This window comes from Caulobacter sp. GW821-FHT09H08 (assembly GCF_059415885.1).
Window position 1 is genome coordinate 395,889 of record NZ_JBWKOC010000003.1, and the last position, 57,671, is coordinate 453,559.

45 protein-coding genes and 1 tRNA gene (1 of these 46 only partly in view) are annotated in these 57,671 nt (G+C 65.8%); 23 read left to right on the top strand and 23 right to left on the bottom strand.

Annotated elements, in window-relative coordinates:
* Nucleotides 1-408: 408 nt before the first annotated feature.
* Nucleotides 409-1,572, bottom strand: coding sequence for a glycoside hydrolase family 88/105 protein (locus AC07NN_RS11565; protein ID WP_494640804.1), 1,164 nt, complete (start codon nt 1,570-1,572; stop codon nt 409-411).
* A 179-nt stretch (nt 1,573-1,751) separates the two neighbouring features.
* On the opposite strand from AC07NN_RS11565, the gene AC07NN_RS11570 reads away from it, so the two are divergent.
* Nucleotides 1,752-3,020, top strand: coding sequence for an alginate lyase family protein (locus tag AC07NN_RS11570; RefSeq protein WP_494640806.1), 1,269 nt, complete (start codon nt 1,752-1,754; stop codon nt 3,018-3,020).
* A gap of 245 nt (nt 3,021-3,265) precedes the next feature.
* On the opposite strand, the gene AC07NN_RS11575 is transcribed toward AC07NN_RS11570, so the two are convergent.
* Together AC07NN_RS11575 and AC07NN_RS11580 are read right to left on the bottom strand one after the other, a co-directional pair.
* On the bottom strand, nt 3,266-4,447 hold the full coding sequence (locus tag AC07NN_RS11575; protein WP_494640808.1) for an erythromycin esterase family protein: 1,182 nt from the start codon (nt 4,445-4,447) through the stop codon (nt 3,266-3,268).
* Nucleotides 4,448-5,318: 871 nt separating this feature from the next.
* Nucleotides 5,319-6,083 carry a FadR/GntR family transcriptional regulator gene (locus AC07NN_RS11580; protein WP_494640810.1) on the bottom strand — a complete coding sequence of 255 codons (765 nt, stop codon included), beginning with the start codon at nt 6,081-6,083 and terminating at the stop codon, nt 5,319-5,321.
* 174 nt (nt 6,084-6,257) lie between these two features.
* Between AC07NN_RS11580 and manD the strand changes: the two genes are divergently transcribed.
* Complete coding sequence (gene manD, locus AC07NN_RS11585; RefSeq protein WP_494640812.1) at nt 6,258-7,469, top strand: D-mannonate dehydratase ManD; 1,212 nt, start codon at nt 6,258-6,260, stop codon at nt 7,467-7,469.
* A 124-nt stretch (nt 7,470-7,593) separates the two neighbouring features.
* On the top strand, nt 7,594-9,471 hold the full coding sequence (locus AC07NN_RS11590; RefSeq protein WP_494640814.1) for a hypothetical protein: 1,878 nt from the start codon (nt 7,594-7,596) through the stop codon (nt 9,469-9,471).
* Between the two features lie 45 nt (nt 9,472-9,516).
* Here the strand turns inward: AC07NN_RS11590 and AC07NN_RS11595 are convergent, their stop codons facing one another.
* Complete coding sequence (locus AC07NN_RS11595; RefSeq protein WP_494640816.1) at nt 9,517-9,909, bottom strand: VOC family protein; 393 nt, start codon at nt 9,907-9,909, stop codon at nt 9,517-9,519.
* A 353-nt stretch (nt 9,910-10,262) separates the two neighbouring features.
* On the opposite strand from AC07NN_RS11595, the gene AC07NN_RS11600 reads away from it, so the two are divergent.
* From AC07NN_RS11600 to AC07NN_RS11620, 5 genes are all read left to right on the top strand, one after another.
* Nucleotides 10,263-10,520: a hypothetical protein gene (locus tag AC07NN_RS11600; RefSeq protein ID WP_494640818.1), complete on the top strand. Its 258-nt coding sequence runs from the start codon at nt 10,263-10,265 to the stop codon at nt 10,518-10,520.
* Between the two features lie 31 nt (nt 10,521-10,551).
* Nucleotides 10,552-11,064, top strand: coding sequence for a low affinity iron permease family protein (locus AC07NN_RS11605; RefSeq protein WP_494640820.1), 513 nt, complete (start codon nt 10,552-10,554; stop codon nt 11,062-11,064).
* Between the two features lie 177 nt (nt 11,065-11,241).
* Complete coding sequence (locus tag AC07NN_RS11610) at nt 11,242-12,456, top strand: MFS transporter (RefSeq protein ID WP_494641890.1); 1,215 nt, start codon at nt 11,242-11,244, stop codon at nt 12,454-12,456.
* Complete coding sequence (locus tag AC07NN_RS11615) at nt 12,453-14,075, top strand: glycoside hydrolase family 43 protein (protein ID WP_494640822.1); 1,623 nt, start codon at nt 12,453-12,455, stop codon at nt 14,073-14,075. The genes AC07NN_RS11610 and AC07NN_RS11615 overlap by 4 nt, the downstream gene beginning before the upstream one ends.
* Before the next feature lie 80 nt (nt 14,076-14,155).
* A complete protein-coding gene (locus AC07NN_RS11620; RefSeq protein WP_494640824.1) occupies nt 14,156-15,043 on the top strand; it encodes a TauD/TfdA dioxygenase family protein in 888 nt (295 codons plus the stop codon).
* Between the two features lie 116 nt (nt 15,044-15,159).
* Here the strand turns inward: AC07NN_RS11620 and AC07NN_RS11625 are convergent, their stop codons facing one another.
* Both AC07NN_RS11625 and AC07NN_RS11630 read right to left on the bottom strand, forming a co-directional pair.
* Nucleotides 15,160-15,528, bottom strand: coding sequence for a response regulator (locus AC07NN_RS11625; RefSeq protein WP_494640826.1), 369 nt, complete (start codon nt 15,526-15,528; stop codon nt 15,160-15,162).
* 122 nt (nt 15,529-15,650) lie between these two features.
* On the bottom strand, nt 15,651-16,274 hold the full coding sequence (locus AC07NN_RS11630; protein WP_494640828.1) for a response regulator transcription factor: 624 nt from the start codon (nt 16,272-16,274) through the stop codon (nt 15,651-15,653).
* Nucleotides 16,275-16,336: 62 nt separating this feature from the next.
* Between AC07NN_RS11630 and AC07NN_RS11635 the strand changes: the two genes are divergently transcribed.
* On the top strand, nt 16,337-17,950 hold the full coding sequence (locus AC07NN_RS11635; protein WP_494640830.1) for a sensor histidine kinase: 1,614 nt from the start codon (nt 16,337-16,339) through the stop codon (nt 17,948-17,950).
* A gap of 171 nt (nt 17,951-18,121) precedes the next feature.
* Here the strand turns inward: AC07NN_RS11635 and AC07NN_RS11640 are convergent, their stop codons facing one another.
* The 5 genes from AC07NN_RS11640 to AC07NN_RS11660 all read right to left on the bottom strand — a co-directional run bounded on the left by AC07NN_RS11640 (nt 18,122) and on the right by AC07NN_RS11660 (nt 27,163).
* Nucleotides 18,122-18,700: a helix-turn-helix domain-containing protein gene (locus tag AC07NN_RS11640; RefSeq protein ID WP_494640832.1), complete on the bottom strand. Its 579-nt coding sequence runs from the start codon at nt 18,698-18,700 to the stop codon at nt 18,122-18,124.
* A gap of 125 nt (nt 18,701-18,825) precedes the next feature.
* Nucleotides 18,826-20,118, bottom strand: coding sequence for an MFS transporter (locus tag AC07NN_RS11645; protein ID WP_494640834.1), 1,293 nt, complete (start codon nt 20,116-20,118; stop codon nt 18,826-18,828).
* The gene (locus tag AC07NN_RS11650) at nt 20,115-22,400 is read right to left on the bottom strand and encodes a glycoside hydrolase family 3 N-terminal domain-containing protein (protein WP_494640836.1); all 2,286 of its coding nucleotides are present in this window, start codon (nt 22,398-22,400) and stop codon (nt 20,115-20,117) included. Before AC07NN_RS11650 ends, AC07NN_RS11645 begins: the two co-directional genes overlap by 4 nt.
* Nucleotides 22,401-22,652: 252 nt before the next feature.
* Nucleotides 22,653-24,515, bottom strand: a complete 1,863-nt coding sequence (locus AC07NN_RS11655; protein WP_494640838.1) for a glycoside hydrolase family 2 protein — start codon at nt 24,513-24,515, stop codon at nt 22,653-22,655.
* Between the two features lie 146 nt (nt 24,516-24,661).
* The gene (locus tag AC07NN_RS11660; protein ID WP_494640840.1) at nt 24,662-27,163 is read right to left on the bottom strand and encodes a TonB-dependent receptor; all 2,502 of its coding nucleotides are present in this window, start codon (nt 27,161-27,163) and stop codon (nt 24,662-24,664) included.
* Between the two features lie 414 nt (nt 27,164-27,577).
* Between AC07NN_RS11660 and AC07NN_RS11665 the strand changes: the two genes are divergently transcribed.
* The gene (locus AC07NN_RS11665; RefSeq protein WP_494641896.1) at nt 27,578-28,159 is read left to right on the top strand and encodes a TetR/AcrR family transcriptional regulator; all 582 of its coding nucleotides are present in this window, start codon (nt 27,578-27,580) and stop codon (nt 28,157-28,159) included.
* Here AC07NN_RS11665 and AC07NN_RS11670 read toward each other — a convergent pair.
* Together AC07NN_RS11670 and msrA are read right to left on the bottom strand one after the other, a co-directional pair.
* Nucleotides 28,156-28,500 carry an MmcQ/YjbR family DNA-binding protein gene (locus tag AC07NN_RS11670; RefSeq protein ID WP_494640842.1) on the bottom strand — a complete coding sequence of 115 codons (345 nt, stop codon included), beginning with the start codon at nt 28,498-28,500 and terminating at the stop codon, nt 28,156-28,158. The two genes, AC07NN_RS11665 and AC07NN_RS11670, sit on opposite strands and share 4 nt — an antisense overlap.
* The gene (gene msrA, locus AC07NN_RS11675; protein ID WP_494640844.1) at nt 28,500-29,153 is read right to left on the bottom strand and encodes a peptide-methionine (S)-S-oxide reductase MsrA; all 654 of its coding nucleotides are present in this window, start codon (nt 29,151-29,153) and stop codon (nt 28,500-28,502) included. Before msrA ends, AC07NN_RS11670 begins: the two co-directional genes overlap by 1 nt.
* A 154-nt stretch (nt 29,154-29,307) precedes the next feature.
* Here msrA and AC07NN_RS11680 point away from each other — a divergent pair.
* Together AC07NN_RS11680 and AC07NN_RS11685 are read left to right on the top strand one after the other, a co-directional pair.
* Nucleotides 29,308-29,397, top strand: a tRNA-Ser gene (locus tag AC07NN_RS11680).
* Nucleotides 29,398-29,487: 90 nt separating this feature from the next.
* Nucleotides 29,488-31,074 (top strand): DUF6538 domain-containing protein, encoded by a 1,587-nt coding sequence (locus tag AC07NN_RS11685; RefSeq protein WP_494640846.1) that lies wholly within the window; start codon nt 29,488-29,490, stop codon nt 31,072-31,074.
* 36 nt (nt 31,075-31,110) lie between these two features.
* Here AC07NN_RS11685 and AC07NN_RS11690 read toward each other — a convergent pair whose 3' ends face one another.
* On the bottom strand, nt 31,111-31,380 hold the full coding sequence (locus AC07NN_RS11690; protein ID WP_494640848.1) for a helix-turn-helix domain-containing protein: 270 nt from the start codon (nt 31,378-31,380) through the stop codon (nt 31,111-31,113).
* Nucleotides 31,381-31,464: 84 nt separating this feature from the next.
* Between AC07NN_RS11690 and AC07NN_RS11695 the strand changes: the two genes are divergently transcribed.
* Complete coding sequence (locus AC07NN_RS11695) at nt 31,465-32,073, top strand: hypothetical protein (protein WP_494640850.1); 609 nt, start codon at nt 31,465-31,467, stop codon at nt 32,071-32,073.
* A 128-nt stretch (nt 32,074-32,201) separates the two neighbouring features.
* Nucleotides 32,202-32,729: a DUF3800 domain-containing protein gene (locus AC07NN_RS11700; protein WP_494640852.1), complete on the top strand. Its 528-nt coding sequence runs from the start codon at nt 32,202-32,204 to the stop codon at nt 32,727-32,729.
* Here AC07NN_RS11700 and AC07NN_RS11705 read toward each other — a convergent pair.
* The 5 genes from AC07NN_RS11705 to AC07NN_RS11725 form a co-directional block, all read right to left on the bottom strand.
* Nucleotides 32,726-33,346, bottom strand: coding sequence for a recombinase family protein (locus AC07NN_RS11705; RefSeq protein WP_494640854.1), 621 nt, complete (start codon nt 33,344-33,346; stop codon nt 32,726-32,728). The genes AC07NN_RS11700 and AC07NN_RS11705 overlap by 4 nt on opposite strands.
* A gap of 237 nt (nt 33,347-33,583) precedes the next feature.
* Nucleotides 33,584-36,160, bottom strand: coding sequence for an AAA-like domain-containing protein (locus AC07NN_RS11710; protein ID WP_494640856.1), 2,577 nt, complete (start codon nt 36,158-36,160; stop codon nt 33,584-33,586).
* Nucleotides 36,160-37,695, bottom strand: a complete 1,536-nt coding sequence (locus tag AC07NN_RS11715; protein ID WP_494640858.1) for an esterase/lipase family protein — start codon at nt 37,693-37,695, stop codon at nt 36,160-36,162. The genes AC07NN_RS11710 and AC07NN_RS11715 overlap by 1 nt, the downstream gene beginning before the upstream one ends.
* 358 nt (nt 37,696-38,053) lie before the next feature.
* On the bottom strand, nt 38,054-38,746 hold the full coding sequence (locus AC07NN_RS11720) for a hypothetical protein (RefSeq protein WP_494640860.1): 693 nt from the start codon (nt 38,744-38,746) through the stop codon (nt 38,054-38,056).
* 87 nt (nt 38,747-38,833) lie between these two features.
* Nucleotides 38,834-39,580, bottom strand: a complete 747-nt coding sequence (locus AC07NN_RS11725) for a Crp/Fnr family transcriptional regulator (RefSeq protein ID WP_494640862.1) — start codon at nt 39,578-39,580, stop codon at nt 38,834-38,836.
* 36 nt (nt 39,581-39,616) lie between these two features.
* Here AC07NN_RS11725 and AC07NN_RS11730 point away from each other — a divergent pair, with 36 nt between their 5' ends.
* The 5 genes from AC07NN_RS11730 to AC07NN_RS11750 all read left to right on the top strand — a co-directional run bounded on the left by AC07NN_RS11730 (nt 39,617) and on the right by AC07NN_RS11750 (nt 44,892).
* Entirely contained in the window at nt 39,617-41,680 is a 2,064-nt protein-coding gene (locus AC07NN_RS11730; protein ID WP_494640864.1) for a toll/interleukin-1 receptor domain-containing protein, read from the top strand.
* A complete protein-coding gene (locus AC07NN_RS11735) occupies nt 41,677-42,081 on the top strand; it encodes a hypothetical protein (RefSeq protein WP_494640866.1) in 405 nt (134 codons plus the stop codon). Before AC07NN_RS11730 ends, AC07NN_RS11735 begins: the two co-directional genes overlap by 4 nt.
* Nucleotides 42,082-42,092: 11 nt before the next feature.
* Nucleotides 42,093-43,856 (top strand): tetratricopeptide repeat-containing protein, encoded by a 1,764-nt coding sequence (locus AC07NN_RS11740; protein WP_494641901.1) that lies wholly within the window; start codon nt 42,093-42,095, stop codon nt 43,854-43,856.
* A gap of 299 nt (nt 43,857-44,155) precedes the next feature.
* A complete protein-coding gene (locus AC07NN_RS11745; RefSeq protein WP_494640868.1) occupies nt 44,156-44,377 on the top strand; it encodes a hypothetical protein in 222 nt (73 codons plus the stop codon).
* Nucleotides 44,378-44,460: 83 nt separating this feature from the next.
* On the top strand, nt 44,461-44,892 hold the full coding sequence (locus AC07NN_RS11750) for a hypothetical protein (protein WP_494640870.1): 432 nt from the start codon (nt 44,461-44,463) through the stop codon (nt 44,890-44,892).
* 20 nt (nt 44,893-44,912) lie between these two features.
* Here the strand turns inward: AC07NN_RS11750 and AC07NN_RS11755 are convergent, their stop codons facing one another.
* From AC07NN_RS11755 to AC07NN_RS11765, 3 genes are read right to left on the bottom strand one after another with little or no spacing between them, the layout of a single operon-like run.
* Nucleotides 44,913-46,376: an N-acyl-D-amino-acid deacylase family protein gene (locus tag AC07NN_RS11755; protein ID WP_494640872.1), complete on the bottom strand. Its 1,464-nt coding sequence runs from the start codon at nt 46,374-46,376 to the stop codon at nt 44,913-44,915.
* Nucleotides 46,377-46,384: 8 nt separating this feature from the next.
* Nucleotides 46,385-47,683: a type III PLP-dependent enzyme domain-containing protein gene (locus AC07NN_RS11760; RefSeq protein ID WP_494640874.1), complete on the bottom strand. Its 1,299-nt coding sequence runs from the start codon at nt 47,681-47,683 to the stop codon at nt 46,385-46,387.
* A gap of 11 nt (nt 47,684-47,694) precedes the next feature.
* Nucleotides 47,695-48,084 carry a RidA family protein gene (locus AC07NN_RS11765; protein WP_494640876.1) on the bottom strand — a complete coding sequence of 130 codons (390 nt, stop codon included), beginning with the start codon at nt 48,082-48,084 and terminating at the stop codon, nt 47,695-47,697.
* 275 nt (nt 48,085-48,359) lie between these two features.
* Here AC07NN_RS11765 and AC07NN_RS11770 point away from each other — a divergent pair, with 275 nt between their 5' ends.
* Both AC07NN_RS11770 and fabV read left to right on the top strand, forming a co-directional pair.
* Nucleotides 48,360-49,301 carry a MurR/RpiR family transcriptional regulator gene (locus AC07NN_RS11770; RefSeq protein WP_494640878.1) on the top strand — a complete coding sequence of 314 codons (942 nt, stop codon included), beginning with the start codon at nt 48,360-48,362 and terminating at the stop codon, nt 49,299-49,301.
* An 83-nt stretch (nt 49,302-49,384) separates the two neighbouring features.
* Nucleotides 49,385-50,554, top strand: a complete 1,170-nt coding sequence (fabV, locus tag AC07NN_RS11775; protein ID WP_494640880.1) for an enoyl-ACP reductase FabV — start codon at nt 49,385-49,387, stop codon at nt 50,552-50,554.
* Nucleotides 50,555-50,560: 6 nt separating this feature from the next.
* Here the strand turns inward: fabV and AC07NN_RS11780 are convergent, their stop codons facing one another.
* On the bottom strand, nt 50,561-52,864 hold the full coding sequence (locus tag AC07NN_RS11780) for a beta-N-acetylhexosaminidase (protein ID WP_494640882.1): 2,304 nt from the start codon (nt 52,862-52,864) through the stop codon (nt 50,561-50,563).
* Between the two features lie 625 nt (nt 52,865-53,489).
* Here AC07NN_RS11780 and AC07NN_RS11785 point away from each other — a divergent pair.
* Both AC07NN_RS11785 and AC07NN_RS11790 read left to right on the top strand, forming a co-directional pair.
* Entirely contained in the window at nt 53,490-56,354 is a 2,865-nt protein-coding gene (locus AC07NN_RS11785; RefSeq protein WP_494640884.1) for a TonB-dependent receptor domain-containing protein, read from the top strand.
* A gap of 217 nt (nt 56,355-56,571) precedes the next feature.
* Nucleotides 56,572-57,671 carry the 5' portion of a GntP family permease gene (locus AC07NN_RS11790; protein WP_494640886.1) on the top strand. 241 nt of this gene lie beyond the right edge of the window, so only the first 1,100 of its 1,341 coding nucleotides appear in the window; it begins with the start codon at nt 56,572-56,574; the stop codon falls past the right edge of the window.

Below are 57,671 nucleotides of genomic sequence, written 5' to 3' on the forward strand. Positions count from 1 at the left end.
TCCCAAAGGTCACGACCTGTGCCAAATGGGGCGCGAATAAGTCGTTCTCTTATCTATGGCGAAACAGAACGGAGATCGATAACGACACTATTGGAACGAAATCGAAATCTCATTGTTCTCGGAACGACGAGGTGGCCATAGTGACCGGAATTCAGAGTTCAATAGTCTGATTTACTGAATAACGATGTTTTTGGGGTGTGCGAAAACCCTCTCTCTCTTAGAGAGAGGGCGGGTCCCGCCGCGAAGCGGTGGGAGGGTAAGAGGTTACGAGGGCGCCACTATGCCCAAGGCCGTTCCGCCGCGTGTTTTCGTCAGTGCTTGTCCGGTGAGGGTGTAACCTCTCACCCTCCCACGCCTGCGGCGTGGGCCCCTCCCTCTCTCTATGAGAGAGGGATTTCGTCAGCGCCCCTAGAAGCGCCCGCGCGAGACTTCCGACGCCGCCAGCAGGAACGCCCCCGACCCATAGAGCTGCGTATCGCCCGCCTCGACGTGGTCCGGCGCGTAGCCGACCTGCTGCACCCAGCCCAGCTTGCCGTCCGGCTGCACGGCCTTGGCCAGGGCCGACCAGCCCAGGCGCGCCGAGCCGGCGTATTTCGGATCCTTGAGCAAGCCCTGGTTCACGCCCCAGGCCAGGCCGTAGACGAAGAAGCCGGTGCCGCTGGTCTCGGGCGGGCTGTGCTCGGGGGCCAGCAGCGACACCGACCAGTAGCCGTCGGGCTTCTGCAGCGAAACGAGCTTGGCCGACATCCGCTTGAACAGGGCGACATAGCGCGGCCGCGAAGGATGGTTGGCCGGCAGGGTCTTGAGGATGTTGACGACGCCGGCATAGACCCAGCCATTGCCACGGCTCCAGAAGATCTTGCGGCCCTGGTCGTCGCGGCGGTCGAAGAAGCGGCTGTCGCGGAAATAGAGGCCGTACTCCTTGTCGAGCAGGTAGTCGGTGGTGGCCCAGAACTCCTTGTCGCCATAGGCGGCGTAGCGCGGGTCCTTGGTGGCGACCGACAGGGCCGTCCAGGTCGGCGGGGCCATGAACAGGGCGTCGCTCCAGCACCAGCGCGCCTGGCAGGGCTGCTCTTCCTGGCCGTCGATGAAGGCGAGATCCGCCTTGGGTTCGTTGGCCAGGATGGCGTCGAAGCGGGCCTTCACCGGCGCGATCTGGGCGGCGTCGTGGTCGCGGGCGTTCAGCCACAGCCAGCTCTGGGCGATGACATGGTCGTCGGCGTGCAGAGGCCGCTTGCCCAGGCCCCAGTCCTGCTGGACGCCGTGGGCGCGCAGGGCCTGAGTATAGCCCAAGTCTCCTGTCCTTTCGGCGAAAGCGGTCAGGCCAACATAGAAGGCGCCCTGGATCCAGCCGCGCGGATTCAGCGTGCCGGGGCGGTGGGTCTGCACATAGTCGAACTTGCCGTCCATGTGGTGCAGCTGCCAGTCGGCGACGGCTCGGCCCAGGGTCAGGGCGGAGGCGGAGACATCGGCGCGGACGGCCGGAGCGGGCGCGGCGGAGGGCGGTCCGGCAAGGGCCGGGCTGGCGATCAGGGTCAGGCTCGCCAGGGCGACGGACAGTCTCGCAAGCATCGTAACCTCCCCATTCGCGCCTCTGACGGACGCTGTCTCGACCTTAGTTAGCGGACCGGCATGGGGACGCGCAATGCGGCAGACCAAATTGACCAATTTGGTCTGGCCAATCTTGGCGGGCCGCGTCTATGGTCCGCGCCATGACCGTGAGGAACACGGCGAAACGGGGAAACGGTGAGATGATGCGTTCGATCGGGGCGATGGCCCTTTGCGCGGCTGTGCTGGCGAGTGGAGCGGCCACGACGGCGATGGCGGCGGATGCGCCGACCTGCAAGGCCGGCGACGGCTACTCGGCCGACTTCGGCGGCCGCCGCACGTTCCGCTGGAAGCCGCAGTGGCTGGAAGCGGCCAAGGCCAATGTCGCCGATCCGTCCATCGCCCCAGCCTACAAGGCCCTGCTGGCCCGCGCCGACAAGGCCCTGGCCGGTCCCGTCTACAGCGTCGTCGACAAGAGCCGAACCCCGCCCAGCGGCGACAAGCACGACTACATCTCGATGGGCCCGTACTGGTGGCCGGATCCGGCCCAGCCGAACGGCGAGCCCTATATCCGCAAGGACGGGGACGTGAACCCCGAGCGGAACACCAACGCCTTCGACGCCGGGCGGATGGACCAGATGGGCGGCGCCGTCGAGGCGCTGTCGCTGGCCTATTACTTCACCGGCGACGCCAAGTACGCGACCAAGGCCGCCCAGATCCTGCGGGTCTGGTTCCTGGATCCCGCCACGCGGATGAACCCGTCCATGACCTACGCCCAGGGCGTGCCCGGCCGCACCCTGGGTCGCGCGGAAGGGGTGCTGGACACCTACCGCCTGCTGCGGGTCATCGAGTCGATCGGCGTGCTGTCCCCGGCCAAGGTGCTGAGCGCCGACGAGCAGAAGGGCCTGGAGGCCTGGTTCGGCGACTACGCCAAGTGGATGCAGACCGCCCCGACCGGCAAGGAAGAGCGCGCGGCCGAGAACAATCACGGCATCTGGTACGACTATCAGCTGGCCACCTTCGCCCTGTTCGCCCGCCAGCCCGACCTGGCCAAAAAGGTGATCGCCGCCGCCGGCAAGGACCGGATCAACCCGCAGGTCGAGGCCGACGGCAAGATGCCCAAGGAACTCGCCCGCACCAAGGGCCTGCACTACAGCTACTTCGCGCTGGAGCCACTGGTCGGCATGGCCGAACTGGGCCCGTGCGTCGGCGTCGACCTCTGGGGCTACAAGGGCAGCAAGGGGCAGAGCATCCGCGTCGCCTACCAGTACCTGGCCCAGTTCGTCGGCAACGAGGCGGCGTTCCCGTACAAGGAAATGAAGCCCGAAGAGGCCAGCCGCGACGCCCAGCCGATGTATGAGCTGGCGGCCTGGGCCTATGGCGAGGCCGACTTCGCGGCGAAGGCGGCCGGGTTGGCCGGGCAGCAGCTGGCGGCGCAGAGCCGGTTGTTGATCGCGCCTTATCGGAGGTAGCGGGGCTGGAGCACTGGCTGTCGGGGGGCAAGTCAGCCCCCTGAACGTCCGCTAGGGGGGTGCGCACTCTGCTCCCCCGCGATGCGGGGGAGCTGTCGCGGAGCGACTGAGGGGGCGAGTGCCGAATAGGCCGAGCTGGCCCCCTCCAGCCCTCTGGGCCACCTCCCCCGCATTGCGGGGGAGGTGGCCCAGAGGTGGATCGTAATCTGACCTACGCGCCTCGGCCTCTCTCCAGGCGCCTGGGCTCAGCGCACGCGCTGAGCCGGACGCTCTCGCCGGAACACGACAATACCATCGAGCGCCTGGCTCCAGTCGGTCTCCTGGAATTTGTGGCTGAAGGCGGCCCCGCTGATGCGGCCAAATTTCGCCAGCCTGCTTGACCCGACATAGACGGCGTCCTGATCGGCGTCCGCGCCCGCGATCACCTGGGCCTCAAGAGATCCGGCTGGCGCCGCGGGCAGCGGTTTCTCGTCGCGCCCGCCGACCCGGACGGAGCCTTCGAGCGCCGAGAAGCCCAGTGAGTAAGCGGCTTTCCCGTACAGGGCATGGACGCGTGAGCCCAGATTGCCGGACGCTGAGAAATAGGACGTGGCGCTGGCGTCCTTGGCCAGATGGATCGTGGCGCCCCAGACGATGATCTTCGCTGATCGCGGCAGTCGCGCGCTCAGCCAGCGGAAATTCTCGAACATCGAGCGCTCGCGCCCGTTGACCATCGCGGCGTCACCAAGCAGATCGCGTTCGATCCATCGGTTAAGGCTGTCCAGCATCTGCTTCTGCTCGACGTGGCCAAGACTTGGCTCGGCCTGCCTCAGGCAAAGCTGCAACATCTCCTTGTCGTGCGCCGAATAGGGCTTTTCGGACGGGTAGTCCTGGTAGATGCGGTGGCGGAGCGCTTCACGGCACGCGCCGCGCCTATCCGGCGCCAGCCCTGCGGTCAGGTCTTCGCCGAGCTGCTTGTTCGAGAAATCCTGGCCAAAACCTCCCAGCTGATCGTCCAGCCCGCCAAGATGCAGCGCGCCGGCGTTGAAGCCATTGGTCAGCACCGGCAGCAGCGGCTGGAACTCGGCGTCGAACCGCCAAATCCCGCCCACGGCCGCTGCGATCTGGGTCTCGCCCACGCGCTCGCCGGATTTGCGAACACGCTCGAGGTTCAAGAACTCATAGTGGCTGGCCTCGAAGAAAACGGCATTGAACCCGCATTGGCGGATCAGCCTGTCGATCAGCGCCACCTTGAACTGTTCGGTCTCGCCGTCGCCATGGTTCGGCGCTTCCCCGAGCAGCGCGACCTTCTTTCCACAAAGGTCCCGAACCGCCCCGGCCAACGCCTTCTCGTCCCCGGCGGGAGCGGCTGGAGACGACTGCGCCTTCGCGTCAGGTGAAGCCAGCACCAGCGTCAGCGCGAGGAATGCAATGACCAACGCCCTCACGGCCCCTCCGCAGCGTTCGGCGCGACGCGGCCGACCCAGATTCTGAACTGCTACCTTATGGGTTCCTCGAATTGTCGCGCAACTTGGCATTTAGGCGGCAGTATGGGGATTGGCGCGGCTGCATCCTCGGAATTCGCGAGATCGAACCTAGCGAAATCAACCGCTTCTCACTTTTACGCCCTCGCCAATCATCCGCGTCCAGAACCGCCGCACAATCATAGCCATCCCCGTCGCGGGGGAGGGCGTTTGGATCCGGCCCAAAACGGCGGCGGGGCTAGGTTGAGCGGGGCCGCTGGCGGCTCCCGGAGGCTCGAAGGTCGTCGCATCCTCCATGAGGATCGGCTGGCGATCAGGCAGCGCCGGGATCAAGCCGTGAGCGGAGCGACAGGGCGGTGATCGTACAAGCCGCCTATCGTGGATCGTCGGGCTGGAGACGGATGTAGCCGATCCAGTTGATCCGCGCCCGTCCGGGGGTAAACGGGGACCCGAGCAGACAACGCTCACGCCTCCCGACCTCACGGGCAAGAACAGCCTGGCGGAGCGGTCTGCGAGCCGAAACACAACAAACCCTCACGGTCTCCGGGTTCGCCCGGCCGCTCCGTCGCCTCCCCACACCTTCAGCGGTCAGCCGCGTGAAGCAGCGGAGCCGTGACCATTTCTCTCTCCTCCCCCATCGGGGGAGGGGGACCGGCGAACGCCGGTGGAGGGGCCCTGAGCAGCGGAGTTATATCCTGTGGCCAGCCAACGCCGCGCCAGTCCTGAACCCACCAAGAGAAAGCTGAACCGTTCGGTCGGCCCCTCCACCGCCTTCGGCGGTCCCCCTCCCCCAGAGGGGAAGGAGAGGGGCGCAGCAGAGTGGCGCGTGCTTGGTCTAGATCGCCGACCGTCTCGCCAGCTCCGTCCGCCGCGCGGCGACCTCGTTGCGCGCCCGTTCCAGGGCGTCGATCTCGGTGGCGGTCAGCAGGTTGTCGATGACCCGGCCCAGGTGCTCGCGCATGGCGTTGCGGGCGTTGGTCGGGTCGCGTTCCTTGAGGGCCAGCAGGATTTCCTGGTGGTCGTCGATCAGCGGGCGCACGCCGACCTGGCGGGCGCGCTCCAGCATCGCCCGGCACAGGGGCGACTTGTAGCGCAGGTCCCAGAGGTTCTCGACGACGGTGACCAGGGCGCTGTTGCGGCTGGCCTGGGCGATGGTGACGTGGAAGCGGCGGTCGGCGCGCTCGCCGCCGCGCGGGTCGCTGTCGTTCTCCACGACCATGTCGTCCATGATCGCGGCCAGCTCGGCCAGCTCTTCCTCGGTGATGGTGGCGGCGGCCAGGGCGGCGACTTCGCCCTCGATCAGGCGGCGGGCCTCGGTCAGCTCGAAGGCGCCGATGTCCAGCTCGGGGGCGGTGACTTCCGCGCGCGGGGCCTCGGTGACATAGACGCCCGAGCCGTGGCGGGCCTCGACCAGGCCGCGGATTTCGAGGGCGATCATCGCCTCGCGGACGGTGGGGCGGCTGACCTTGTAGTCTTCGGCCAGGTCGCGCTCGGACGGCAGGCGCTGGCCAGGCCGGTGCACGCCGTCCCGAATCGAGTCGGCGATCGAGTTGGCGACCTGTTGGTACAGTTTGCGGGTTTCGGCCGTCGAAGTGGTCATGTGTCCGTAATCCGTCCGACGCAGTGTCGGGGTAGATAGACAGCCTATTGCAAGGGCTTGCGCCGCGCTACAGCGCTATGTCCGACATAAGTGGCAAGGCCACTAGCTTCTTGCCAGATAACTCGCTAGAAGTGGTCAGGCCACTTTACGGCCCCGCTTGCTCTCACTAGGTCCATGCTGAAGATCATCGACGCCAAGGTCATCGTCACCTGCCCCGGCCGCAACTTCGTGACGCTGAAGATCACGACCGAGAACGGGACCTACGGGATCGGCGACGCCACCCTGAACGGCCGCGAGCTGGCGGTGGTCAGCTTCCTGCAGGACCACATGGTCCCCAGCCTGATCGGCCGCGACGCCCACCAGATCGAGGACATCTGGCAGTTCTTCTATCGCGGTTCGTACTGGCGCGGCGGCCCGGTGGCCATGACCGCCCTGGCCGCCGTCGACATGGCGCTGTGGGATATCAAGGGCAAGGTCGCGGGCCTGCCGGTCTACCAGCTGCTGGGCGGCGCCTGCCGCACGGGCGTCACCGTCTACGGCCACGCCAATGGCGAGAGCATCGACGACACCATCGCCGAGGCCGTGAAGTACAAGGCCATGGGCTACAAGGCGATCCGCCTGCAGACCGGCGTGCCGGGGCTGTCGAGCACCTACGGCGTCTCGGGCGACAAGATGTTCTACGAGCCGGCGGACGCGGATCTGCCCACCGAAAACATCTGGTCGACCGCCAAGTATCTGAAGCACGTGCCGAAACTGTTCGAGAAGGCGCGCGAAGTGCTGGGTTGGGACGTGCACCTGCTGCACGACGTCCACCACCGCCTGACCCCGATCGAGGCCGCGCGTCTGGGCAAGGACCTTGAGCCCTATCGCCTGTTCTGGCTGGAGGACTCGGTCCCGGCCGAGAACCAGGCCGGCTTCCGCCTGATCCGCCAGCACACCACGACGCCGCTGGCTGTCGGCGAGATCTTCGCCCACGTCTGGGACGCCAAGCAGCTGATCGAAGAGCAGCTGATCGACTATCTGCGCGCCACGGTCCTGCACGCCGGCGGGATCACCAACCTCAAGAAGATCGCCGCCTTCGCCGACCTGCACCACGTCAAGACCGGCTGTCACGGCGCCACCGACCTGTCGCCGATCACCATGGCTGCGGCCCTGCATCTGGACATGGCGATCCCGAACTTCGGCCTGCAGGAATATATGCGCCACACGCCGGAGACGGACGCCGTCTTCCCGCACGCCTACACCTTCAACGACGGGCTGCTGCACCCGGGCGACAAGCCGGGCCTGGGCGTCGACATCGACGAAGTCCTGGCGGCCAAGCATCCGTACAAGCGCGCTTATCTGCCGGTGAACCGTCTCGAAGACGGGACGATGTTCAACTGGTAAGGCCAAAGTGGCTTGACATCTTAGTGCGGTCGGCAAGATTGGTCATGCCAAGCTCGCCGCCGCCTTCAAGGTCGCGCGGCGCCCAGTAGCCAGAAGCCCGCCAGGCGGGCGTCACGAGCGACTCATGCGTACCGCCTTGCTTCTCACGACCGCGGCCCTGTTGGCCGCCACGGCCGTTCCGGCCTTCGCCGCGACGCCCGCGAAGGCTTTGGCCGAGCAAGGGCCGCGCGGTCCGCTCTACACGACCGTCGCGCCGATGAACCGCACGGTCGAGACGCGCATGCTGCCGCAGATGGCCGTGCTGCTCGACAAGCTGATGGCGCAGAAGCGCGACATGACCCTGGACGGGGTCAAGGTCTTCGAGGCCGACGACAAGTTCCTGCCGGGCAAGATCGCCATCGGCCTGGCCTATCTGATCGTCGACACGCCGCGCACGGATCCGAAGTTCAAGGAATATCTGGCCGCCTATCGCCAGATCGCCGACCTGACCGTCGACGACCCCAACGACACCTGGGGCATCTACTACTACTGCCAGGCCCTGCTGATGCTGAAGGACGCCGGGGTGCTGGACCAGGCGGTCTCGCCGGAAGCCCTGGCCAAGCTGAAGGCCAAGCTGGACTGGCGCCGGTTCGTGCGCACCGACGACCTGACCCTGATCAACCTGCCCAACAACTATTACGGCGTCGCCTTCAGCGTGGCCCGGCTGCGCTATCGGCTGGGCTGGGAAGACGCCTCGGCCAGCGAGGGCCTGCTGGGCAAGACGCTGGACCACTATCGCAAGTACTCCGGCGAGTACGGCTTCGCCGACGAGACCGACGGGGAAGGGCGCTTCGACCGCTATTCCGTCCTCCTGATCGGCGAGATCAGCCACCGCCTGATCGAGGCCGGTATGCCCGCGACGCCCGAGGTCCGCGCCTGGCTGCGCCGCTCGGTCGACCTGATGCTGCCGCGCCTCAACCCGCGCGGCGAGGGCTTCGAATATGGCCGCAGCATCGGGACCTATGGCGAGACGGCCTTCCTGGAGGTGCTGACCGCCGCGGCCAAGCTGGACGTGCTGACGCCGACCGAGAAGAAGATGGCCTACGCGTTCTCATCGCGTGTCGCGGCCCGCTACATGGACTTCTGGTTCGATCCCAAGATGGGCTCGGTGAACATGTGGGAGCATGGCCGCCGCACGGACGCCTATCGTGGTAAGCACCGGATCCTGGGCGAGAACCTCAGCCTCAGCCGGCAGTACATCTATACCAGCGCGATCTGGAACGAGCTGGGCTTCAAGGACAAGACACCGGATGCCGGCTACGCGGCGTGGCTGGACAAGCTGCCCAAGCGGACGGTGACCTGGTTCGCGCGGGGCAAGAACGATCGGCTGGTGGTGACGGTGCGTGACCGAGGTCGCGTCATTGGTCTGCCGATCATCAACGGCGGCGAGGGCCAGCACCAGAACACGCCCTACTATCCGATCCCGTCCTCGCCGGGCCTGCTGCAGGGCGTGGCCGACACGCCGTTCCCGCAGCTGCTGCCGCGCATCACCCTGGCCGATGGGGCGCAGCTGGCCCCGCTGGCCTATGCCGCCCACGTGAAGATCGCCGAGCAGGGCGTGCGGACGACCATCACCTACGGCCAGGACCAGCTGGACCGCCTGGGCCAGAAGGCGCCGGTCGCCGACGACCGCTTCAGCGTCAAGACGACCTATGTGCTGGAACCGGGCCGCATCCGCCGCACGGACGTCTTCACGCCTAAGCCCGGCGTCGCGGTGAAGGCCGTGGACCTGGCCTTCGCCAGCTTCTCGGGCAAGGCGACGACCAAGGGCGGGACGACGACGTTCGGAACGGGCGACGTGACCGGCTTCAAGGTCGAGGGGCTGTCCTGCTCGACCAAGCCGCTGAACGACGACAAGGCCTACCGCGCCCCGACCGGGGCGATGACCAGCCTGACCAGCTGCACGGGTGGCGCCGGGGCGAGCGGCTCGATCACGGTGAGCTGGACGTTGAGCTACAAATAGACCCGACCTCCCCGGCATTCGCCGGGGAGGTCGGGTGTTTGTGCGTTAGTTCGCCGGCCCGACCCGGAACGCGCACAGCTTGTTGCCGTCCAGGTCCCGGAAATAGGCCGCGTAGAACGCCTGCGGGCCTTCGTCGCCGCGCACGCCGGGGCCGCCTTCGCACTTCGAGCCCAGCTCAATGGCCTTGCCGTACAGCGCATCGACCTTGGACCGCTCGTCGAGCACGATGGCGATCATCGTGCCGTTGCCGAAGGTCGCGGCCTCGCCGTCATAGGGCTTGCCGACGCCGAACATCGGCTTGGTCCAGTCCGCGCCCCAGGCGCAGCCGCCGTTGGGGAATTCCATCAGCCGCTTGACCCCGACCGCGCCGAACAGGCCGTCGTAAAAGGCCTTGGCCTTGTCCAGGTCGTTGCTGCCCACCAGGGTGTAGCCGATCATCGCGTTCTCCCTTCGCGTTGAATGGGCGGCAGGTTGGCGGAGCGGGGATTGGCGCGCCAGCGGAAAACGGCGGTTGCATCGCGCGTTCGTCGCAAAGATATCGAGTCAATATTCTGGCATTGAGAATGCCATGTTGATTTCGAATTAATCATGTATTCCGCTATTTAGCGGATGAAATGATCATTCTGTGTCGAGTTTACGACATATAGTTATTTCAAGTGGCGGAGGTTTTTACTCGATTTCCCCAAAATGAGTGCTAGAGTTTGGCATCATCGGGACGGGCTACTCGAGCGCCGGTGACTGAGAGATGAAGCCTTGGCTTCCGCTCCCGCTCACTTGGCTGGAGCACCATCATGCCCACCTATCTCTTCTACCCCAGACGCGCGGACGGCGTTTCCCTGACCTTCATCGCAGAGTCCGCCGAGGACGATGTCGAAGCCCTGGAAGTGGCCGGCGAGGTCGCCGCGGCCCATGACTGCATCGGCGTGTTCGTCTGGGAGCCCTCGATCGTTCCCGACGGCAAGGACCGCTTCGTCGGCGAGATCGACCGGGCGGGTCTCGGCGCTGCGCACGGGCCCAAGACCGAAAGCGGAGCCGAGGCCACGGTCTAGGCGTTATGGGGCGACCGCAGAGAGGTCGCCCGTGGACAAGCTGTTCGCCAAGTTCGCCAATGTCACCGCCAGGATCACCGGCAGCCCGCCGGCCTTCCTGATCTGCGTCGCCCTGGTGCTGACCTGGGCTGTCAGCGGTCCGCTGTTCGGCTTCTCCGAAACCTGGCAGCTGGTGATCAACACCGGCACCACCATCGTCACCTTCCTGATGGTGTTCCTCATCCAGAACACCCAGAACCGCGACGGCATCGCCCTGCAGACCAAGCTGGACGAGCTGATCCGCGCGACCACCGACGCCGAGAACGAGTTCATCGGCATCGAGAAGATGACCGACAAGGAGCTCGAAGCCATGCACGCCCACTGCAAGGCGCGGGCGGATCGCAGCGTGCGGGCGCTGAAGCAGGCCGCCGCCGAGAAGGATGCGCGCGCCGCCAAGCGGGCCGTGGCCAGCAAGTCGGCCAATGGCGCCAGGAAGACGCCGTCGGCGCGGTCGCAGGCCTTGCGTCGCGCCAAGGCCCTAAGCGCCGGCCATCCCCACACCTAGGCATATCGGTGTCTGACCTTGCTGGGGTGGACGTCAGACCTCATCGGCGATAGCGGTAACATCCTGTAGGTCCAGCGCGCCGCGACGAGCGCACGGACCGACGGGGAGAACGCCGCCGTGCCCACGTCATCCTGGCCCAAGCTCAAGGCCCTTCGCTGGTGGATCATCGGCCTGGTCATGATGGGCGCGATCGTCAACTACCTGACCCGCGCCACCATGGGCGTGGCGGCGCCGACGATCCTCAAGGACCTCGGCATCTCGGTGAAGGAATATTCCTGGATCACCAGCGTCTTCCAGCTGGGGATCATGCTGCAGCCCATCTGCGGCTACGTGCTGGACACCCTGGGCCTTCGCACCGGCTTCGCGCTGTTCGCCGCCGCCTGGTCGCTGATCGCCATGGCCCACGGCCTGGCCAACAGCTGGCAGGGTTTCGCGGTGCTGCGCGGCTTCCTGGGGCTGGCAGAGGGCTCGGCTCAGCCGGCCGGCATGAAGACCGTGGCGACCTGGTTCCCGGCCAAGGAGCGCGGCTTCGCGGGCGGGGTGTTCAACATCGGCTCGTCGATCGGCTCGATGCTGGCCCCGCCGCTGGTGGTGTGGGCCGTGCTGACCTGGAACTGGCGGGCGGCCTTCGTGCTGACGGGGGCGCTGGGCCTGGTCTGGGTGGTCGGCTGGCTGGCCTTCTACCGCTCGCCCGAGCAGCACCCATCCATGACCGACGAGGAGCGCGGGGCCATCGCCGCCGGCCAGGAAGCGCACCTCTCGGCCGCCGGAGCCAAACCCTCCATCGTCTCGATCCTGAAGCAGGGCCAGTTCTGGGGCATCGCCCTGCCGCGCTTCCTGGCCGATCCGACCTGGGGAACGCTGTCGTTCTGGGTGCCGCTGTACCTCTCTCAGACGCGCGGCTTCGACCTCAAGCAGATCGCCCTGTTCGCCTGGATGCCGTTCGTCGCCGCCGACCTGGGGTGCCTGGCCGGACCGGTGATCGCCCACTTCCTGCAGAAGCGCGGCGTGTCGCTGATCAACGCCCGCCGCATCGCCTTCACCCTGGGGGCGCTGCTGATGACCGGCATGATGTTCGTCGGCAAGGTCGAGAGCGCCTACGCCGCCATCGCCTTGCTGTGCCTGGGGGGCTTCGCCCACCAGACGCTTTCGGTCACCGTCATCACCATGGCCTCGGACCTGTTCCGCCGTGACGAGGTCGCCACCGTGGCGGGGCTGGCCGGCATGATGGGCAACCTCGGCTTGCTGCTGTTCTCGCTGCTGATTGGCGGGCTGGTGACCAAGATCGGCTATGACCCCTTCTTCGTCGCCCTGGGCGTGCTGGACATCGCCGGGGCGGTGCTGCTCTGGACCTTGGTCAAGGACCGCGCCACACCCGAGGCCAAGGCATGAGCGTGATCCGCAACCCGATCCTGCGCGGCTTCAATCCCGATCCGTCGATCGTGCGGGTGGGGGAGGACTACTACGTCGCCACCTCGACCTTCGAGTGGTTCCCGGGCGTGCAGATCCACCATTCGCGGGACCTGAAGCACTGGCGGCTGCTGACCCGGCCGCTGGTCCGCGCCAGCCAGCTGGACATGCGAGGCGATCCCGACAGCTGCGGGGTCTGGGCCCCGTGTCTGACCCATGCCGATGGCCGGTTCTGGCTGATCTTCACCGACGTGAAGCGCTACGGGCGGACCACGGTCGGAGGCGCGTCGGGAGCGTCGTTGCGCGACTTCCACAACTACCTGGTCACGACCGAGACTTTCGATGGCGCGTGGTCCGACCCGATCTACCTGAACAGCTCGGGCTTCGATCCATCGCTGTTCCACGACGACGATGGTCGCAAGTGGCTGGTCAACCAGCTGTGGGACCACCGGCCGGGCAAGAACCGCTTCGCCGGCATCGTGCTGCAGGAATATTCCGTCGCCGAAGGGCGGCTGGTCGGCGAGCGCAAGGTGATCTTCGAGGGCACGCCCATCGGCCTGACCGAGGCGCCGCACCTCTACAAGCGCGACGGCTGGTACTATCTGGTCACCGCCGAGGGCGGCACGGGCTGGGGCCACGCGGTGACCCTGGCGCGGTCGCGGACCCTGGAAGGGCCGTACGAACTGCACCCCGACACCTACGTCCTGACGGCCCGCGACCGGCCGCATGCGCCGTTGCAGCGGGCCGGGCACGCGGACCTAGTCGAGACCGCCGACGGCGAGACCTATGCGGTCTATCTCTGCGGCCGCCCGATCGCCAATCGTGGCCGCTGCACGCTGGGCCGCGAGACGGCGATCCAGAGGCTGGTCTGGGGCGAGGATGGCTGGCTGCGCACCCTCGACGGCTCCGGCGATCCGACGCTAGAGACGCCCGCGCCGAACCTGCCCGAGCAACCCTGGCCCGCCGCGCCGGTGCGCGCGGCGTTCGACGGGCCGGACCTGCCGATCGACTTCCAGTGGCTGCGGACGCCTTATCCCGACGAGATCTTCAGCCTGACCGCCAAGCCGGGCTCGCTGCGCCTCTATGGCCGCGAGAGCCTGGGCAGCCTGTTCCGCCAGGCCCTGGTCGCCCGCCGCCAGCAGGCCCACTGCTATTCGGCCGCCACGGTGCTGGACTTCGAGCCCGCCCACTTCCAGCAGGCCGCGGGCCTCGTCTGCTACTACAACGGGGCCAAGTTCCACTATCTGCACGTCAGCCACGACGACGGCGTCGGCAAGCACCTGCGGGTCATGACCTGTACACCCGACAGCCCCCAGGCCGACAGCTTCACCGCCCCGATCCCGCTGGCCGCCGGTCCGGTCGAGCTGCGGGTCGAGGTTGATTTCGAGCGGCTGCGGTTCGGCTATCGGCAAGGCGAGGGGGCGTGGACTTGGCTCCCTGAGGTGTTCGACGCCTCGATCCTCTCGGACGAGGCTACGACGCCCGGCGCTCCGAACTTCACCGGCGCTTTCGTCGGCATGGCTTGCCAGGACACCGCCGGGACCGCTGCCCCCGCCGACTTCGACTGGTTCGAGTACGAGGAGCGGGAATACCGAACTTAGATTATCTGGATTGAGTGATCGGCGTTCAGTCGTAAGGTTCGTCCCAGCAAGCCGCCTCAGACGGCCACAGGGAGAACGCCATGAACGCTCCGGTCTCCATTTCCGAACAAGACGCCGTCGACTACGCCGGCCTGACGGTCACGCCCGCCGGCACGGTGTTGGGGGCGGAGATCTCCGGCCTCGACCTGGGCGAAGAGCTCAAGCCCGAGATCGTCGCGGCGATCCGCGCGGCCCTGCTGCGCTACAAGGTGGTGTTCTTCCGCGACCAGGACATCAGCCACGAGGCCCATGTCCGCTTCGGCCGCTATTTCGGCGACCTGGAGGGGCATCCGGTCACCGCCCACGTGCCGGGCTTCCCGGAGATTCTGCACATCGAGGCGGCCGACGGCATGAAGCTGCGCGAGGACATCGTCCCGATCGTCCGCGCCGCCAACAAGTGGCACACCGACGTCACGTTCCGCGAGGCGCCGTCCATGGGCGGGGTGCTGCGCATGCGGCACATGCCGCCGCTGGGCGGGGACACCCTGTTCGCCGACACGGCCGCCATCTATCGCGACCTGCCCCAGAAGCTGAAGGACCAACTGGCCACGCTGACGGCCGAGCACGACATCATCCAGAGCTACGGCTACCGCGTCGACGAGGCCAAGCGCCAGGAACTGCGGGCCGCCTATCCGCCGATGGTCCACCCGGTGATCCGCACCCATCCGGAGACCGGCGAGAAGCACCTGTTCGTCAACAAGGTCTTCACGACGCGGATCCTTGGCCTGCCCGAGGACGAGGCCAAGACGCTGCTCGCCGACCTGCTGGACCGGGTGAAAGCGCCCGAATACCAGGTCCGCTTCCGCTGGACGCCGAACGCCATCGTCTTCTGGGACAACCGCGCCACCCAGCACTACGCGATCCTGGACTACTGGCCCCAGGAGCGGATCGTCGAGCGGGTGACGATCAAGGGCGACAAGCCGTTCTAGGCGCTGTGCGTCCTTCGAGGCCCGTTTCACGGGCGCCTCAGGATGAGGAACTCAGGGCAATGACTCCCTCATCCTGAGGTGCGCGCTCCTGAGCGCGCCTCGAAGGACGCAGGGGTTCACCCGATCAGCGCCTGGTTCAGGCAGTCGATCAGCCGGTCGCCCGTGAACGGCTTGGGCAGGAAACAGGTGACGCCGGCCTTCTCCGCGCGGGCCTTCTGGGTCTCGTCGACGAAGGCGGTGATCAGGATCACGGGCGTGGTCTCGCCGGCCGCGACCAGGGCTTCCTTCATCTCGACGCCAGTCATGCCGGGCATCTGGACGTCGCTGATCACGCAGTCGGCCTGCCCGCGCGCGTCCGAGGCCATGAACGCCACCGCGCTGTCGAACGCCCGCACGCGATGGCCCAGGGAGCGCAGGAGGCCTTCCAGCGAAACCCGGACGGAATCGTCATCGTCGACGACGCAGATGAGGGGGGAAGCGGACAAAAGCGGGTTCCTCGGACGCGACGAAGGTCGCGAGGATCACAAGTGCCCGATATCCAACTCGCCGGAAATTATACGGAAGTTTGTGTGGCTTGCGTCACGAGCGTTCAAGACCGCTCGGTCGTTCAGGACAGCTCGTCAGGCCGCAGCTTCAGCGCCTCGACCATGCGGACGAGGTCCGCCAGGCTCCTGGCCTCCATCTTCCGCATCAGGTTGCCGCGGTGGATCTTCACGGTGATTTCCGAGAGCCCCAGCTGATGGGCGGCCTGCTTGTTCATCAGGCCGCTGGCGACCAGCACCATGACCTGCCGCTCGCGCGGGCTCAGCGTCTCGTAGAGGGCCTTCAGGCCGTCCAGTCCACCTTGCTCTTCCCGGGTGGCCTGATCGCGTTCCAGGGCGGCGGAGACGGCGTCCAGCATGTCCTGGTCGCGGAAGGGCTTGGTCAGGAAGTCGACCGCGCCCGCCTTCATGCCGCGCACGCTCATCGGGATGTCGCCATGGCCGGTCATCAGCACGATCGGCATGCGGATATCGGCAGCGGCCAGCTTGTCCTGGAAGTCGAGCCCCGAGAGGCCCGGCAGGCGCACGTCCAGCACCAGGCAGCCCGCGTCGCCGGCGTGGCCGGACGTCAGGAACTCCTGCGCATTGCCGAACGAGCGCGTCTCCAGTCCCACCGAACGGAACAGGCTGGAGAGGGCGTCACGCAGCGACGCGTCGTCATCGACGATATGGACGGTTTGGGCGACCATCGTTCGATAGCTGGACCAGAGGGGCGAGCTCGTCAATAAATGCTCGCGGAGATAAGGCCCATATGATCGGCAGTTCCTCGGCAATGTTCGCGATGGCGGCGTCGGAAGACCTGGATCGACGTCGTCAGGATCTGGCCGAGATGCTGGACGCGGCGCATGACGCGATCTTCGTCAGCGACCTGGACGGACGGATCACCTTCTGGAACCGGGGCTCGGCGACCCTGTACGGCCACGCGCGCGAGACGGCCGTGGGGCGGGATCCCGGCGACCTGCTGGCCACCCGCTATCCGGCCGAGCTCGCCGACATCCGCCAGCAACTGCTCGACACCGGCCACTGGGAAGGCGAGCTGACCCGGACCACGGCGGCCGGCGACAGCGTGGTCGTCGACACCCGCTGGACCCTGCGCCGCAATGCCGACGGCGCGCCGATCGAGGTGCTGGAGAGCGGGCGCGACATCACCGCCGCGCGCCGGGCCGCCCTGGAGCTGAAATACAGCGAGTACCGCTACAGCAACGTCTTCCGCGCCATGGCGGTGTCGTTCTGGGAGCTGGACTTCAACGGCCTGGGCGACGTGCTGGCGGACCTGCAGAAGCAGGGCATGACCGACGTCCGCGCCTATGTCGCCGAGCATCCCGAGGTCGTCCGGCGGATGATCGAGGTCTCGCGGGTGGTCGACGTCAACGACAAGACCGTCCAACTGTTCGGCGCGCCGCGAGAGGCGCTGTTGGGTTCGGTGTCGCGGTTCTGGCCGCGCTCCAGTGAAGGGGTGTTCGCCGAGAGCGTCTTCTCCGCCCTGGAGCGGCGGCACAGCTACGAGGCCGAGGCGCGGTTCTGCAAGGCGGACGGGACCGAGTTCGACGCCCTCTTCACCACTTGCTACCCGCGCGACGGGGTCAAGCGGGGCACGGTGCTGGTCGGCATCGTCGACATCAGCGACCGGCTGGCCGCCCAGGACGCCCAGCGCAAGGCCGAGGCGGACCTCGCCCACGCCGCCCGTGTCGCGACCCTGGGCGAGCTGACCGCCTCCATCGCCCACGAGGTCAACCAGCCCCTGGCCGCCATCGTCACCAACGGCGAGGCCGGCCTGCGCTGGATCAACCGCGCCGAGCCCGATCTGGAGGAGGCCCGCGCCGCGATGGGGCGGATGATCGTCGAGGGCCAGCGCGCCTCTGACATCATCGCTCGTATCCGGGCCATGGCGGCCAACAAGGATCCGCAGCGCGCGCCCGTCGCCCTGAACGGCGCGATCGAGGACGCGACGCTGCTCCTGAAGCGCGAGCTAACCGCCCACGACGTCCGCCTGATCCTGGCCCTGTCGCCGGAGGCGGGCGAGGTCAGCGGCGACCGGGTGCAGCTGCAGCAGGTGATCATCAACCTGGCCATGAACGCCATCCAGGCCATGGCCGCGCACGACGACGTGGCGCGGGACTTGACGATCGCTACACGGCGCGACGGCGAGGCGGTGGTGGTCGAGGTGTCCGACACTGGGCCTGGGGTGCCATCGGAGAACGCCAAGAGCCTGTTCAACGCCTTCTATTCGACCAAGGCGACCGGGATGGGGATGGGCCTGTCGATCTGCAAGTCGATCGTCGAGGCGCACGGCGGCGAGATCGCTGTGTCGGCCGCGCCGGGCGGCGGCGCGCTGTTCAGGGTCGCGTTGCCGGAAGCTGCATAAAGAAACCGGCTGGTAGCCTCTGGGGGGCCGCCAGCCGGTCTATACAGAAAGGTGTCGGACGCGGTGGGGTGCGCCGAGTTCTGGATCAATCGACGAGTCCAGTCGCCAAGGCAATGCTTAACGAAGCTTAACCAGTGCGACAAACACGCACAGGGTTCGATGAACGTGATTTCAGGCCGTCGCGTAGTTGGCGCGACGCCAGGCCAGGGGCGAGGCTCCGGCCAACTTGCGGAATGTGCGCGAGAAATGGGCCTGGTCGGCGAAGCCGCACAGATAGGCGATCTGGCTCAGGGGCTCGCGGCCGCGCAGCATCATGGACTTGGCGGTCTCGACCCGGCGGCGCATGACGTGGCCGTGCGGCGTGTCGCCGAAGGTCTGCTTGAAGGCGCGGCTGAAGTGGCCGGCGCTCAGGGTGACCAGGTCGGCGAGGCGGGCGACGGGGATGGTCTCGGCCAGGTTGGCGTCGATGTGAGCCGTGACCCGCTTGGCTTGCCAGGGCGCCAGGCCGCCGACATGGGTGTCGCGAGCGGCCTTGGCCTCGGTCGCCTCGGCCACCAGGGCGCTGGCCCTGGCCAGCAGGGCTCGGGCGGTGGCGAGGTCCGTGCCGATCGACAGCTCGGCGCGGGTCAGGATGTCCTTCAGATCCGGGGCGAACGAGCGGGCTTCGGCGTCCAGGATCTGGCCGGCGACGAGGCCGTCGAAGCGGTCGGTGGCGGCGGCGAAGTCGCGGGCGGCGGGCTGGTAGGACATGGCGTCGATCTCCGATGCGCCCCATGGGGAGAGGGGCTCCGTGTTTCGACGATCAGTGTTCTCCATCCCCGATCCGGGGACCATTCAACCAAGGCGTGGCCGACTCCTGCGTTGGTCTGTCGCACCTATACGTCGGTATAGGTACCGCTACCGCCGCTGACCTTGAGCACGCGGAAGGCGACGAAGACCATGCCGCCGGTGATGCTGAGGCAGGCGGCCAGGAACAGCATCGGGGCCAGGTTGTTGCCGGTGGCGTCGCGGATGATCGGCACCACGTTCTGGGCGACGAAGCCGCCGAGATTGCCGACCGCGTTGATCGCCGCGATCCCCGCCGCCGCCCGTGCGCCGGACAGGAAGGTCGGCGGCAGGCTCCAGAAGCCCGGTTGGCCGGCGAAGATGGCGGGGGCGGCGACGCACAGCAGGGCGAACTTGGCCCAGGTTCCCGGCACGATGACGCTCAGCACCAGGGCTACGGCCGCGACCAGCGGCGGGCCGGCCACGTGCCAGACCGTGAAGCCGTTCTTGGCGGCGTGGCGCGGCACGAACCACAGGGCGGCGGCGACCAGCACCCAGGGGATGATGTTGATCAGGCCGTTGAAGGTGTTGCTGACCCCGAACGCCTTGACGATGGTCGGCAGCCAGTAGCTCAGGCCGTAGGCCCCCAGCGGCATACCCACGTATAGGCCGGCCAGCAGCAGGACGCGCGGATCCAGGATCGCCTTCCAGGCCCCGGCGTGACCCGGATCGGCGGTTCCGTGCTCGGCTTCAAGCGTGTCCGCCAGCCAGGCCTTTTGCTCGGGCTCGAGCCACGGCGCGTGCTCGGGGCCGTTGGGCAGTTTCCACAGGACATAGGGCGCCAGCAGCACGGCGGGCGCGCCGGTGACCAGGAACACCCAGCGCCAGCCTTCGACGTTCATCAGGCCGTCCAGGTCCAGCAGGGCGCCGCCAATCATCGCGCCCACGGCGTTGGCCAGGGCCGAGGCGATCATGAAGAGGCCGACCATCCGGCCCCGATGGCCTTGCGGGAACCACAGGGTCAGGACGTACAGCACGCCGGGGAAGAACCCGGCCTCGGTCACGCCCAGCAGGAAGCGCAGGACGTAGAACATCGCCGCGTTCTGGGTGAAGCCCAGCGCCAGGGTGACCAGGCCCCAGGTGAACATGATCCGCGCGAACCAGACCCGCGCGCCGACCTTGGCCAGGATCAGGTTCGAGGGCGCCTCGAACAGGAAGTAGCCGATGAAGAACAGGCTGGCGCCCAGGCCGTAAGCGGCCTCGCTGAGGCCCAGGGCCTGGACCATCTGCAGCTTGGCGTAGGAGACGTTCTGCCGATCGATATAGGCGATCAGGTACATCAGGCAGAACAGCGGCATCAGCCGCGCGGTGACCCGACGGACGGTCGAGACTTCCAGGCTCATGCGGTGGTCACCGGGGTCAGGATGGCTGCGGCGGGCGTGTCGCTCCAGCCGGCGAGGTCGATCATGAAGGCCGCGCGGGCGCGGATGTCGTCCGAAGAGGCGCCGACCATCAGTTCGATCCTTCCCGTCTCGATCCGCCAGCGGCCGCCCTCCCAGAAGGCGCACTGGCGCGCCGAGAGCTTGAAGGTGACTCGGCGGGTCTCGCCAGGCTTCAGCGTCAGGCGGTGGAAGCCGCGCAGTTCCTTGACCGGCCGGGCGACGGCGGCCACCGGGTCGCGCATGTAGAGCTGGACGACCTCGTCGGCGGTGACCTTGCCGGTGTTGGTGACCGAGACAGTGGCCGAGATGGCGTCGTCCGGACCGATGGCGGCCTTGTCGAGGGTGAAGCCGGAATAGGCGAAGGTCGCATAGCTCAGGCCATGGCCGAATGGATAGACCGGCCCGATGTCCAGGTCGTGATAGCGGGCGGTGTCCTTGGCCAGGTCCGGATCGGCGGGGCGGCCGGTGGGGTAGTGGGCGTAGGTCTCGGGCAGGCTCCCCGCGCTGCGCGGCAGCCCCATCGGCAGGCGGCCGGCGGGCGAGACCTCGCCCAGCAGGATATCGGCCAGGGCCGGACCGCTCTCGACGCCCAGCAGCCAGGTCATCAGCGCGGCCGGGGCCTTGGTCAACAGGTCGGGGATGGCGAGGGGGCGGCCGCCCATCACCACCAGCACCACGGGCTTGCCGGTCGCCAGCACGGCCTCGGCCAGGGCCTTCTGGCCGCCGGGCAGGGAGAGGTCCGAGCGGCTGCGGGACTCGGCGCTGTGGTCGAAGTCCTCGCCGACGACCAGCAGGGTGACGTCCGTCGCCTTGGCGGCCTCGACGGCCGCGGCGACGCCGGACAGGTCATCGCTGCGCGGGGCCGCGCCGGGGACGAAGGTCGCGCCCGGCAGGCGGGCCTGGAGCGCGGTGAACAGGGTGACCGCGTCGGTCTCCTCGCCGCGCGCCTTCCACGAGCCGATGGCGCTGCGGGCGTCGTTGGCCAGGGCCCCGACCACGGCGACCTTGGCGGTTTTGGCCAGGGGCAGCAGGGCGCCGTCGTTCTTCAGCAGCACGACGGCCTTGCGGGCCGCGTCGCGGGCGATGGCGCGGTGCGGGGCGGAGACCATCACGGTCTTCTCCCGCTCGACATCGCCGAAGCGGAAGGGATCGTCGAACAGGCCCAGGCGCGCCTTGGTCAGCAGAATGTGGGTCACGGCCTGGTCGATCAGCGGCAGGAGGGTCCTGTCCTCGGCCACGGCGGTCTTCAGGTGGGCGGCATAGACGCCGCCGGCCATGTCCATGTCGACGCCGGCCTTCAGGGCGAGGGCGGCGGCCCGTGCGGGCGTCTCGGCGATGCCGTGGGCGATCAGTTCGGCGATGGCGTTCCAGTCGCTGACCACGATGCCGTCGAAGCCCCACTTGTCGCGCAGTTGGCCGCGCACCAGGGCGGCGTTGGCGGTGGTCGGCACGCCGCCGATGTCGTTGAAGGCGGTCATGAAGCTGCCCGCGCCGGCGGCCTTGCCAGCCAGGAACGGCGGCAGGACGACCTCGTTCAGCGTGCGCTCGGAGATGTCGGCGCTGTCGTAGTCGCGGCCGCCGGCGACCGCGCCATAGGCCCCGAAGTGCTTGACGCAGGCCAGCACCGTATCGCGGCCGGCGAGATCCTTGGTCTGGAAGCCCTCGGTCTGGGCCACGCTCATCACCGAGCCGAGATGGGGGTCTTCGCCTGCGCCCTCGACCACCCGGCCCCAGCGCGGATCGCGGGCGACATCGACCATCGGGGCGAAGGTCCAGTGCAGGCCCGCGACGCTGGTCTCGACCGCCGCCATGCGAGCGCAGGCGCGATAGGCGTCGGGATCGAAGGTCGCGGCCATGGCCAGCGGCACGGGATAGAGGGTGCGGTAGCCGTGGACCACGTCGATGGCGAACAGCAGCGGGATCTTGAGCCGCGACTCCTCGACGGCCACCTTCTGCAGGTCGCGCAGGAACTGGGCCCCGGCCACGTGCAGGTAGGAGCCGACGCCGCCCTTGCGGACAAGGTCCAGCGCCGCCGCGTCGATCTTGGAATTCAGCGCCTTCTGCCGGCCGCCGGGCGGCTGGTGCATCTGGCCGATCTTCTCGTCCAGGGTCATGCGGGCGAGCAGGTCGCGGACCCGCTGGACATGGGCTTTGGTCGGCGGCGCCGAAAGGCCGGGACGTGGGGCCAGCAAGGTCGTCGCCAGGGCGAAGCCGCCCGCCATCACGTTTCGCCGCGTCGTCATGCCGTCCCCGAGCGCGTTTCATTGAGTGAACGCTGGCGTAACTGATAGCGCTGTCATAATGTGAGCGCTACCGAGAATCCAAATCCCGCCTTCCTAGGCCTTGTGCCTAGGATCCATGCTTCCGCTTCCTCTGAGGTTCCATGGAGCGCGCCAACGGATGCCGAGCGCGCTCCGGGAAGAAATGGTCTGGCCCAACCATGGGTCCTAGGCACAAGGCCTAGGAAGGCGAGGGTGGGCCTGGGAAAGGCGAGCCTACTTCCCCGCTTCCTTGTCCTTGTAGAAGCCCTGCAGCACCCAGAACGCCGGCTTGCGGCGACCAGTCGGGGAGACCAGGCCCTTGCGGTTCCAGCCCTGCTGATAGATCGGGTGCTGACGGCGGGGGCTACGGAAGTCCTTGAGAATCCAGGGCGACATGCCGCGCAGGGTGGGGACCTTGGCGGCCATGGCCAGGGTCTTCTCGTAGTACTTCTTCTGGAAGTCCTCGGAGAACTTGCGCATCAGGTTCGGGTCGCTGAACCCGGCCAGGGCGTCGGCGCCGAACTCGGAGAACACCATCGGCTTGTCGGTGGCCTTCCAGGTCATGGCCGGCAGGCTGTCGAGGGCGTCGTCGCTGTACCAGCCGTTGTAGGTGTTGGCCGAGAGCACATCCAGCTTGGCGGCCAGCGGGTCGTTGAGGCCCATCTCGACGCCACCGTCGGCGGTCTTCTTGCGGTCGGTCAGCAGGGCGGCGGTGACCAGGCGGCTGTCGTCCAGGGCCCGGACGTCGTCGACCAGCTGGTAGAGGAAGGTGTTGCGGGCGTCGGTGATCGGCGTCTCGTTGGCGACGCTCCACATGACGATCGAGGCGCGGTTGCGGTCGCGGCGGATGTTGTCGGCCAGCATGCCGCGCGCCAGGCCCAAGGTGCGGGGATTGGCGAAGTCGACCAGCCAGTAGACGGGGATCTCGCTCCAGACCAGCAGGCCCAGCTCGTCGGCGACGCGGGTCATGACCTCGCTGTGCGGATAGTGGGCCAGGCGCACGAAGTTGCCGTGCAGGCCCTCCTTGATCTCGCTCAGCAGGGCGCGGGCGCCGGCCTCGGTGATGGTGCGGGCGGGGTTCTCGCCGAACTCCTCCTCGTGCATCGAGATGCCGCGCAGATAGATCGGCTTGCCGTTCAGCAGGATCTCGCTGCCTTTGGTCTCGATGGTGCGGAAGCCGACACGGTCGGTCAGCTTGTCCTCGCCGGCCTGGACGACGACGTCGTAGAGCTTGGGCTTCTCGGGCGACCAGCGGGTCAGGCCCTTGGGCGCGGCGGCCGAAGCATTGAGCACGCCTTGCGCATCGGTCTTGCCGGTGACGTCGAGACCCAGCTCGGCGACGCGGACATGGACCTCCTGGTTGGCCGCCGAGGCGCCGTCCAGCTTCACGGTGGCGACGATCTTGCCGTCCTTGCCGAGGCGCACCCAGGCCTCGTCGATGAAGGTGCCGGGCGTGATCACCAGACGCATTGGCCGGGTGATGCCGCCATAGTTCTCCCAGTCGGTGACCGGCGGCGGCACGCCGTCGGCCAGGGGCGTGGAATCGACGCCGACCGTGATCTGGTTGTTGCTGGCGCGGAGGGCGTCGGTGACCTCCATCGAGAACGGCGTGAAGCCGCCCTCGTGTTCGCCGACCGCCTTGCCGTTCAGGAAGACCTTGGCGGTGTAGTTGACCGCCTCGAAGCGCAGGAAGGCGCGCTGGCCGGGCCTAAGCGGCGCGGCCTCGAAGCGGCGCGTGTACCACATCAGGCCCTGGTAATAGCGCAGCGACGGATCGTGGGTGATCCAGCCGGCCGGCAGGGTCGCCGTGGGGCTGCGATCCATGTCGTATTCGTAGAGGGCGTTCGGCTTGGCCTTGGTCACCGCGTCGACGTCGACGTCGTCATAGCGGCGATGACCGACGCCGGGCGCGCCACGGTGGAAGCCGGCATTGCCGTCGCGATAGGGATCGACCGAATAGTGCCAGGTCCCGGACAGATCCTGGCCGTCGCGGTTGTCGGCCCGGGTCAGGGTGGGGGAGGAGGCCAGCGCCTCGAGCGGCGCCAGCAGGGCCAGGGCGCCCAGCGCGCCGACCACGACCTTCAATCCCGTTCCCATCACGCATTCCTCCACCACCGGCCGTTCGGCCTTGTCGCAGAGGTTGAAGCACGGCCGGTGGCCAAGGCGCAAGGAAATTGGTCAGGCCAATTTGGATAAGGAAAGGGCGGCCGAGCCGAAGCCGGGCCGCCCCCCTCTAGATCAGCTTAGAAGCTCTTGCGGATCGTCACGCCGTACGTACGCGGGGCGTTCGGATAGCCGCTGTAGCTGCCGTCCTGAGCCACGGTCGGGAAGGCCGAGATCAGGCTTTCGTCGTTGGTCAGGTTGCGAGCCCACACGCCGATTTCCAGCTGGTGAGCGGTGTTGATCACACCCAGGCTGGCGTTGACGATGTTGGTGTCATAGCTGGCCAGCAGCGGCGACACGGTTTCCGTCAGCTGGACCTTGCTGCTGTGGTCGTATTCCACGCGCGCATAGCCCTGCCAGTTCTCGGCGATGTCGTGGTTGATCGTCGCCGAGGTCGAGAACGACCACTTCGCGATGCCGGCCGGGGTGTCGCCCGTCAGGTTGCGGAAGTTCGGGCGGCGGCCGGTGGTCGGATCGACCGGGCAGCGGACGGTGTCGAAGGTGACGCAGGCCGCGCCGGTGAAGCTGTCGTACTTCGGATCGAGATAGGTGACCGAAGCCGCCAGGTTCAGCCATTGGACCGGACGCCAGGCGCTGTCGACCTCGAAGCCCTTCACAGACTCCTCGCCGGCGTTGACCAGGCTGTAGCCGAGGCCCGTGAAGGCGTTCGACTGGAAGCCCTTGATCGACTGCTTGAAGACCGCGACGTTGGCGTAGCCGCCCGGGAAGCTGGCCTTCACGCCCAGTTCGTAGACGTCGACATTCTCCGGCTTGGCGCTGCGGCCCACGCCGTTGGCGTTCGGCGGACGGCTGTCCGACGACAGGTTGTAGGCGCCGGCCTTCCAGCCCGTGGAGTAGCTGACATAGGCGTTGATGGCGCCGAAGTCATAGGCCGCGCGGACGGCGTAGGTGACCTTGTCGCCCTTCAGTTGGCCGGACTCGGCGGCGTTCGGATAGTTGACCGGGCCGTGGGTCGGGTCGTTGCCGTAGAAGAACTGCAGGGCGCCCAGTGCGCTATACAGGTTGCCCGGCAGGCCGATCGCCGTGAATTGCGGGATGGCGCCCAGGTTCAGGGCCGAGAACGGGTCGTTCATGACGACGTTGGAACGGGCGTTCTTCTCGTCGTTCATGTAGGCCAGACCGCCGGTCAGGGTCAGTTGGTCGGTGACCTTGTAGTCGACCTGGCCGAACAGCGAGTACGACTTCTGCTTCATCTTGTAGTAGTCGCTGAGGCCTTGGCCGGCCTGGAAGTAGGTCGAGCCGGGCTTGATCGCCGGCGTCACCAGGCTCTGCAGGAACTCCAGGGCGTAGATGTTCGACCGGCCGGTGATGGCCGGGCGAATGGTGGCCGGCAAGGCCGCCAGCAGCGTCGCCGGGACAGCGCCGCCCAGAGCGTCGGCGAACGCACGGACGTCGCTGCCGTAGGTGATGGTGCGGCCGGTATCGAGCTTTTCGTTCTGGTAGAAGCCGCCGATCAGCCAGTTGAGCGGGCCATCGCCGCTCGACGCCAGACGGATTTCCTGGGTGAAGGTCTTGATGGTGTTGGCGGTGCGGTTGTTGGAGATGTCCGCGCCGGTGAAGTCGATGTCCTGGAACGAGGCGTTCTTCTGGTTCCGATAGGCCGTGATCGCCGTCAGCTTGGCGAAGCCCAGGTCGTGGTCGAGCTGGCCCGAGAGGCCCTTGCCCGAGAGCTTGTTCGCCGGATCGGTGTTGAAGATGACGTCGCGGTCGAAGATCTTGGTGGTGTCGCTGATCGGCTTCTTCAGGATGCCGCCAATGGCCAGGGTGGCCGGACCGTTGAAGATCGAGGTCACGCCGCAGCACGTCTCGTTGATCTTGTTGTAGTCGGCGATGACCCGGAACGAGGTCTTGTCGGTCGGCTCCCACAGCATGTCGCCGCGGATCGACCAGCGGTTACGGTCGTTGACGTCGCTGCCGGTGGTCAGGTTGGTGAAGTAGCCGTCGCGCTTGTTCACGCTGCCCGACAGGCGCACCGCCAGGGTCTCGCTGAGCGGGCCGGTGATCGTGCCCTTGATCTGGCGGGTGTTGTAGTTGCCGTAGGTGCCCTCGACCTTACCGCCGAACTCGTATTGCGGCTTCTTGGTCACGATGCTGATCGCGCCGGCCGACACGTTCTTGCCGAACAGGGTCGATTGCGGGCCGCGCAGCACTTCGACGCGCTCGATCTCGGGCAGGTCGTCCAGGGCGGCGGCGGAACGCGAGCGATAGACGCCGTCGATGAAGATGCCGACCGAGCTTTCGATGCCGTCGTTGCCGTTGCCGTTGCCGAAGCCGCGGATGACGAAGTTGGTCTGGCCCGCGGCGTTGAACTGCTGGACCTTCAGCGACGGAACGACCGACTGCAGGTCGATCAGGTCGCGGACCTGGGCGCGTTCGATGGTCTGCTGACCCGTGACGGCGACCGAGATCGGCACGTCTTGCAGGGTCTGTTCGCGCTTGGTGGCGGTAACGACGATCTCGGCGATCGAGGTGTCGTCAGCCGGCGTGGTTTGTTGGGCGTAGGCCGGGGCGGCGATGGCGAGCGCGAGGGCCGACACCCCCAGCAGATGGACGTTTCTCATAACTAACTCCCTGTTTTTTATTATCGGCCGCGTGACTTCCCATCCCGCCTCGAGCAATCGCGGGTTTCTTTTGGGGAAGAGCGGACGTGGTGACGTTGGGGAAGGGCGATCCGGGCCGACCGGCCGCGCCGCGCGAAGCGGTGCGGAGGGCCGAGCCGTGGATGAGGACGCTTTGCGTCATGTTATCGCCCCAGCACACGCGAGCTTGCATCCCGCGTGGAACTACGTGCGATTTTAATATGACCTCGATATTCTAACGCAAGTTAGAATTTACGGGATTGATCGCGACGCCTGTCGTGACAAGCTTGAAATATCGGCGTTCCCCGACGGCAGAATCAGGGGCGCTCGGAGGAGAGAGAGCGGTTGGCTAACAAGGGCGCGGACCCTGTGGTCCTGGCGGACGACGCCAGGCCAATGGCGCAGAGCCAGAAGTCGGTGAAGAAGCGCGAGGCGATTCTCGGCGCGGCCATCGAGATCATCAACGCCAAGGGCTTCGCCGCCGCCACCATGCACGACATCGCGGCGGCCTTGGATCTGCGCGACGCGGCGCTCTACTACTACTTTCCCAACAAGCAGACCCTGGCCTATGCGGGCCACCAGCGCTCGCTGGAGCGTTTCGAGGCGATCCTGGTCCGGGTCGAGGCCGACGGCGGCACGGGGCTGTGCAAGCTGCGGCGCTTCCTGCGGGCCTTGCTGGACGACGCGGTGTCCAACGGGCGGCAGCTCTACTTCGGCGACAACTCCTACCTGGCCGACGACCAGCGCAAGGCGATCGAGGCCTGGACCGCGCGTCTGTCCAAGCGGCTGGAGCTGTTCCTGGAGGAGGGCATGGCCGACGGCACCGTCGCGACGTGCGAGCCGCCGCTGGTCGTGCAGCTGCTGGTCGGCATGCTGATCTGGCTGACCAAGTGGACGCCGGTCACGCCGGGCCTGACCAACGAGCGCCTGCTGGAGGCGATCGAGACGACCGCGCTCCAGGGGTTGGCGAAGAGCTAGGCGATCCCCAGCTCCGCCCGGGCCTTCTTGGTCAGCTTGGCCGCGATCAGCGTGTGCGCCGTCTTTAGCCAGTCGGCGACCTCGGCCTCATCTTCGGCGGCCATGTCGGCGAACCACACCCACTGGGCGCGGGCCAGGTAGGGCGCCGGCTTGCCGCGGCCCGACTCGGTCAGGACCTCGAACGCCACGTCCGAGGCCTTGAACGAGAAGCTGTCGCCGGCCGCGCCCCGGACAGCGAACATCTTGTCGCCGACCTTGAATACATGGTCGTCACCCCACTGGATGGAGAGGGTCGCGCCCGGCAGGGCCAGGCACGCCTTGTCGAAAGCCTCGGGCGTCATCAGGCGTCGACACCCAGGCCGATCGGGCAGACCACGCCGGTGCCGCCGATGCCGCAATAGCCGGCTGGGTTCTTGGCCAGGTACTGCTGGTGGTAGTCCTCGGCGAAGTAGAACGGGCCGGCGGCTTCGATCTCGGTGGTGATGGCGCTCAGGCCTTTGGCCGACAAAGCCTGCTGATAGGCTTCCTTCGAGTCGACCGCGGCCGCCGCCTGGGCGTCGTTGGTCACGTAGATACCCGAGCGGTACTGGGTGCCGATATCGCCGCCCTGGCGCATGCCCTGGGTCGGGTCGTGATTCTCCCAGAAGGTCTTCAGCAGGGCCTCGTAGGTGACGACCTTGGGGTCGAACACCACCAGCACGACCTCGGTGTGGGCCGTGCGGCCGGTGCAGACCTCTTCATAGGTCGGGTTCGGGGTGATCCCGGCCGCATAGCCGGCGGCCGTCACATAGACGCCCGGGATCTGCCAGAACACGCGCTCGACGCCCCAGAAGCAGCCCATGGCGAAGATCGCCGTCTCCAGGCCGTCGGGGTAGGGACCCTTCAGCGGATGACCGTTGATGAAGTGAGTGTCGGCTGTCGGGATCGGCTGCGCGCGACCCGGCAGGGCGGTGTCGGCGGTGGGCAGATCCAGGGACTTCTTCAACGACAGCATGGCTGGCCTTTCGAGGCGGAAATTCTTCGTCCGCCGATATAGACGCTGGCGTCTTCAGTTTCATCTGGGAACGCGCTTGCTACCGGCCGGTCCCTGAGTATATTGCGCGCCTTCCCGCGCCGGGGGTCTCAACCACCCTCGACACGATTGCGCTGGTGAGGTGGCCGAGTGGTTGAAGGCGCACGCCTGGAACGCGTGTATAGGGGAAACTCTATCGAGGGTTCGAATCCCTCTCTCACCGCCACTTCTGGTTAAGCTCTTGATGCTCAAGAGTTAGCTGGGAAATCAGCAACTTAGAATAGCCACGCGCCGACTGTTTGCTACACTTGGAGCAATGCAGACCGACATGCCGCCCGGCCTTATCAGACGTAACGGACGCTACTCCCTGCGGCGGGTGATCCCCCTCGATTTGCAAGCGGACTACGGTCGGCGTGAAATCGTTCGCGCGCTCGGCACCCCGGATCCTTTGGAAGCTCGAAAGCGCCACGCTCTGATGTGGGTGAAGCTGGATCGCGAGTTCGAAATGGCGAGAACGCGAACGGCGAGGCCCACTGAGGCCGCTATGACAGATCAGCAGCGGCAAGTTGTTGATCGGTACGCATCCATGTCCCGAGAACAGTTCGAGTGGGAGGAAGAGAACGACGTCGCCAATCTCCAATCGGACTTCGAGGAAATGGCGGAGGCTGAAGCTCTGGAAGCGGTCGAGCGAAAGGTTCTCGCGCGCCTTAGTGATCCCAGAGCGGATTTGACGGATGACGAGAGGGCTATGCGTAGCCTGCTAAAGCAGGAGCGCTGGAAGAGGGGCTTGGCTGAGGAGCAGCGAGATTTCGCGCGCATAGATGCAGCGATTGCACCCGCCCCTATCAAGCCTGCGAGCCAAGCCGAAGTAGCGAAGGTCAGCAGCCACACCAAGATGTGGCTTTCAGATGTGATCGACCGCTGGGCGGCGGAAAACACTCCTACGGAGGGAACCGTGGGGCGCATGCGCAATATTGTTGATCGTTTTGAGGAAGTGAATGGGCGGCTCGATGTCGCTGCAATTTCAGCCGAGCATGTGCTGGCTTTCAAGGATCACCTTGTTCAGCAGCGTCAAACATCTGCGAACATCAACGTAATGATCCCGATGCTCGGGACGCTGTTCAACTACGCGATCAACAAGCTCAGAATTGTATCGGTCAACCCGGCGGCCAAAATGCGGGTTGCAGACAAGCGGAAGGCAAAGACAAAAAGGCGTGCCTTCGAAAGTGTCGAGCTCCAGGCGATTTTCAGCAGCCCAGTTTATGCGATGGATTTACGTCCTAGTGCTGGCGGTGGTGAGGCTGCGTACTGGTTGCCAATTCTTGCTCTCTATACCGGTGCGAGGCTTACCGAGTTAGGTCAATTGCATCCGAGTGACGTCGCGGAAGAGAGTTACCTGGGCGCTGAAGATCGGGCCACTAGGGCGTGGGTCGTTCGAATTGTAGAGAATGAAGAGCGCGGGCAGCGAGTTAAGAACGAGGGAAGCGAACGCCGGGTACCCGTACATGTTGACCTAGTCGGACTAGGTTTTTTGACTTTCGTAGCGGAGGCAAAGGCGTCCGGACGCTCTCGCTTGTTCCCTGATATCGTGCCAACCGCCCGTGGGGAGCTAATGGGCAATTGGTCCAAGTGGTTTGGGAGGTACCGGCGCAAGGTGGTTGGCCTTCTCGGCAAGGACACGCCGTTTCATTCCTTTCGACACACCTTTAAGCATTACGCGCGTGCTTCCCGCATCCCCAAGGAGGTCCACAACGAGATCACTGGGCATGAGACCGGCGATGTCGCGGACGCTTACGGCGGGCTTACCTACCCTCTCGAACCCCTTGTGGAGGCGATGAAGCAGTTTCGTGTCCCAGGGCTGACGCTGCCACGGCCGCCTCCCGCCTATCGGGCGCGCAGATAGGCAGTGTGGCTAGGCCGTGAAGTGAGGTGGTTACTGCTAGAGCCCCGCTCGCCTTAGCAATTCAGATGCGGGTAGGCCTAGAGCATCGGCGATCTTGAGCACATTGAGCAGCGTCACATTGCTCTTGCCGCGCTCTATACGGCTCATATGCGCGCGCTCTACGCCTGCCTGATCGGCTAGCTTTTCCTGGCTCGTAGCGACTACGCCACCTGGGGCGCGGACTTCGCGGATAGCCGCGCCCAACAGCTCCAGTCGGCCATCATGATCAGATTTTGCGGAGACGCGCGCCACGAGGCCAACGCTCATTCACCGCATCATCTATGGCCACGTCATTTACGACACATATATCGCTTGATAGGCATACCTCCCTACGGTGAGCGGGAGGGGAGCATGCTCTACATCGTTGCGGCCAAACTGTTCGATCCGGTGCTAGTCGTACTGGGGCTTGCTGTGGGGAGGCTTAGCCCTTCGCTGCGTATCGCCGCGATTTGGACGGCTGTGGTCGCGTTCGGCGGCGAATGGTTATTTACGGATGGCTACCCCAGAATGGGAACCTTCCTGCTTGGCCTTGCCTGCGCGGCATGTTGGTCTGGTCTCGGGCAGTATTGGCGCAATTACAAGCGCCTCAAGCTCATAGGCACGCTGACTAGGATGGCGAACTGGATGGAGGCGATTGAGCGCACTCGCTATGGCCAGCCAACCGGTGCTGGCGGCGGGATCGACAGCCTGCCGGAGTATCAGCAGGCCCAGGCTATTAGTGACTTCGAAGCGGGCGTGAAGCACATCGGACAGTTCCCTCGACATGTGGTTACCGAAGAGCTGATCAGAGAGCGGCAGATTGCCCGACTGCTCGGCCAAGACCTGAGAGCTGGGGTCATCGCAACACTGCTGGATCGTCTGATCGACCAGAACCTGGCTATGGAGCCCGAGGACTTCGCGAAGCTTTACGCCAGGGCGCAGCAGGGCAAAGCCCCAGGAGCGCCAGAGAGGTCGCTCTAGCCTCCTCACGCCCCGTGGAGAGGTCGGGCTCCCTCCCGCCTTCCCGAGCCCCTCCAGGGCGTTCTATGGCGATGCGAGGGCGCGCGCCTAGATCGCTGCGTCAGGTCAGGCGTGATTTCGACCGGGCCATGAGCCGATTGTCCATCGACAATGTTAGCTCAATCATTTGGGAGGAGGGCCTGGACCCATACTTCATATGTTTCAGGCTGATGATGGAGCATTTCCACAACGCGAGAAGTGAAGAGCAAATCGCGCTTCCCATCCCCAACGATCCAATTGATTTCCACTTCGACGACAACTCGCAGAAGAAGATCATCCTCAAGGCGTGGGATGCCTTTGTTTCGCAACGTCCGTCTGGGTACGGCGCGCTGTATGGTGCTAGGCCGGTCTTCGCGTCAGACAATGACCATCTGCCGCTTCAAGCTGCCGACTTCCTAGCGTGGTGGCATCGTCGATGGGCAAACGAACTCGGTCCGCAGCAGGCCCTGCAAGGCAGTTACTTTGGGTTTGAGCCTTCACCAAGGAAGGTGTTTCACCTCTCCGTGGCGGTGGACGAGCAGATGCTTGTCGCAACACTTCGTAGCTGGATGGAGCAAAACCTGGAGCGGCTCGGCTTACCCTCTGACACCTTCCGCGTGCGAGATAACGAGGGCTAGCCGTCGGTAGCTACAGCAGTGCGAATGCCATCCAGGCTCGCTTGCTGTCGTCTCTCGATGCGCTGGATCGAGGTTGGGCTCACTTTGTATTTTCGGGCTAGCGCTCGCACGCCCGCACCATTCGCGCGCTCGGTCAGAATGGCGTGCTGCGTATCGACTGAAAGGGAGGTCGGCCTTCCAAGCGCCTTACCTTCTGCCTTTGCCCGCTTTAGCCCAGCCTGGGTCCTCTCAATTAGGAGGTCTCTTTCGAACTCAGCGACAGCGTTGAGTACCCCCATCGTCATCCGACCAGCAGCACTAGTTAGATCAACCCCGCCCAGAGCGAGGCAATGCACCCGAACTCCCAGCCGCTGAAGGTGCTCGACCGTCATTCGGACATCCATGGCATTGCGTCCAAGCCGGTCGAGCTTGGTCACTACCAAGACATCGCCGTCCTCCAGCTTGTGAACTAGGCTGGCGAAACCCTTCCTCTCAGCCGCAGCCACAGAGCCTGAAACAGTCTCTCCGACTATGCGCTGATCAGCTACCGCAAACCCCGCAGCGACGATCTCTTGCACTTGGTTCGCGGTGGTCTGCTCTGCCGTACTCACCCGACAATAGGCGAACGTGCGCCCCATCTGCACTCTCCGTCCCGAAAACGTGTAACGAAACTATAGGTGTAACGAAAGTGTGGTCAAGCTATTTTCCGTGACGCCTTTTGAAGGTGTAACGAAAACGGTCGATTTCGTGACGCCTGTGGCTGTATGGCGTTGCACCAAGTGGGGACGGGGGAGGTCATTAGTTTCTAATGGTGACACTCCCCTTCGAAAAAAATTATCCTATCCAGGCCGTGGACTGCCCCACAGTCTATGGCATCAGGTAGATCCTACAATGTAGGCATTCCCGCGCTCGATATCTTCTTGAACAAGTTTCAATTTGGATCGAACGATCCTGCCGTCCAAGATATATTTTATCTCAATACGTTCATTTCTTCCCATGGAGCGCATCTTAGCTCTTGAGGCGCTTGCAACTTCGCCCCTTGCTACATTCTTAATGTTGTTGGTAAACGCTTCCATTTCTATAACTTCACTCAAATATCCGGATGGAGTTTGGAGTAATATCTCGGCCATTGCGATTGCTTCATCATGTCTATTCAATCTGCCAAACGCGAGCATGCGGTAGTAAATAATGATATATACAAGATACTTAGAGCTTTGAACCTCTGCGTATTCGGCGGGATAAATTAGACCTGTAAGATCTATTACGGATGAAAAGTCACTGCGCTGAAAAGATTTAACAAACTCGGAGAAGAGTATTTTGATGTCGAGCGGATCGACCGGGAGATTTCTCCTGATCTTCCTTTGTTCCACATAATATTCTATCCACGCTTTCCGCGCGGGTTCCGGAGAATGTATGGCTAGAAGTCGCTCAGCATCCCACTTATCCCGCTCCTCATCCTGAGAGGGTTTGTAGGACGAGAGCGCAATCGCTACCAAATTGAAATTTGCCTCATTGTCTTGCGAGGTATTTCTGAACAGGTTTAGCAAAATTGAAAATGAGCTCTCGCCCGGCGTTCGGTAGTTCTTCGTGTATTCAAGAAGCTCATCAAACTCGGTATCTGCATTGTGCCTATTGAGGGCCGCAAGGGTTGACGCGAGGGATGCTTCGGAAAACGAGAGGCTTTGGCGAAGGGAGGATCTATAGTCTAGTTTGTTGTCGATGATGACGCGAGCTGCCCCGATGACCGCTTCCAGGCTGGCGCTCTTGTCTTCCAGTATTTTCGACTTGTTGATCAAAAGGGCGGGAAGCAATTCTGGCGTCGCAATAGATGCTGCGAGTTCGATTGCCTCGGAGGCTTCTGGAACATTATCGAGAGTCTTCTGCGCGATGCTCAAATTGTAGAGCGCTGAGACGTAGAACTCTCTTTCGACATGGCCTGCGTTCTGCTTCTCGAAATCTGCTTTCGCCTTTTCTACCACCTCCAAAATCAATTTGAGGGCATCACCGGTTTGATCTGGAGATTTTGCCATCATGGCGGAGCTCAACGCCAGCTTGGCCCCCGTTACCTGGGGGTGCTCTCCGTCAAGGGCCGCAGTTAGGTACTCAATCGCTTCGTCGTAGGATCCCTCACCAAAATACGAGACACCGATATAGTATTTTAGTGGTCCGATCAGGGTGTCGTTTATCTTCTCAGACTTCATTGCCTCCTGAAGCGACTTTATAGTGCCCTGATAGTTCCCAGTGTTGAAGTTCGCGATGCCGAGATCGACGAGTGCGTCAACAGGTAGTGGCTCGCCGCCTGATTGCTGCTTCCACTGTTCGATAAGTCGCGCTGCTTGATCGAACCTTCGTGCGGCAAGGCTATCCTTTGCGGTCTGGAGCAGCGTTCTGGCACCAGCGGTAAGCTGTGCAAACCAGGCGTCGGATAGTGCGCGCTCTATCACTTCATTTTTGATCTTGGGCGCAGCGGAAGGGTCCCCGCCGGTAATGCCGGCAAGGTACAACTTCCCTTTGATACGCTCGTCGAGCGCTCCGCCCTTGCCATAACGGATCGCGGTTATCGCGTCTCGAAGGAGGGGATCGCCTTCTACAATTACCCTGATGTGATCGACGGGGGGGCGGTCAAACCTGTCAAGATAAAGCTTCTGAACTGCTGCATCGACATGTTGCGTTGATGCGGTGCCGGCGCGCAGTTCTTGCTCGATTTCCGAACATATGTCCCAGGTCATCCTGGGGTTTCCGCCAGACCATAGATAAATATGTTCTGCGATGGTCGAGTTGACCGATATCTCTGCCTGACTCAACAATAGAATTGTTTCGCTTAAGCTGAAATCGTTGAGATATATTTTTTCACCTATATTAAAAGGCGATATATTCTTATCTTTAATTAGATCAGTTGGTTCAGCAACCCCTGATAAAACATAGGTCAGTCGCTCGTATTCTGGATAATTTATCCTTGAGAAGTACATGCTTCTGATCTGGGCTAGGATGGAGTCCGAATACGGGACGTTCATCAATGAGTCGATTTCATCCAAAACAATGATGAGCTTTGTGGGGTGAATGGCTCGCAGGATGTTTCGAACTTCTCGATCAAATTCAATATTCGGCTCAAGATTCTTTTTTTCTCTACTTTCGAGAATCTGGTCTCTAACATCATCCAGATTGTTGTAGGGGAGATCTAGGGCGCGGTCGCAAATGTGCCTGAAGAAAGCCTTTGCGCTGGTGAAGCGTGTGGTCAGGTCCACATAAATGACCGCGCAGCCGTCCTTCTCTTGCCTCCTCTTCATATTGATGAGGAGGTTGGTCTTTCCCATTTGGCGTGCAACCAAGATGTACCCTGGTCTGCCCATGTCCTCGATCGTCTGGGCTAGCTGTCGGTCAGCTTCCCGTTCGACATACAACTCTTCTGGGATGATGGTCGTGGGACGAAGCTTGCGAGCGAGCGTGGTCATTACCTGACGCCTTCCGCTTGAACCGACTTCAGCGCGGAGGTCAGCGTCGCTCCGGGGCGCTGTAGGGCTGCCATGGTGAGCTTTGCGAAACGCGGGGAGCCCTGTGCAGCCTGGGCTACAGTCTTCCTGTCGCCGTCACTCATCTCAATTTTCAGAGCGTTAGAGATCGTCGCCAGTAGCAATTCGATATCCTGATTGGACCACATATCGAGGTTTATAAACTTTAGTCGCTCGCTCAGCTTCTCGGGTACGTCGCTAGGGCTAGATTTCGGATCTCTGATTGAAGAGAAAGCGATCATGGGGGTGGGGGAGTTCGAGCTATCTAGGGAAACTATTAACTGCATAATATTTGAAAGTAGTTCTTTGCAGTCTGCGCGACCTTGCAGCGGTATCTCTTCAATGAGGATGAAATTCTTCTCGGATTCCTCAAGGTTTCCGGCAAGCTTTCTGAAAAATATTGTAAGCTCAGCAAGCGTCGAGCTGCTGTGGGGCGGTTCTAGGTCACAGATTGATGCTAGCTCGTCGCAAATGGCCTTGATTACCTGGAGCGGCTGACACGTTGCCCCATAAGCGCCGACGCTTACATGGCGAAGGCGATATCCGTTTTCAAACGCTTGGCGACGGAGGGATGCGGTTTTGCCAGACCCGCTGGAGCCGCTCAGCCACAAGGGGCGCTCTTTGAGCAGGTTGTCGATGTCTCTCGACACGTAAAAGGGAGCGTCTTCTGGGTGGTATATTTCAAACAACGGATTCGGCGTGCGTGTCAGCGCGCGCGTATGGGTGTCTTGTGTGCGGGTATTCGCGCTTGTTTGAATGAAGTCTCTCAGAAGCAGGTAGCTTCCCGCCTCGGCGTCGTTCGCCTTCGTAATGTTCCGATGAGTCGCCCCAATCAAAACATGAAAGTCTCTCGCCCCAAGATATGCGCGTGCGCTCTCGGGAGAGACAACGCCATCTGACCCGCCGGCCACAAATCGAAACGGGGTGATGGTTTCAACTTCCAGTCGCAGCCAATCGGCATTCAGCATCTCAAGCATCTCTGAGTTGGATGCGAGCTGCTTCAGGTGTCGGTGGTTGAAGGAGAAGGCCTTCCCGATTGTCGCTAGGCCTGCGCCAGTGCTCGGGGTCGCGTAGAGGATGGCGCGATTGCAGATAGGAGCCTTCTTCGACTTGATCTCGTTCAGAACGTGCTGACGAATTACCAAGCCGCCCAGGCTATGCCCTACAAGGGTTACGTCCTTGGAATCTTTGTACTTTAGGCGTAGCTCTGTTCCGAGCCCCATCGCCAGTTCGTTAATGCTCGCCATTCGATTGCCGAATGGTGCTCGGAAGAGGGCAGTGGGGTAGGTGTAAGTGTCCAGTGTGTAGGTCTCGAAGAACGAGTCCTTGCTACACAGCGAGAACATATCAGACCAAGTGGCGGTCGGATTGCTTCCTAGGCCATGCACAAAGACAATAACCGGCTTATCCGAGACAACTTTCTCTGCTGACCGCCGGCTGATGGGCGCGGGCTTTGCGCCGCCCAATTGAGGCAGCATTTTTGCTAGACCGTTCCACATGTAGCCAAAGTTGCTCCACCCCTGATTCGATCAGCATACTTTGTTGGAAAGGTGCGAAAAGCCGTTTCGACTGGGGCTCTCTGCCAGCCTGTGCAAGTTCACGTATCACGCGGCGTCCTGCCTTGCGGTCAAGCTTGGGACCTACAAGCGTGGAGCGTTGTGCTGGAGCAATCACGCTGCTACATTTCGAGGGTACAGAGGCGCTGGATGTAAACTTGTAAGTGATTGATTTTATTGGGGGTGAGGAGTTTCCCTCTCTCACCGCCACGCCTCTTCCCGACAATCGACGCCGCATTCCCGACCGCTCCGAGGCCGAGTCGCGCCGCGTCTCGTTCGCTTAGTGGACTGAAGCCGCCGCGCTGGTGACGCCCAGGTCGGCCAGCAGGCGCTTCTCCTGGGCCAGCATGGTGTGAAGGGCGCCGCCCAGCAGGCCCTTGAAGTCGAGCGTGAACTGGTCGGCCTGCTCGGCGAGCAACGGTGGGGTGTTGGCCAGGATGTCCAGCACCTGGGCGGTCTCGCGGGTGAAGGTGATCAGCGCCGGGTCCATCGGCGCGTTGGAGAGGATCGCCGTCAGGCTGGAGCCGGCGATGGCGGCCTGGCGCTTCGCCGCCTGCGTCGGGCGCGGCAGCTCGACCTCGGGTTCCGCCTCGGCCCGCGCTTGGTCGGCGTCCAGCAGGTGGAGCACGCTGGAGATGATGCCGTTGGTCGTGGCCACGAACTGGCGCAGTTGGTCGACCTTGCGCTCCTGCTCGGCCCGATCACGGGCCGTTTTCTCGCGGGCCAGGCTCTCGTCCTGGAAGCGTCGCAGGGACTCCTGGACGGCTTCGGCGTCCTGTTTGCGTTCGCGCTCGGCCCTGGCCGCGCGGGCCTCGGCGTTCGCGGCGCGCTTGGCCTGGGCGAGCAGGACGAAGAACACGAAGACGAACAGCAGGAGAGCGATCAGGCCCTGATTGGCCTCAAGCGGCGGAAGCAGGCCGTCTTTCTGCGACAGTTTTTCCAGGCACCACTTCCCGAACAGTTCCGGCCGCATCACTCATCCCCCACACGTGACTGGTCACATACGCTGGCAAGGCCCGCGTGACGAGAACTCTGTGCGGCGCGTCCGGGCGGCGACCGCCTAGAGCTCGCCGCCGATCCGTTCGACCTCGTCGGAGAGGGCCGCCAGGTTCAGGACCTTCAGGGTGCGCCCGCTCTGGCGGATGATGCCCAGGCCCGCCAGGCGGTTCAGTTCGCGGGTCACCGGCTCGCGCTGGCTGCCGACCAGCACGGCAAGCTCGGCGTGGGTGGGGCAGGGGTGGATCGCGGCCTCGTTGCTGTCGCCGGCGGTCGTCGTGGCCATCCGCAGGATCTCGATGTCGACGCGGCAGGCCACCGAGACGGCGGTCAGCTCGAACAGCCGGTCGGTCAGGGCGCGGGTGAGGGCGGCCATGTCCTCCAGCAACGCCCGCATGAAGTGCGGCGACTCCTCGAACAGGCGCTGCACCAGCCGCTGGGGCAGGCGGACCAGGCGCGCGTCCTCAAGGGCCACGATGTTGACCGAGCGCGGCAGGCCGTCGATGGCCGCGATCTCGCCGAAATAGCCGCCCGGTGCGATGCGGCGATAACCGACCTCGCGCCCCGAGCGGGCATAGAGGTTGGCCAGCAGCACGCCCTCCAGCAGCAGGTAGATGCCGCCGTCCTGGTCGCGACGTTGCAGGATCATCTCGCCCTTGCCGTAGCGCAGTTGCTCGATCTGCGGGGCCAGGGCCTGGACCTCGTCGCGGGACATGTGCCGGAAGAGCTTGTTTGCACGGAAGTCTTCTGGCGGAGCCTCGATCGTCGTATGGCTCGGAGCGCGTGGGGGCGATGATGGAATCACGGTCATCGAGTACGGTCCTGCGCTGTCGATCAGGGGCGACGCATGGATAGCCGACAGCGGTACAAGGCCTTTATCAGCTATAGTCACCACGATCGCAAAACCGCCGAGTGGCTGCATCGCACGCTGGAGACGTACCGGGCGCCACGCAAGCTCTCCAAGGGCGTCGACGAGGCCGTTTCGCGCGACCTGCGCCCGATCTTCCGCGACAAGGCCGAGCTGGCCGCTTCGTCGGACCTCAACGAGGTTATTCGCGACGCCCTGGACCGCTCTGACACCCTGATCCTGCTCTGCTCGCCGACCGCCGCCCAGTCGCGCTGGGTGAACGAGGAGGCGGCATATTTCCTTCAGGGCCAGGGCCACGGGCAGGTGATCTGCGTCATCACCCCGGCGACGCCCGAGCGCGCGCCGCTGACCGACGTGCTGCCGCCGGCGCTACTGGCGGCGCTGCCGGCGGGCGTGGAGCCCCTGGCGGTCGACCTGCGCGAGGACGCCGATGGCAAGCGCCTGGCCCGCCTGAAGATCGCCGCGCGGCTGCTGAACGTCAGTCTCGACCAACTGGTCCAGCGCGACGCCCGCCGTCGCCTGCGGGTGATGACCGCCGTCACCGCCGGGGCGGCCCTGATCACCGTGGGGATGGGCGCCATGACCGTCATCACCCTCAAGTCCCGCCAGATCGCTCGCGAGCAGCGCGACGAGACCGAGGCCCTGGTGGCCTACATGCTGGGCGACCTGCGCCAGCAGCTGGAGCCGGTGGGGCGCCTGGACGTGCTGGACGGCGTCAGCGCCAAGGTGCTGGCCTACTACGCCAAGCCACGCAGCGACCGGCTGGACGACAATGCCCTGGCCCAGCGCGCCAAGGCCCAGACCCTGCTCGGCACCATCCGCGAACAGCGCGGCGACCTGAAGGCCGCGCAGGACGCCTTCGCCCAGGCGGCCGCCACGACCCACGCCCTGGTCGAGCGCGAGCCCCGGAACGGCGATCACATCTTCGACGAGGCCCAGAACGTCTTCTGGCTAGCCTACGTGGAATGGCGGCGTGGCGACATCGCTAGCGCCGAGCGCGGCTTCAAGCGCTATGGCGAGCTGGCCGACGCGCTGGTCAAGCTGGACCCCAATCGCAGCGAATGGCGGATCGAGGTGGCCTACGCCAAGAACAACCTCGGCACCCTGTTGTTCGAGCAGGACCGTCCGGCGGAGGCGCTGGCCGCCTTCCAGGGCGCGCTCAAGGTGTTCGACGCCGAACGCGCCTTGAAGCCCACGGACAAGGCGCGGCTCACGGACACCGCCAACTCGCGCGCCTGGATCGCCGACTCCCTGCTACGGCTGGGGCGCGTGAGCGAGGGCCATGTCGAGCGCGAGACCTCGGTCAAGCTGATGGACGAGGCCGCAGCCCGCAATCCCAACGACAAGCGGCTGGCGGCCAAGGCCCTGGCGGCGAACACGGCGTTGGCGCGCGTGGAAGTAGACGTCGGCCGCATCGACGCCGCGCGCGGGCGGCTGGACGCCTGCCGACGCCGCCTGAGCGAGCTGGAGGCGCTTGATCCCACCAATGCGCGCTGGCGTGAGCACTCGGTGGTCATGGCCCTGGACGAGGTGGACGTGGCGAGTTGGTCAGGGCGGCGCGCGGAGGCGGGCGCCTTGCATGCCGGCGCGGCCGCCAAGCTGGTCGGGCTGCGGGCCACGGACGAGGCCCAGGCCTGGCGGGTCGATCTGGACGGTCGCCTCGCGCGGCAAGCCATCATCCTGGCGCGGCTGGACGGCGACCAGGCCAAGGCGCGACGTCTGGCCTTGGCCCTGCTGGAACGCCTGAAGCCCACCCCCGGTGGGCGTGAGAAGGCGGTCGACAACGCGGGTCTAAAGGCCTTCGCGGAACTCGAAGGGGGACGGCCCGAAGCGGCGGTCGCGACCCTGGTCCCGCAGCGCGAGTCCCTGTCGCCGGCGAACCGGGACATCCTGGCCCGCGCCTATCTGGCGACGGGTCAGCGCGGTCTGGCCGAGGGGATCGTCGGCGAGCTCAAGAAACAGGGATATCGACATCCCGCCTTCCTTGATTTTTGGCGAGATTCCCCCGTAGGTGGAATTCGACAAGCGGAGGGCGTGAAATGACTGAACCTGTACCCGATAAAGTTGTTGAACTGATCATCGGCCTGGATGAGGGGTTCAACTATGTGAACATCTTCAATCCGGACAAGCCGGTGCCGCTGACCATGGACCTCAGCGAGCGCTGCGAGCTGGTCTTCACGCTCAGCGATCAGCTGCTGCGCGCGGGCTGGGCTTTCCAGAGCCGCCCGATCGAGGTGGCGCGCGACTACGGCGTCAACTTCTCCAGCTACGTCTGGATCCCGCACGAGTGTGATGGTCAGCCGAAGCCGCGGTCGCGCTTCAAGATCATCTACGAGTGCGCTCGGATGGGTATCTACAGCTACAGCCTGTTCATGCTGGACGGCCACTTCCAGAAGATCACCCTCGATCCCGACGTCGAGAACGGCACGGGCCGCGTTCCCTGATCGCAGCCTCCCTGTTCGACAAGGACCAGGTCGCCGCGCTGATCCGGCGCGGCGAGATCCTCGCGGCCTACGATGTCGCCCACGCGGCGTTGGAGGCCGGCGAGACTTCGCGTGACATCGCCTATGCGGCGGTGCTGTGCCTGGCGCGGGCCGGAGCCTTGGACTTCGCCCGCGCCGAATATGTCCGCCTCGGCCTCGATGCCGAGGACGACCACCCCGACGCCATCGCCTTGGGAGGGCGGTTGCTGAAGGACGCCGCGCTGGCGTCCAGCGGTGCGCGCCGCACCGCCTTGGCCAAGGCCTCGACCCAACGCTACGAAACCCTGTTCCAGCGCTTTGGCGGCCTCTATGGCGCGATCAACGCGGCGACCATGACCCTGGTCGCGGGGGACGCCGAGGGCGCGCGCGCCAAGGCTTCGGCGGTGCTGGCGATCACCCCGCCCACGGGCCTGATCGGCGAGGCGGCCTATTACGAGAGCGCCAGCCGGGCCGAGGCCCTGTTCCTGACCGGCGATGTCGAAGCGGCCTGCGCCACCCTGGCCGGCGCGGTGGCCTTCGCGCCGCAAGCCTACGCCGCCCACGCCTCGACGTTGCGGCAGCTGGAAATGCTGTGCCGCATCACCGGCGTCGATCCGACCTGGCTGGCGCCGTACAGGCCGCCGGTCTGCGCCCATTTCACCGGCCACATCATCGACCCGACAGGCGAGGGGGCACTGTCCAGCGCCGCCGGCTGCGACCTGCGCCAACGCATCGACAAGCTCCTGGCCGAGCAGCGGGTCGGGTTCGGCTACGGCGGGCTGGCCGCCGGAGCGGATATCCTCTTCGCCGAAGCCCTGCTGGCGTCCGGCGCCGAGCTGCACGTCATCCTGCCCGTCAATCGCGCCTCGTTCGTCGAGGTCTCGGTCGCCCCGTTCGGCGGCGACTGGATCGCGCGGTTCGAGCGCTGCATGGGCCAGGCGACCTCGATCCGCTACGCGTCGCAGGACGCCTATCTCGGCGACGAGCAGGTCTTCGCCTATTCCAGCCAGTTCGCCATGGGCTGCGCGGTGCTGCGCGCCCAGACCCTGGCGACCGAGGCGATCCAGCTGGCGGTCTGGGATGGGCACGAGACCACGGGCCCCAGCGGCGTGGCCGCCGACCTGCGCTACTGGGCGGGCAGCGGACGCCGCCGCGCCATTATCGATGTCGAGCGGCCCCCGCCGGACACCTGGCGCAAGACCGCCGTCACCGACAGCACGCGGCGCGCCATGAAGGCCATGCTGTTCGCCGACGTGAAGGGCTTCGGCGCCCTGCGTGACGACCAGATCCCGGCCTTCGTCGAGGGCATGATGGGTCAGATGGCCCGGACCATCGAGGGCCTCGACGCCAGGCCCCTGCATGTCGAGACCTGGGGCGACGGTCTGTTCCTGGTGTTCGACCAACCGATCGACGCCGCCCTGGCCGCCCTGGCCCTGCTGGAGGCGCACCGGACGCTGGACCTGCGGGCGCTTGGCCTGCCGCGCGGCCTCGACCTGCGCATCAGCGGTCACTACGGGCCGGTGCACCTGCGGACCAATCCCCTGACCAAGGCGCCCGCCGTCATCGGCGCGCACGTCGTCGTAGCGGCGCGAATCGAGCCGGACGTCGCCCCGGGCTCAGCCTGCGTCAGCGAAGCCCTGGCTGGAGCCCTGGCGACCTTCCACGGCGACCGCGTTCGCTGCGGCTATGTGGGGCGCACCCAAGAGCGCAAGGGGTTTGCGGCGACCCCCATCTTCAGCCTGACGCGCGCCGCCTAGAGCGAAAAAGCCGCTTTGGCGCCAGGCGTGTGCAAATCCGCACATCGAAAATCGGCGTTTCTCTCCACGGTCCAGGTGTCGACCGCATCGGGCACGGTTCGGACGGCGAAAGTTCAGTCGATCTCCCCCAGGAGGCTCACTTGACCGACACCGTTTCCGAACGTCGCCAGGCCGCTGGTCGCGACAACCGACTCGGGCCCGACCGACCGCCTGGTCGGGTCCGCCCTTTCAAGAAGTCATTCCTCCCGGAGCGCGCCATCACGCGCACGCGCTCGGGACGCCAAGCCAGGAGTCGCGCCATGCTGTTCGACCAGGCCGTCGCCGCCGACGGTTCGCTTTCCACCGCCCCTTCGGTCGTCCCGGCCGACGACGCCGCCATCCGTCTGCTGCGCCACGTCCTGAAGGTCTGGGCGCGCGAGCAAGGCGTGACCGAGGCCGACATGCCGAGCCTGGTCGACGGGGTCCTGGACTTCGCCGCCGCCGCCGCCCTGGATGGCCGCTTCACGAAACGCGACGCTTAAGGCGTCACGTCGGGGCCCGGTCGCCCGCCTCCAACCGACGGCCGGGCCCTGAAATCCTCTGAACCCATCTCGGGAAGACGATCGTGCTGAACTTCATCGACGGTCCGAACCTCGACCTGGTCCTGGGGATCGTGCTGATCGGCCTTTTGGGCGTCACGGGCGTGCTCAGCATCCGTCTGGCCCGCGCCGAGACCCTCCTGGCCGAGACCAGCCGCAAGAGCGCCGAGATCGCCCTGGAACGGGACGGCGCGCTGGTCGAGCTCGTGCGCATCCACAGCGTCGTCGCCCAGCTGGAACAGCAGGTCGTCCACCAGGAGCAGCTACGCGCCGGTCTCGGCGAAGCGGGCCTGCGTCTGGTCGCCTCCACCACCGAACTCGAACGCTTCGAAGCCGCCGCCGAGGCGCACGAGGCCCGGATGAAGGCCTTGCTGGCGGCCGATCCGACCGCCGTCGAAAGCCGGTTCGAGACGGCCAGCCGCATGATCAACGACGCGCTGGGCGCGCGCCGGATCTAGCGTCTCTCGAAATCTCCGGCCTAGCTCGCGCGGCGCAGGAAACGGCCCGCGCGCTCTTGCGTGAGGCCGCCTTCCGACCAGGCCAGCACGCCATTGACGAACACATGCTCGACGCCCTGCGCGGGCTGGGTCGGCGCCTCATAGGTGGCGCGGTCCAGGATGGTGTCGGCGTCGAAGACGGTGATGTCGGCCTTCATGCCCACGGCCACGCGGCCGCGATCCTTCAGGCGGAAGGTCTCCGCCGCCAGACCCGTCATCTTGCGCACCGCCGCCTCCAGGCTCAGCAGCTGCAGATCGCGGGCGTAGTGGCCCAGCACGCGTGGGAAGGCGCCCCACAGGCGCGGATGCGGCAGCTGGTCATGCGGCAGGCCGTCGGAGCCGACCATGCAGCAGGCGTGGCTGAGGATCGCCCGCATGTCGCTCTCGGCCATCTGGAAGTAGCTGGCCCCGCCGGGTTGCAGGCGCTCGGCCGCTTCCGGCTGCGAGACGCCCCAGTCCTCGGCGATCGACTTCAGCGTCCGGCCGCCCATCTCGGGGTGAGGTTCGGACCAGTTGATCAGGATCTCGACCTCGCCGTCGGCCAGGTCGGGGCGGATGATCGTCGAGCCCGCCGTGTAGGGGTAGCAGTCCAGATAGACCGGTTGGCTCTGGCGGGTCTTGTCGATCAGGCCCAGGGTCTCGGCGGCGCGGCCCCAGTTGGCCAGGCCGGCGCACTTGTGGTGCGAAAGGATCAGGGCGGCGGGGCCGGTTTCGGCCTCGGCGCGGGCGACCGCGAAGGCCTCCTGCAGGGCGTCGATGATGCCTTCGCGCTCATCGCGGATGTGGGCCGTGTAGACGCCGTCGGCGGCGGCCACGGTGGCGGCCAGGCCTTGCAACTCCTCGACGTCGGCCGACCAGGCCGGCGCGTAGAAGACGCCGGAGCTCAGACCCACGGCGCCTTCGTCCAGGGCGTCCTGCAGCAGAGCGGCCATGCGGGCGCGTTCGTCGGCGTTGGCGGGCCGGTCCAGGTCTTCAAGGCACAGCACCCGCAGGGCCGAGTGGCCGACCAGGGCCGCGACGTTCACCCGAGGGACCGCCGCTTCCACCGCGCGGCGGTAGTCGGCGAAGGTGTCGTAGGCGAAGTCCTCGCGCGCGCCCAAGAGGTTGAAGGGCTCGGCCACGGCGTCGTCGAAGCGCAGCAGCGGCGCGGAGATCCCGCAGTTGCCGGCCACGACCGTGGTCACGCCCTGGCTGATCTTCGGCAGCATGTCCGGCTGGGTGATGCAGATCAGGTCGTCGTGGGTGTGAACGTCGATGAAACCCGGCGAGACCACCAGGCCGGTGACGTCGACGACCTGGCGAGCCTCGACCTCCAGCGCCTCACCGATGGCGACGATGGTGTCGCCCAGGATCGCCACGTCGGCGCGGGAGGCCGGCGCGCCGCCGCCGTCGATGACCAGGCCGCCCTTGAGGAGGATATCCGCGGAAAGGATGTCTTTGAGCATGTCGGGCGTCAGAAGAACGTCTTGAGGCCGCCCAGGACGGCATAGTCGTCGTCGACCTCCAGCAGCAGCGACCACTTGTCGAAGGTCGTGCACGGGTGGGAGATCTCGAAGCCCAGCAGGTCGCCGACCTGCAGGTCCGTGTCGGGCGGGACGGAAAGGAAGCCGTGCTGGTCGGCCAGCTTCTGGACGGTGACGTCGGGAGCGGCTTGCGGGGCGCTGTGCAGGCCCTCGCGGAACCACTTGCGAGCCATCGGCAGGTGGATGTCGAACGAGACGTCGCGCTTGCCCATCATGACCATGGCCAGGTCCGGCTGCGGGCGCGAGATGACCCGGGTCCAGACTTCCAGGGCCGGCTTCAGGCGCGGCGGTTCGCCAATGACGCTCCGGTCGTCCATGCGGGCCAGCAGTTCGCGATAGAAACCGCTGTCGTGGGTCACGTAGCAGCCACTGCGCAGCACGGGCACGGCGCCGGGCGCGCGGCCGGCCAGGGCGTGGGCCACGAGGTCGTAATAGGCCGAGCCGCCGGCGGTCAGGATGACCTCATCCGGATCGGCGAACAGGCCCTCGGCGCGCAGCTGCTCGTAGAACTCCAGCACGCCGCCCAGATAGGCGTCGACCTCGGTGGCGTCCTGCTTGGCGTGGTCGCTGAAGACCAGGCCCTCGTAGCCTTCGACGCCGTGCAGCTCGACGCGTGGCAGGACCTGGACCAGACGCGCCAGCGCCAGGCCCTCGCGGAGGCTGCGGACGCCGCAGCGGCCATCGGCCATGCCCAGTTCGATCAGCAGGCGGGCCGGCGGGGCGTCGCGGAACTTCAGGAAGACGTCCGAGATCGCCCGGGCGCCCTCGGCGCTGTCGATCAGGACGTAGCAGGGGCGATCGGGCGCGGCGGTGGTGAGTTGAGCAAGGCCCTCGATCTCGGCTCGACCGACCAGCTGGTTGGCCAAGATGAGGCGCGGCGCGCCCATGTCGTGGCACAGCTTCAGCTGGGTCATGGTCGCGACCGTCAGCCCCCAGGCGCCGCCGTCGAGCTGACGGGTCAGGAGCTGCGGGCACATGGTGGTCTTGGCGTGGGGGGCGAGCTTCGCGCCGGCCTTGTCGACATAGGCCTGCATGACCGCGAGGTTGTTCTCCAGCGCCGAGCGCTTGAGCACCGCCGCCGGGACCGGAACGTCGCCGGCCAGCAGGTTCAGCCCGGCCTTGGCCAGGTCGCCCACCGTCCGGATCGAGCCGTCCAGCGGGATCGCCTTGGTCCCCGGCGCCAGTTCCAGCGTGTCGATGTCGCCTATGTCGATCTTCGGCAGCCCCACGTGTCGTCCCCTTAGGCTTGCGGCTTCAGGGCGATGACTTCGATCTCGACCTTGGCGTCGATCATCAGCGGCGATTGCACGCAGGCGCGGGCCGGGAAGCCTTCGCCGAAGTAGCTGGCATAGACGCGGTTGAAGGCGTGGAAGTCGCGGGCGTCGTCCAGCCAGATATTGGCTTTCACGACGTCCTTCAGCGTGCAGCCGGTCTTTTCCAGGATGGCGACGACGTTCTGGATGGTCTTGTGGGTCTGCGGAACGATGCCGCCTTCGACCACGAAACCGTTCTCGTCCATGGCCACCTGGCCCGACACGAACACGAAGCCGTTGGCGACCGTGGCCTGGCAGAAGGGCAGGGTCTGGCCGCCGGTTCCGGTGGCTTGAGCCCCGATGCGTTCAATCGACAAAACTTCCTCCTGGCTTCTCGGTGAAGCGCTGTTGGACCTGAAAAGGCCATCGCGGATGTAGTGGTGTCAACGAAAATGTAGTGAAACATTCATTTTGGCTGTCATCAGGCCGTCAAACGCGATTGCGAGGCGACATCGTTGTCACTATCTGTTGCCCCGCGACTGAAAACCAGCCGAAGATGGGCCCCGGGGCGACAGGGGCCGCACCGCCGATTCACGGGCTTCAAAAGCCTTGTCCGGCGGGGTTTGGCGAACTTGCGAGAGGGGACCAGAGGATGAGCCAGCAGGCTGACGGCGGCGACATCCTTCCGCGCCTCGAGACCTTGATGGAATCGATGACGCGATCGGACCTCAAGATCGCCAAGCTGATCCTGAAGTCGCCCAACGAGTTCGTCCGCTCCAGCGTCCGGTCCGTGGCCACGGACCTCGGCCTCAGCGAGCCGACCGTGCTGCGCTTCTGCCGCACCGTCGGGTGCGAGGGCTTCAAGGACCTGAAGTTCCGCCTGATCCAGGAACTGGCCCTGGCCCAGGCCATGACCGACCAGCGCGAGCGGGCCACGCGTCCGGCGGCGCCGTCGCGCCGTGACGACCAGGCCGCGCGCAACCTGGCGGCCGGCGACAGCGAGGTCGGCGACCGCGTCTTTGACACCATCATCGAGGCCCTGAGCCGCACCCGCGACACCCTGGTCGAAAAGGACCTGCTGGCCGCCGCCGCCGCCATCGCGCGGGCCGGGCGGGTGGTGATCTACGGCATCGGCGGCAGCTCGGCGGCCCTGGCGACCGAGATCCACAACCGCCTGTTCCGCCTGGACGTGCCGGCCATGGTGTTCACCGACGGCTACGCCCAGCGCATGTCGGCGGCGATCCTGTCGGAAGGCGACGTGGCGCTGTTCCTGTCCTCGACCGGCCGCCCGCGCGAGCTGCAGGAGAGCATGGAGCTGGCCAAGTACTACAAGGCCGTCTGCATCGCGATCACCGACGGCGAGTCGCCGCTGGGCCGCGACGCCGACATCTGCCTGCACGTGGGCCTGGCCGCCTCGGGCGTCGAGGAGTTCCAGCCCAACCCGATGCGCTTCGCCCAGCTGTTCGTCATCGACCGCCTGGCCTATGCCGTGGCCGTGGCCCTGGGCGAGCGGGCGCACCTGATGCTGCGCCGGGCGCGCGGGAGCGTGGCGTGGCTGCACGGTATCGCGCCGCGGCAGCCGATCGGGGACTAGCGGGCCGCTGCGCCGATGCGTTGACCGGGGCCTTGCCGCCCGCCTACGGTCGCGGCTCCAACGCTCCCAAACGACGGCGACGCATGATTATCGAACCCAAGATTCGCGGCTTCATCTGCACGACGGCGCATCCGGACGGCTGCGCCCGAAGCGTTCGCGATCAGATCGCCTATGTCCAGGCGCGCGGCCCGATTCCGGACAGCCCCAAGCGGGTCGCCATCCTGGGATGCTCGACCGGCTATGGCCTGGCCAGCCGCATCGTGGCGACCTTCGCGGGCGGCGCGGAGACCATCGGCGTGTCGCTGGAGCGCGCGCCGTCCGAGACCAAGCCGGGCAGCGCCGGCTGGTACAACAACCGCGCGTTCGAAATCGAGGCCGAGAAGGCTGGACGCTCGACCGCGACGCTGGAGGGCGACGCCTTTTCGGATGCCCTGAAGGCCTCGTTCATCGAAGAGGTGAAGGCCCGGTTCGGGCAGCTCGACCTGCTGGTCTACAGCCTGGCCTCGCCGGTGCGCACGCACCCGGACAGCGGACACACCTATCGTTCGGCGATCAAGCCAGTCGGCGCGCCGGTCACCGTCAAGACGCTCAACACCGACAGCGGCGAGGTCTACGAGGCCACCATCGCGCCCGCCACGGAAGACGAGGCGGCGGCGACCGTCGCGGTCATGGGCGGCGAGGACTGGGCGCGCTGGATCGAGCAGTTGCGTGAGGCGGACGTCCTGGCCCCGGGCTTCCGGACCCTCAACTACACCTACATCGGCAGCGACCTGACTTGGCCGATCTACTGGCATGGCACGTTGGGCCTGGCCAAGGCCGACCTGGATCGCCGGGCCGCGGAGATCCGGGCGCGACTGGGCGAGGAGGCGGCCAGGGTGGTCGCCCTGAAGGCCGTCGTAACCCAGGCCAGTTCCGCGATCCCCGTGGTGCCGCTCTACGGCACGGTGCTGTTCAAGGTGATGAAGGAGCTGGGCCTGCATGAGGGCTGCATCGAGCAGATCGATCGCCTGTTCCGCACGCGCCTGGAGCCCGGCGCGGCGGTCGATGGCGAACAGCGCCTCAGGCTCGACGACTGGGAGCTGTCCCCGGAGGTCCAGGCCGAGGTCGTCCGTCGCTGGCCGTTGCTGACGACGGAGACCTTGGCCGAACTGGCGGACCTACCCGAGTACAAGACCCAGTTCCTCCGCCTGTTCGGGTTCGGCCTGGAGGGCGTGGACTATTCGCGCGACGTCGACCCGCGGGTCGTCTCGTAGGCGACGTCAGCGCGTGGGCGTCAGGGTCACCGAATCCAGCGCCCACAGCATCTCCTGCTTGGGTCGGTTGAAGGTCAGGCAGAGGTCCTTCACGCCGGCCGTGGCGGGGATCTTCGCCGACACTTCCGATAGCCCGGCCTTGCCGGCCGCCGCCGCGTCGATGGGGATCAGCGCCAGGGCCTGGCCTTCGCACACGGGGCCGTTGGTCTCGCGCTTGCGCACGACCAGTTCGCCGTAGGGGCTGGTCGTCGGCTTGTCGAAGTGGACGATCCGGCGGCCGCCGGCCAGCTGGAAGTTGAACGGCGCCTGGCCGATCCGCGCCGTCAGGGTCGCGCCCTGGGCGACGTCGGCGTCCGCCCAGACCCAGCAGGGACGGTAGTTGCCGATCATGAACACCGGCCGTTTGCCCTCGCGTGGGAAGTCGGCCTCCAGGCGGATCGGCACGGTCTCGCCGCAGAACTTCAGGCGCGCGCTGACGCGGGTGTTGAGGGCGTGGGTCGAGACGTCGATGTCGCGCACCGCACCCAACGGGTGGCCGTTCAGGAAGGTGCGGGCCTTCAGCTTCGCGCCGTCCGCCAGGGTCAGGGGCGCGGCGTAGAGGGGCGACGAAACGGTCGGGATCTTGCCGCTGGTGGCGTAGCGGATCTCGCCCACCTCCAGCGCCGAGGCCAGGGCGACGCCGATCCCGTCGCCCTGCTTCGAGAGCGTCGCCTCGGGTTCGAACGGCACGCCGTCATGGGCCACGCCCAGGCTGTCGAGTTGCCCCAGCAGCACCGGCAGGCCGTTGCTGTAGCGCGTCCAGTCGCGGCGATCGCGCGCCGTCCAGCCCAGCTCGGCCACGGCGGTCAGGCGCGGGAAGGCCATGGTCTCGACCCGCCTGGCGTCGCGCTGGTGCTCGGTGAAGCTGTTGCCCTGGACGCCCAGGACGTGACGCGCCTGCTCCTCGGTCAGGCCCTCGGCGGTGGCGTCGAAGGTGTAGACGCCCTTCAGCGTCGAAAGCTCGCTGCGGCCGGGCGGTTCGTGGGCCGAGAGGCTCTGACGGCTGTCCAGATAGAGCTGCGGTTGCGGCGTCAGGATGGCGTCGTGGCCGTGGCGGGCGGCCTCGGCGGCGCGATCGACGCCGCGCCAGGCCATGACGATCGAGCGCGGGTCGGCGTCGCCCTCCAGGATCTCGTCCCAGCCGATGATCCGCTTGCCCTGCTTGGCCAGATGCTTGGCGACGCGGGCGATGAACCAGCTTTGCAGCTTGTCCTCGTCGGCCAGGCCCAGGTCCTTGATCCTGGCCTGGATCTTCGGGCTGGCCTGCCACTGGTTCTTGATCGCCTCGTCGCCGCCGATGTGGACATACGGGGCGGGGAAGATGGTCGCCATCTCGTCCAGCACCGTCTCGAGGAAGGCGAAGGTGGCGTCATTCACATTGTAGAGGTTGGCGTAGACGCCCCAGTCCGACATGCCCGAGGTCGGGACCTCGCGGGTCACGCCCAGCTCCGGATAGGCGGTGATCGCCGCGGTGGCGTGGCCGGGCAGCTCGACCTCGGGCACGACCATGATGTTGCGGGCAGCGGCGTAGGCGACGATCTCGCGCGCCTGGTCTTGCGTGTAGAAGCCGCCATAGGGCTCGTACTGGGCCGGGACGGGGCGGTAGGCGTCCGCGCCCTTGGGCGTGCGCCAGGCGCCGACGCTGGTCAGTTTCGGATAGGCCTTGATCTCCAGCCGCCAGCCCTGGTCGTCGGTCAGGTGCCAGTGCAGGACGTTCAGCTTGTAGGCGGCCATGGCGTCGATCAGGCGCTTGACCTCGTCGACGCTCTGGAAGTGGCGGGCGCTGTCCAGCATGAAGCCGCGCCAGGCGTAGCGGGGCTGGTCCTTGATGCTGACGGCGGGCAGGGCGGGGCCATTGGTGGCCAGCTGCCAGACGGTGACCGCGCCATAGAACAGACCCTTGCGGTTGCCGGCGGCGATCTCGACGCCCGTGGCGCCGACCTTGACCTCGTAGTGCTCACCCGTGCTGGCCGAGCGCTTCAGGACGATCGCGCCGGTTGGGACGGGGCCGCCCTCGACGATCGTCAGGCGCGGCTTGCCGGCGCGGACCAGCATGTCGCTCAACTGCAGCGCCACGCTCCGGGCCTCGGCGTCGCCGGAGGGGACGTGGATGCGGGTCTTGGCCGTCAGGCGGAACTGGCCGGCCTGGGACGCGATCTCGGCGGGCCACGGGACCAGGGCCGGCGTCGAGGACGCCAGGGCCGGGGAAGCCAGGCACGAGGCCGCCGCCAGGCTCAGCAGGAGGGCCTTCAGGGGGCTGGAAGCCGTCATGTGGTGGGTCCTCCCGACACTATTCGCAATCATGTTTGTTAGTGTGACTACATCGAGCGCTCAGGCAGGTCGAGAGGGGCGCGGACATTTGCCTCTGACGTGACGGAAACCTGAGTCTTGGGGAAAATTGCTGAAAAACACTGAAAAATAAGGCTGTTAACGTGTGGGACCGGTAGCAACGACTTAGGGGGGTGAGGGCGCTGGCGGGGCCGGGCGCCGGGTTTCTAGGCGCCATGTCTTCTCTTTGAAAAGCATGAGGAAAAGCCAGTTCAGCGCCTCGAAATCGGGCATGGCTTTTATGAACGCTACACAAATGAATGTTTTGTGATTGACGTTCTTTCAGGGCTGTGGCTATCCTCATCGTGTTCTGATCGAGCTTCCCGGAGCAGATGATCGCGGACGTACTGAAGGTACGTTCAGGCGTCGCGCTGGTTATCCTGAGTAGAGCGAAGAAACGGCGCACCCGCGCTGATAATAAAAACAATCTAGTGCTATGCAGTCGGCGTCCCGAAAGAGGGCGCAGGGGATAAGTCTTCTCAGCACGGGGGCAGGAATTTTGTTCAAGCTAAATCGCCGTATCTATGCCGGCTCGGCCTCGGCTCTGGCGCTGTTGTCCTGGGGGGCAATGGCCAACGCACAACAGGCCGCGCCAGCGGCCAGCGATGAAACGGTCATCACGGAAGTGGTCGTCACCGGTTCGCGCATCAATTCGCGGGGCTTCACCCAGCCGACGCCGACCACGACGGTCACGTCGGAGGACCTGGAGAAGGTCTCGCAGCCCAACGTCTTCCAGGCGATCACCCAGATGCCGGCTCTGCAGGGCAGCACCGGCCGGACGGTCGGCGCCAACGGCACCAGCTCGGGTCAGCAAGGCCTCAGCTCGCTCAGCCTGCGCGGCCTGGGCGCCACGCGCACCCTGACCCTGCTGGACGGCCAGCGCGTTACGCCGGCCAACGTCAACGGCGTGACCGACGTCAGCCAGTTCCCGCAACTGTTGATCAAGCAGGTCGACGTGGTCACCGGCGGCGCCTCGGCCTCATACGGCTCGGACGCCATCGGCGGCGTGGTCAACTTCGTCACCGACAAGACCTTCGAGGGCTTCAAGGCCCGTCTGGAAGGCGGCGAGAGCAAGTATCACGACAACGACACGGTCGTGGCCCAGGTGGCGCTCGGCAAGGCGTTCCTGAACGACCGCCTGCACGTCGTCGCCAGCGGCGAGTTCAGCCGCGAAGCCGGCGTCCTGGCGGGCGGCTTCGGCCTCAAGCAGGCCGGCGGCCGCGATTGGTTCACGGCGCCCGCCATCCAGGTGCGCCCGCTGACCTCGACCACCGACGGCCTGCCGCAGTACCGCGTCATCAACTACGCCCAGCAGATCCAGTACGCCCAGTACGGCCTGATCACGAGTGGTCCGCTGCAAGGCATCGCCTTCGGTCCGGGCGGCCAGCCGCGCCAGTTCCAGTACGGCTCGAACGGCGTCGCCACCGGCACGGGCGCCGTGACCAACTGCTTCAGCCCGTTCTGCGTGGGCGGCGACCAGTCGGCCGGCATCGGCGCCTCGCCGACCCTGGCCGCGCGCATCAAGCGCAAGGTCGCCTACACGCGGGTCGGCTATAAGGTCGGCGATGACGACGAAGTCTATCTGACGGCCAACTTCGCCCAGGTCTTCTCGCTCAACCAGCCGAACATCGGCGCCGAGCGGACGGGCCTGACGGTCCAGTGCGACAACGCGTTCCTGGTGGCCGCGATCAAGGCCGCCTGCGCCGCGAACAACATCACCAACTTCGCGTTCGGCACCAGCAACGGCGGGTTCGGCCCGATCGACGTCAACATCAAGCGCGAACAGAAGCGCTTCGTGCTGGGCTTCACCGGTTCGCACAACCTGTTCGGCACGGACTGGAAGTACGACGCCTACTACGCCTACGGCATGAACAACGTCCGCCTGGACGTGGACAACATCACGGTCACGCCGCGCTACAACGCCGCCATCGACGCCATCGACGCCATCGCCGGCCCGAACGGCACGATCATCTGCCGTGACCCGGTCGCCCGCGCTAACGGCTGCGTGCCTCTGAACGTCTTCGGCCAGGTGACGCTCGACCCGGCGGCCGTGAACTATGTCATGCCCAAGAACGGCCCGCGTCAGCGCTCCAAGCTGATCGAGTCCGTGGCCAGCTTCAACGTCAGCGGCGAGCCCTTCTCGCTGCCGGCGGGCCCGGTGGCCATCGCCGCCGGTGTCGAGTGGCGTGAGCAGGACTATAAGACCCTCGGCGACCCCTACGGCGACGGCATCTGGGCCGAGAACCCCTATACCGACGACTATCCGGCCGATCCGCTGGTCCGTCAGGTCGGCAACAACTGGTACGCCGGCAACTACCACAGCGGCGCGGGCTACTACCACGTGACCGAAGGCTACTTGGAAGCCAACGTTCCGCTGTTCAAGTCGGACGCCTTGGGCGAGGGCAACATCAACGGCGCGGTGCGCCAGACCAAGTACTCGACCGCCGGCAATGTCACGACCTGGAAGATCGGCGGCGTTTGGAAGACCCCGTTCGAGGGCCTGCGCTTCCGCGCCGTGACCTCGCGCGACATCCGCGCCCCGAACCTGGGCGAGATCGCCGCGCCGCCGGTCGTGGTCAACGCGACCGTCCTCTACAAGGGCACGGCCGTGAACGTGCTGCAGGAGACCGTCGGCAACCGCAACCTGCGGCCCGAAATCGCCCGCAACACCGAGATCGGCGTGGTCCTGACCGAGCCGAAGTTCCTGCCGGGCTTCAGCTTCTCGGCCGACTACTTCCAGATCAAGATCGACGAGGCGATCGGTTCGCTGGGCGCTCAGGACCTGGTCGACCTCTGCGTCGCCGGGAACCAGGAGATCTGCGGCGCGATGCTGCTGACCAGCACGGTCCCGAACACCAACTACGTCCGGGTCCAGGCCTTCAACGTCGCCACCTTGAGCAACAAGGGCTTCGACCTCGAGGCCGTGTACCGCAAGAACCTCGAAGACTGGGGTTTGCCGGGTACGCTGTCGCTACGCGCCCTGGCCACCCACATGATCAACTTCAAGACCAACTCGGGCGTCCTGGGCACGATTACCGTGGACAGCGCCGGCGTGAACACGGGCAGCACCCCGGACTGGAAGGCGACGTTCAGCCAGACCTGGTCGACCGACAAGCTCAGCTTGTCCCTGTACCAGCGCTGGTTCAGCGACGGCGTCTACAATAACGAGTGGATCCAGTGCACCAGCGGCTGCCCGGTCTCGACCGTGGCCAATCGCACGATCGACAAGAACAAGATGAAGGGCGCGACCTATGTCGACGTCGGCGGGTCGTACGAGGTGAGCGCCAACGCCACCGCGTATTTCAAGGTCGACAACCTGTTCGACAAGGATCCGGCCCCCGCGCCGGCGACCGGTGTCAGCCCCGGCGTGGCCCCGCTCCTCTATGACACCATCGGCCGGATGTACCGCGCCGGCGTGCGTCTGAGGTTCTAGCCCCCTACCAGGCGCGCCGCGACCACCGGCGCGCCTGACCCGACCGCCACTACCTCCCCGGTGGCGCGGTCGGCGAGAGCCTCTCCGACGGTCCTTCCCGCCGCGAGAGGTCTTGATTCCCCGGCATCGATCACCGAACCCCTCGATGCCGGGGAATCGCTCTTTTCTTCTCCCATCTCGCGGGAGTGTCCCCGCCTTTGCCGAGGGACCGTCCCTGATGGTGTTCGCTGTCGTCGCGCTGATCGCCCTGCTGGTCGTCCTGATCGCCTGGGGCAAGATCCCGCCTTTCGTCGCCTTCCTGCTGACGGCCCTGATCGCCGCGCTCTGCTTCGGCATGCCGCTGGATGCGGTGGCCAAGTCGATGGAGAAGGGCGTCGGCGACATGCTGGGCGGCCTGACCGCCATCATCTGCCTGGGCGCCATGTTTGGCCGGGCCATCGCCGACAGCGGCGCGGCCCAGAGCATCGCCAGGACCCTGATCGGCGCCGTCGGCCTGCGCTTCATCCTGCTGGCCATGGCCCTGACCGGCCTGATCGTCGGCATCCCCCTGTTCTACAGCGTCGGCTTCGTGGTCATGGTGCCGCTGATCCTGACCATCGCCCGCCGCGCCGACCTGCCGCCGGTCTATGTCGGCCTGCCGCTGCTGTGCGGCCTGTCGGTGGCGCACGGCTTCCTGCCGCCGCATCCGTCGCCGGTCGCCCTGATCGCCCTGTTCGGCGCCGACACCGGCCTGACCCTCGGCTACGGCCTGATCGCTGCCACCGTGGCGCTGATCGTCGGCGGGCCGCTGCTGGCCCTGACCTTGAAGCGGATGAAGGCCAGCTCGCTGGCGCCCCTCCCGGCGGACGGCCCGGTGGTCGTCGACGACACGCCCGACAGCGCCACGCCCGGCGCCTTCAACAGCTTCACGACCGCGCTGCTGCCGGTGGCGATGATCGCCATCACCACCGCCGCCCTGTTCGTCATGAAGACCCCGTCGGACGCCAAGACCCTGGTGACGTTCCTGGGCCAGTCGGTCGTGGTGCTGATCGTCTCGCTGATCTACGCGACCTTCAGCCTGGGCGTGCTGCGCGGCCAGGCCTTCACGGGCCAGATGGCGCGCTATGCCGACTCCCTGAAAGACGTGGCGGGCATCCTGCTGATCCTGGCCGGGGCCGGGGCGCTGAAGCAGGTGTTCGTCGACGCCGGCGTCAGCAAGGAGATCGGCGCCTGGCTACGGACGCTTCCCGTGCACCCGCTGGTGCTGGGCTGGCTGATCGCCATGGTCATCCGGGTGGCCCTCGGCTCGGCGACCATCGCCGGCCTGACCGCCGCCGG

What these genes read in the sequence shown, in the direction of transcription:
- AC07NN_RS11565 (WP_494640804.1), bottom strand. Translation starts at nt 1,572, where the DNA reads ATGCTTGCGAGACTGTCCGTCGCCCTGGCGAGCCTGACCCTGATCGCC.
- AC07NN_RS11570 (WP_494640806.1), top strand. Translation starts at nt 1,752, where the DNA reads ATGATGCGTTCGATCGGGGCGATGGCCCTTTGCGCGGCTGTGCTGGCG.
- AC07NN_RS11580 (WP_494640810.1), bottom strand. Translation starts at nt 6,083, where the DNA reads ATGACCACTTCGACGGCCGAAACCCGCAAACTGTACCAACAGGTCGCC.
- manD (WP_494640812.1), top strand. Translation starts at nt 6,258, where the DNA reads ATGCTGAAGATCATCGACGCCAAGGTCATCGTCACCTGCCCCGGCCGC.
- AC07NN_RS11590 (WP_494640814.1), top strand. Translation starts at nt 7,594, where the DNA reads ATGCGTACCGCCTTGCTTCTCACGACCGCGGCCCTGTTGGCCGCCACG.
- AC07NN_RS11595 (WP_494640816.1), bottom strand. Translation starts at nt 9,909, where the DNA reads ATGATCGGCTACACCCTGGTGGGCAGCAACGACCTGGACAAGGCCAAG.
- AC07NN_RS11600 (WP_494640818.1), top strand. Translation starts at nt 10,263, where the DNA reads ATGCCCACCTATCTCTTCTACCCCAGACGCGCGGACGGCGTTTCCCTG.
- AC07NN_RS11610 (WP_494641890.1), top strand. Translation starts at nt 11,242, where the DNA reads ATGATGGGCGCGATCGTCAACTACCTGACCCGCGCCACCATGGGCGTG.
- AC07NN_RS11615 (WP_494640822.1), top strand. Translation starts at nt 12,453, where the DNA reads ATGAGCGTGATCCGCAACCCGATCCTGCGCGGCTTCAATCCCGATCCG.
- AC07NN_RS11620 (WP_494640824.1), top strand. Translation starts at nt 14,156, where the DNA reads ATGAACGCTCCGGTCTCCATTTCCGAACAAGACGCCGTCGACTACGCC.
- AC07NN_RS11630 (WP_494640828.1), bottom strand. Translation starts at nt 16,274, where the DNA reads ATGGTCGCCCAAACCGTCCATATCGTCGATGACGACGCGTCGCTGCGT.
- AC07NN_RS11635 (WP_494640830.1), top strand. Translation starts at nt 16,337, where the DNA reads ATGATCGGCAGTTCCTCGGCAATGTTCGCGATGGCGGCGTCGGAAGAC.
- AC07NN_RS11640 (WP_494640832.1), bottom strand. Translation starts at nt 18,700, where the DNA reads ATGTCCTACCAGCCCGCCGCCCGCGACTTCGCCGCCGCCACCGACCGC.
- AC07NN_RS11645 (WP_494640834.1), bottom strand. Translation starts at nt 20,118, where the DNA reads ATGAGCCTGGAAGTCTCGACCGTCCGTCGGGTCACCGCGCGGCTGATG.
- AC07NN_RS11650 (WP_494640836.1), bottom strand. Translation starts at nt 22,400, where the DNA reads ATGACGACGCGGCGAAACGTGATGGCGGGCGGCTTCGCCCTGGCGACG.
- AC07NN_RS11655 (WP_494640838.1), bottom strand. Translation starts at nt 24,515, where the DNA reads ATGGGAACGGGATTGAAGGTCGTGGTCGGCGCGCTGGGCGCCCTGGCC.
- AC07NN_RS11660 (WP_494640840.1), bottom strand. Translation starts at nt 27,163, where the DNA reads ATGAGAAACGTCCATCTGCTGGGGGTGTCGGCCCTCGCGCTCGCCATC.
- AC07NN_RS11665 (WP_494641896.1), top strand. Translation starts at nt 27,578, where the DNA reads ATGGCGCAGAGCCAGAAGTCGGTGAAGAAGCGCGAGGCGATTCTCGGC.
- AC07NN_RS11670 (WP_494640842.1), bottom strand. Translation starts at nt 28,500, where the DNA reads ATGACGCCCGAGGCTTTCGACAAGGCGTGCCTGGCCCTGCCGGGCGCG.
- msrA (WP_494640844.1), bottom strand. Translation starts at nt 29,153, where the DNA reads ATGCTGTCGTTGAAGAAGTCCCTGGATCTGCCCACCGCCGACACCGCC.
- AC07NN_RS11685 (WP_494640846.1), top strand. Translation starts at nt 29,488, where the DNA reads ATGCAGACCGACATGCCGCCCGGCCTTATCAGACGTAACGGACGCTAC.
- AC07NN_RS11690 (WP_494640848.1), bottom strand. Translation starts at nt 31,380, where the DNA reads ATGAGCGTTGGCCTCGTGGCGCGCGTCTCCGCAAAATCTGATCATGAT.
- AC07NN_RS11695 (WP_494640850.1), top strand. Translation starts at nt 31,465, where the DNA reads ATGCTCTACATCGTTGCGGCCAAACTGTTCGATCCGGTGCTAGTCGTA.
- AC07NN_RS11700 (WP_494640852.1), top strand. Translation starts at nt 32,202, where the DNA reads ATGAGCCGATTGTCCATCGACAATGTTAGCTCAATCATTTGGGAGGAG.
- AC07NN_RS11705 (WP_494640854.1), bottom strand. Translation starts at nt 33,346, where the DNA reads ATGGGGCGCACGTTCGCCTATTGTCGGGTGAGTACGGCAGAGCAGACC.
- AC07NN_RS11710 (WP_494640856.1), bottom strand. Translation starts at nt 36,160, where the DNA reads ATGACCACGCTCGCTCGCAAGCTTCGTCCCACGACCATCATCCCAGAA.
- AC07NN_RS11715 (WP_494640858.1), bottom strand. Translation starts at nt 37,695, where the DNA reads ATGCTGCCTCAATTGGGCGGCGCAAAGCCCGCGCCCATCAGCCGGCGG.
- AC07NN_RS11720 (WP_494640860.1), bottom strand. Translation starts at nt 38,746, where the DNA reads ATGCGGCCGGAACTGTTCGGGAAGTGGTGCCTGGAAAAACTGTCGCAG.
- AC07NN_RS11725 (WP_494640862.1), bottom strand. Translation starts at nt 39,580, where the DNA reads ATGACCGTGATTCCATCATCGCCCCCACGCGCTCCGAGCCATACGACG.
- AC07NN_RS11730 (WP_494640864.1), top strand. Translation starts at nt 39,617, where the DNA reads ATGGATAGCCGACAGCGGTACAAGGCCTTTATCAGCTATAGTCACCAC.
- AC07NN_RS11735 (WP_494640866.1), top strand. Translation starts at nt 41,677, where the DNA reads ATGACTGAACCTGTACCCGATAAAGTTGTTGAACTGATCATCGGCCTG.
- AC07NN_RS11745 (WP_494640868.1), top strand. Translation starts at nt 44,156, where the DNA reads ATGCTGTTCGACCAGGCCGTCGCCGCCGACGGTTCGCTTTCCACCGCC.
- AC07NN_RS11755 (WP_494640872.1), bottom strand. Translation starts at nt 46,376, where the DNA reads ATGCTCAAAGACATCCTTTCCGCGGATATCCTCCTCAAGGGCGGCCTG.
- AC07NN_RS11770 (WP_494640878.1), top strand. Translation starts at nt 48,360, where the DNA reads ATGAGCCAGCAGGCTGACGGCGGCGACATCCTTCCGCGCCTCGAGACC.
- fabV (WP_494640880.1), top strand. Translation starts at nt 49,385, where the DNA reads ATGATTATCGAACCCAAGATTCGCGGCTTCATCTGCACGACGGCGCAT.
- AC07NN_RS11780 (WP_494640882.1), bottom strand. Translation starts at nt 52,864, where the DNA reads ATGACGGCTTCCAGCCCCCTGAAGGCCCTCCTGCTGAGCCTGGCGGCG.
- AC07NN_RS11785 (WP_494640884.1), top strand. Translation starts at nt 53,490, where the DNA reads ATGGCCAACGCACAACAGGCCGCGCCAGCGGCCAGCGATGAAACGGTC.